49 protein-coding genes (1 of these 49 only partly in view) are annotated in these 57,528 nt (G+C 66.7%); 12 read left to right on the forward strand and 37 right to left on the reverse strand.

The features are described 5' to 3' along the window. The first annotated feature begins 31 nt into the window (after positions 1-31). The 3 genes from V7Q48_RS09055 to V7Q48_RS09065 are packed head-to-tail and all read left to right on the forward strand — an operon-like array spanning position 32 to position 2,586. Positions 32-274 carry a hypothetical protein gene (locus V7Q48_RS09055; RefSeq protein WP_333837673.1) on the forward strand — a complete coding sequence of 81 codons (243 nt, stop codon included), beginning with the start codon at positions 32-34 and terminating at the stop codon, positions 272-274. A 24-nt stretch (positions 275-298) separates the two neighbouring features. Next, on the forward strand, positions 299-1,183 hold the full coding sequence (locus V7Q48_RS09060; RefSeq protein WP_333837674.1) for a bestrophin family protein: 885 nt from the start codon (positions 299-301) through the stop codon (positions 1,181-1,183). Further along, the gene (locus V7Q48_RS09065) at positions 1,180-2,586 is read left to right on the forward strand and encodes a hypothetical protein (RefSeq protein WP_333837676.1); all 1,407 of its coding nucleotides are present in this window, start codon (positions 1,180-1,182) and stop codon (positions 2,584-2,586) included. Before V7Q48_RS09060 ends, V7Q48_RS09065 begins: the two co-directional genes overlap by 4 nt. Here V7Q48_RS09065 and V7Q48_RS09070 read toward each other — a convergent pair. The 21 genes from V7Q48_RS09070 to V7Q48_RS09170 all read right to left on the reverse strand — a co-directional run bounded on the left by V7Q48_RS09070 (position 2,583) and on the right by V7Q48_RS09170 (position 22,126). Then, on the reverse strand, positions 2,583-2,855 hold the full coding sequence (locus V7Q48_RS09070) for a DUF1467 family protein (RefSeq protein WP_333837678.1): 273 nt from the start codon (positions 2,853-2,855) through the stop codon (positions 2,583-2,585). The two genes, V7Q48_RS09065 and V7Q48_RS09070, sit on opposite strands and share 4 nt — an antisense overlap. A gap of 30 nt (positions 2,856-2,885) precedes the next feature. Then, on the reverse strand, positions 2,886-4,538 hold the full coding sequence (locus tag V7Q48_RS09075) for a ribonuclease J (RefSeq protein WP_333837681.1): 1,653 nt from the start codon (positions 4,536-4,538) through the stop codon (positions 2,886-2,888). Continuing rightward, positions 4,535-5,341, reverse strand: coding sequence for a type III pantothenate kinase (locus V7Q48_RS09080; protein WP_333837683.1), 807 nt, complete (start codon positions 5,339-5,341; stop codon positions 4,535-4,537). Before V7Q48_RS09080 ends, V7Q48_RS09075 begins: the two co-directional genes overlap by 4 nt. Next, positions 5,341-6,108: a biotin--[acetyl-CoA-carboxylase] ligase gene (locus V7Q48_RS09085; RefSeq protein WP_333837685.1), complete on the reverse strand. Its 768-nt coding sequence runs from the start codon at positions 6,106-6,108 to the stop codon at positions 5,341-5,343. The genes V7Q48_RS09080 and V7Q48_RS09085 overlap by 1 nt, the downstream gene beginning before the upstream one ends. A gap of 17 nt (positions 6,109-6,125) precedes the next feature. Further along, a complete protein-coding gene (gene nuoN, locus V7Q48_RS09090) occupies positions 6,126-7,589 on the reverse strand; it encodes an NADH-quinone oxidoreductase subunit NuoN (RefSeq protein ID WP_333837687.1) in 1,464 nt (487 codons plus the stop codon). Then, positions 7,589-9,121, reverse strand: coding sequence for an NADH-quinone oxidoreductase subunit M (locus tag V7Q48_RS09095; protein WP_333837689.1), 1,533 nt, complete (start codon positions 9,119-9,121; stop codon positions 7,589-7,591). Before V7Q48_RS09095 ends, nuoN begins: the two co-directional genes overlap by 1 nt. Beyond that, positions 9,118-11,193, reverse strand: a complete 2,076-nt coding sequence (gene nuoL / locus V7Q48_RS09100; protein WP_333837690.1) for an NADH-quinone oxidoreductase subunit L — start codon at positions 11,191-11,193, stop codon at positions 9,118-9,120. The genes V7Q48_RS09095 and nuoL overlap by 4 nt, the downstream gene beginning before the upstream one ends. Before the next feature lie 4 nt (positions 11,194-11,197). Next, positions 11,198-11,503 (reverse strand): NADH-quinone oxidoreductase subunit NuoK, encoded by a 306-nt coding sequence (gene nuoK, locus V7Q48_RS09105; RefSeq protein ID WP_333837692.1) that lies wholly within the window; start codon positions 11,501-11,503, stop codon positions 11,198-11,200. Continuing rightward, a complete protein-coding gene (locus V7Q48_RS09110) occupies positions 11,503-12,120 on the reverse strand; it encodes an NADH-quinone oxidoreductase subunit J (RefSeq protein WP_333837693.1) in 618 nt (205 codons plus the stop codon). Before V7Q48_RS09110 ends, nuoK begins: the two co-directional genes overlap by 1 nt. A gap of 12 nt (positions 12,121-12,132) precedes the next feature. Beyond that, positions 12,133-12,618 (reverse strand): NADH-quinone oxidoreductase subunit NuoI, encoded by a 486-nt coding sequence (nuoI, locus tag V7Q48_RS09115; protein ID WP_333837695.1) that lies wholly within the window; start codon positions 12,616-12,618, stop codon positions 12,133-12,135. After that, complete coding sequence (gene nuoH / locus V7Q48_RS09120; RefSeq protein WP_333837697.1) at positions 12,615-13,661, reverse strand: NADH-quinone oxidoreductase subunit NuoH; 1,047 nt, start codon at positions 13,659-13,661, stop codon at positions 12,615-12,617. The genes nuoI and nuoH overlap by 4 nt, the downstream gene beginning before the upstream one ends. Next, positions 13,658-15,664 (reverse strand): NADH-quinone oxidoreductase subunit NuoG, encoded by a 2,007-nt coding sequence (gene nuoG, locus V7Q48_RS09125; RefSeq protein ID WP_333837699.1) that lies wholly within the window; start codon positions 15,662-15,664, stop codon positions 13,658-13,660. The genes nuoH and nuoG overlap by 4 nt, the downstream gene beginning before the upstream one ends. Further along, complete coding sequence (nuoF, locus tag V7Q48_RS09130) at positions 15,664-16,956, reverse strand: NADH-quinone oxidoreductase subunit NuoF (protein WP_333837701.1); 1,293 nt, start codon at positions 16,954-16,956, stop codon at positions 15,664-15,666. Before nuoF ends, nuoG begins: the two co-directional genes overlap by 1 nt. A 3-nt stretch (positions 16,957-16,959) precedes the next feature. Then, entirely contained in the window at positions 16,960-17,628 is a 669-nt protein-coding gene (locus V7Q48_RS09135; RefSeq protein ID WP_333837702.1) for a complex I 24 kDa subunit family protein, read from the reverse strand. Next, the gene (locus V7Q48_RS09140; RefSeq protein WP_333837704.1) at positions 17,628-17,984 is read right to left on the reverse strand and encodes a nuclear transport factor 2 family protein; all 357 of its coding nucleotides are present in this window, start codon (positions 17,982-17,984) and stop codon (positions 17,628-17,630) included. Before V7Q48_RS09140 ends, V7Q48_RS09135 begins: the two co-directional genes overlap by 1 nt. A gap of 1 nt (position 17,985) precedes the next feature. Next, positions 17,986-18,192 (reverse strand): hypothetical protein, encoded by a 207-nt coding sequence (locus V7Q48_RS09145; protein ID WP_333837705.1) that lies wholly within the window; start codon positions 18,190-18,192, stop codon positions 17,986-17,988. After that, positions 18,189-19,400 (reverse strand): NADH-quinone oxidoreductase subunit D, encoded by a 1,212-nt coding sequence (locus V7Q48_RS09150; protein WP_333837707.1) that lies wholly within the window; start codon positions 19,398-19,400, stop codon positions 18,189-18,191. The genes V7Q48_RS09145 and V7Q48_RS09150 overlap by 4 nt, the downstream gene beginning before the upstream one ends. Beyond that, positions 19,397-20,146, reverse strand: a complete 750-nt coding sequence (locus tag V7Q48_RS09155; RefSeq protein ID WP_333837708.1) for an NADH-quinone oxidoreductase subunit C — start codon at positions 20,144-20,146, stop codon at positions 19,397-19,399. The genes V7Q48_RS09150 and V7Q48_RS09155 overlap by 4 nt, the downstream gene beginning before the upstream one ends. A 13-nt stretch (positions 20,147-20,159) precedes the next feature. After that, complete coding sequence (locus V7Q48_RS09160; protein WP_333837710.1) at positions 20,160-20,717, reverse strand: NuoB/complex I 20 kDa subunit family protein; 558 nt, start codon at positions 20,715-20,717, stop codon at positions 20,160-20,162. Continuing rightward, the gene (gene ndhC / locus V7Q48_RS09165; RefSeq protein ID WP_333837712.1) at positions 20,714-21,088 is read right to left on the reverse strand and encodes an NADH-quinone oxidoreductase subunit A; all 375 of its coding nucleotides are present in this window, start codon (positions 21,086-21,088) and stop codon (positions 20,714-20,716) included. Before ndhC ends, V7Q48_RS09160 begins: the two co-directional genes overlap by 4 nt. Positions 21,089-21,352: 264 nt before the next feature. Further along, a complete protein-coding gene (locus V7Q48_RS09170) occupies positions 21,353-22,126 on the reverse strand; it encodes a prepilin peptidase (protein WP_333837714.1) in 774 nt (257 codons plus the stop codon). 185 nt (positions 22,127-22,311) lie between these two features. On the opposite strand from V7Q48_RS09170, the gene V7Q48_RS09175 reads away from it, so the two are divergent. Continuing rightward, positions 22,312-23,508: an acetyl-CoA C-acyltransferase gene (locus V7Q48_RS09175; protein WP_333837715.1), complete on the forward strand. Its 1,197-nt coding sequence runs from the start codon at positions 22,312-22,314 to the stop codon at positions 23,506-23,508. Positions 23,509-23,627: 119 nt separating this feature from the next. Here the strand turns inward: V7Q48_RS09175 and V7Q48_RS09180 are convergent, their stop codons facing one another. Then, a complete protein-coding gene (locus tag V7Q48_RS09180; RefSeq protein ID WP_333837716.1) occupies positions 23,628-24,119 on the reverse strand; it encodes an SH3 domain-containing protein in 492 nt (163 codons plus the stop codon). Between the two features lie 194 nt (positions 24,120-24,313). On the opposite strand from V7Q48_RS09180, the gene V7Q48_RS09185 reads away from it, so the two are divergent. Continuing rightward, on the forward strand, positions 24,314-25,342 hold the full coding sequence (locus tag V7Q48_RS09185) for a 2-hydroxyacid dehydrogenase (RefSeq protein ID WP_333837718.1): 1,029 nt from the start codon (positions 24,314-24,316) through the stop codon (positions 25,340-25,342). 83 nt (positions 25,343-25,425) lie between these two features. Beyond that, positions 25,426-26,736, forward strand: coding sequence for an ammonium transporter (locus V7Q48_RS09190; RefSeq protein WP_333837719.1), 1,311 nt, complete (start codon positions 25,426-25,428; stop codon positions 26,734-26,736). A gap of 210 nt (positions 26,737-26,946) precedes the next feature. Here V7Q48_RS09190 and V7Q48_RS09195 read toward each other — a convergent pair whose 3' ends face one another. From V7Q48_RS09195 to V7Q48_RS09215, 5 genes are all read right to left on the reverse strand, one after another. Continuing rightward, the gene (locus tag V7Q48_RS09195; RefSeq protein ID WP_333837721.1) at positions 26,947-28,356 is read right to left on the reverse strand and encodes an NAD(P)H-dependent flavin oxidoreductase; all 1,410 of its coding nucleotides are present in this window, start codon (positions 28,354-28,356) and stop codon (positions 26,947-26,949) included. Positions 28,357-28,616: 260 nt separating this feature from the next. Further along, positions 28,617-29,744: a peptide chain release factor 2 gene (prfB, locus tag V7Q48_RS09200; RefSeq protein ID WP_333837722.1), complete on the reverse strand. Its 1,128-nt coding sequence runs from the start codon at positions 29,742-29,744 to the stop codon at positions 28,617-28,619. A gap of 83 nt (positions 29,745-29,827) precedes the next feature. Further along, positions 29,828-30,373 carry a peroxiredoxin gene (locus V7Q48_RS09205; RefSeq protein WP_333837794.1) on the reverse strand — a complete coding sequence of 182 codons (546 nt, stop codon included), beginning with the start codon at positions 30,371-30,373 and terminating at the stop codon, positions 29,828-29,830. A 36-nt stretch (positions 30,374-30,409) separates the two neighbouring features. Next, positions 30,410-32,980 carry a penicillin-binding protein 1A gene (locus V7Q48_RS09210; RefSeq protein WP_442947117.1) on the reverse strand — a complete coding sequence of 857 codons (2,571 nt, stop codon included), beginning with the start codon at positions 32,978-32,980 and terminating at the stop codon, positions 30,410-30,412. A 65-nt stretch (positions 32,981-33,045) separates the two neighbouring features. Next, positions 33,046-33,924, reverse strand: coding sequence for an N-acetylmuramoyl-L-alanine amidase family protein (locus V7Q48_RS09215; RefSeq protein ID WP_333837725.1), 879 nt, complete (start codon positions 33,922-33,924; stop codon positions 33,046-33,048). 651 nt (positions 33,925-34,575) lie between these two features. On the opposite strand from V7Q48_RS09215, the gene V7Q48_RS09220 reads away from it, so the two are divergent. Next, a complete protein-coding gene (locus V7Q48_RS09220) occupies positions 34,576-37,485 on the forward strand; it encodes an Rne/Rng family ribonuclease (protein WP_333837726.1) in 2,910 nt (969 codons plus the stop codon). Positions 37,486-37,624: 139 nt separating this feature from the next. Beyond that, a complete protein-coding gene (locus V7Q48_RS09225; protein WP_333837727.1) occupies positions 37,625-37,903 on the forward strand; it encodes a hypothetical protein in 279 nt (92 codons plus the stop codon). A 21-nt stretch (positions 37,904-37,924) separates the two neighbouring features. On the opposite strand, the gene V7Q48_RS09230 is transcribed toward V7Q48_RS09225, so the two are convergent. Then, positions 37,925-38,410, reverse strand: a complete 486-nt coding sequence (locus V7Q48_RS09230) for an isoprenylcysteine carboxyl methyltransferase family protein (RefSeq protein ID WP_333837728.1) — start codon at positions 38,408-38,410, stop codon at positions 37,925-37,927. After that, positions 38,410-39,459 (reverse strand): type III polyketide synthase, encoded by a 1,050-nt coding sequence (locus tag V7Q48_RS09235; protein ID WP_333837729.1) that lies wholly within the window; start codon positions 39,457-39,459, stop codon positions 38,410-38,412. Before V7Q48_RS09235 ends, V7Q48_RS09230 begins: the two co-directional genes overlap by 1 nt. Positions 39,460-39,574: 115 nt before the next feature. Between V7Q48_RS09235 and V7Q48_RS09240 the strand changes: the two genes are divergently transcribed. Further along, positions 39,575-41,155: a DHA2 family efflux MFS transporter permease subunit gene (locus V7Q48_RS09240; RefSeq protein ID WP_333837730.1), complete on the forward strand. Its 1,581-nt coding sequence runs from the start codon at positions 39,575-39,577 to the stop codon at positions 41,153-41,155. Here the strand turns inward: V7Q48_RS09240 and V7Q48_RS09245 are convergent. The 3 genes from V7Q48_RS09245 to V7Q48_RS09255 form a co-directional block, all read right to left on the reverse strand. Then, the gene (locus tag V7Q48_RS09245) at positions 41,149-43,560 is read right to left on the reverse strand and encodes a TonB-dependent receptor (protein ID WP_333837731.1); all 2,412 of its coding nucleotides are present in this window, start codon (positions 43,558-43,560) and stop codon (positions 41,149-41,151) included. The two genes, V7Q48_RS09240 and V7Q48_RS09245, sit on opposite strands and share 7 nt — an antisense overlap. 122 nt (positions 43,561-43,682) lie before the next feature. Next, positions 43,683-45,647: an alpha/beta hydrolase family protein gene (locus V7Q48_RS09250; protein ID WP_333837732.1), complete on the reverse strand. Its 1,965-nt coding sequence runs from the start codon at positions 45,645-45,647 to the stop codon at positions 43,683-43,685. A gap of 206 nt (positions 45,648-45,853) precedes the next feature. Then, positions 45,854-46,915 (reverse strand): SDR family oxidoreductase, encoded by a 1,062-nt coding sequence (locus V7Q48_RS09255; RefSeq protein ID WP_333837733.1) that lies wholly within the window; start codon positions 46,913-46,915, stop codon positions 45,854-45,856. Positions 46,916-47,020: 105 nt separating this feature from the next. Here V7Q48_RS09255 and V7Q48_RS09260 point away from each other — a divergent pair, with 105 nt between their 5' ends. From V7Q48_RS09260 to zapE, 3 genes are all read left to right on the forward strand, one after another. After that, entirely contained in the window at positions 47,021-47,401 is a 381-nt protein-coding gene (locus V7Q48_RS09260; protein WP_333837734.1) for a winged helix-turn-helix transcriptional regulator, read from the forward strand. A gap of 204 nt (positions 47,402-47,605) precedes the next feature. Further along, positions 47,606-48,388 (forward strand): succinate dehydrogenase iron-sulfur subunit, encoded by a 783-nt coding sequence (locus V7Q48_RS09265; protein WP_333837735.1) that lies wholly within the window; start codon positions 47,606-47,608, stop codon positions 48,386-48,388. 94 nt (positions 48,389-48,482) lie between these two features. Beyond that, complete coding sequence (zapE, locus tag V7Q48_RS09270) at positions 48,483-49,613, forward strand: cell division protein ZapE (RefSeq protein WP_333837736.1); 1,131 nt, start codon at positions 48,483-48,485, stop codon at positions 49,611-49,613. Positions 49,614-49,963: 350 nt separating this feature from the next. On the opposite strand, the gene V7Q48_RS09275 is transcribed toward zapE, so the two are convergent. From V7Q48_RS09275 to V7Q48_RS09295, 5 genes are all read right to left on the reverse strand, one after another. Further along, on the reverse strand, positions 49,964-52,051 hold the full coding sequence (locus V7Q48_RS09275) for an EAL domain-containing protein (protein ID WP_333837737.1): 2,088 nt from the start codon (positions 52,049-52,051) through the stop codon (positions 49,964-49,966). Positions 52,052-52,335: 284 nt separating this feature from the next. After that, a complete protein-coding gene (locus tag V7Q48_RS09280) occupies positions 52,336-54,240 on the reverse strand; it encodes an XrtA/PEP-CTERM system amidotransferase (protein WP_333837738.1) in 1,905 nt (634 codons plus the stop codon). 10 nt (positions 54,241-54,250) lie between these two features. Beyond that, positions 54,251-55,774 carry an exosortase A gene (gene xrtA, locus V7Q48_RS09285; RefSeq protein WP_333837739.1) on the reverse strand — a complete coding sequence of 508 codons (1,524 nt, stop codon included), beginning with the start codon at positions 55,772-55,774 and terminating at the stop codon, positions 54,251-54,253. Positions 55,775-55,796: 22 nt separating this feature from the next. After that, positions 55,797-57,023 (reverse strand): TIGR03087 family PEP-CTERM/XrtA system glycosyltransferase, encoded by a 1,227-nt coding sequence (locus V7Q48_RS09290; protein WP_333837740.1) that lies wholly within the window; start codon positions 57,021-57,023, stop codon positions 55,797-55,799. 5 nt (positions 57,024-57,028) lie between these two features. Further along, positions 57,029-57,528, reverse strand: partial view of a FemAB family XrtA/PEP-CTERM system-associated protein gene (locus tag V7Q48_RS09295; protein ID WP_442947114.1) — the end only. It continues 562 nt past the right edge of the window; only the last 500 of its 1,062 coding nucleotides appear in the window; the start codon falls outside the window, past its right edge; the stop codon is at positions 57,029-57,031.

Consider the following 57,528-nt stretch of genomic DNA (forward strand, 5'->3'; position numbering starts at 1 on the left):
CCCATCCCCTAGCCCCCGAGGGAACCCCACCATGAGTTTCGCATTCCACACCCCGACCGTCCCCTCCGGCGCCGAGGCCCCGCTGCGCTGGAACGATGTCGAGGCCCTGCCCGTTCACCTCGCGCTCGTGGCCATGGCCGTGCTGGTCTGGCTGGGTTTCACCGATGGCGGGCAGTCGATGCAGCTGGCCTTGGCCAAGCTCATCGGTATCATAGGCTGCATTGCGCTACGGCGCGCATGGATGACCATGGACCGGGGCGAGACCCCGGCCTGACCAGGAACAGGAACGACCCCCAGCATGATCGTCGGCAAGACCCCGCGCATCCGCATGACCTTCGTGGCGGCCTGGAACACCTTGCTCGCCCTGCTGGTGTGGGACGTCGCCGTCACGATCTTCTACTACTACACGCCCTTCCCTGCCCCGGCACTGCCACTCACGATCTTCGGCACCGGGCTTGCGCTACTGCTCGGTTTCCGGGTCAACTCGGCCTATGCCCGGTGGTGGGAGGGCCGCATCGTCTGGGGCGCGATGACCAATGCCTCGCGCAGCATCGCCCGCGCGATCGGCAGCAACCTGCCGCCGACGCCCGAGGGCCAGGCCATGCGGCATCAGCTCGTGGTCCGACAAGTCGCCTACGTTCACGTCCTGCGCCACCAGCTGCGTGGCGAGGACCCGCGGGCCTCGGCCGAGCGCGTCCTGGGGACCAGCGATATTCCTGAACTGGCGCGGCGCAATCCCGCCAACGGCCTGCTTGAAGGCAATGCCCTGCGCCTGGCCGAGGCACAGCGCGACGGCTTGATCGACACCATCCAGCAGAGCCGGATGGAAGCGATCATGGTCGACATCGCCAACGCACAAGGGGCGATGGAGCGGCTGCGCAACACGCCGCTGCCCGCGCAGTATCGCAGCTTCCCGACCTTCTTTACGCGCCTGTTCTGCGTATTGCTGCCCATCGGGCTGGTCGAGACGCTGGGCCCGGCAACTCCGCTGGGCTCGGCGCTCGCCGGGTTCATGTTCCTCGCCGCGCTCCAGATCGGCGACGATCTCGTCAATCCTTTTGCCAATACGGTCCACGATGCCCCGCTGACCGCGATGTGCACCACGATCGAGGCGGATTGCAACGAGAGCATCGGCCTTTCCCCGCCCCCAGCTGCGCAGCCGGAGAATGGCGTCCTGTGGTGATCCGCGCGCCGCGCCGGTCGGCTCGCTGGTGGATCGCACTCCAGGTCGCCTTGGTGGCGCTCGGCGGGGCCGTGCCGCTGTGGCGGCTGACCTCACCCGTCGCGCGCGACTACAGCGAGGGGTGGCTGGCAGTCTGGTCCGATCGTGCCGCTGTGAACCTTCCCGGCCTGTATGCATGGGCGCAAGGCAATCCGCTGGTGGCCAACAATTACCCGCCGCTGTTCGAATGGCTGTGCGGTGCACTGGCGCCGCTCACGGGCGATGCGCTGGTCACTGGCCGCATCCTCGGGCTGGTCGGGCTGGGCGCCGCGGCCATGCTGGCTGGCGTGCTATGCCGCCGTCTCGGCGGTAACGCCGTTGCCGCAGCCGCCACGGCGCTTTTCGCGCTGCTTTACGCGGTCTGGCCGTTCGATCAGTTCTTTGCCGCCAACAATCCGCAGTGGCTGACCGAAGCGCTGGTCCTGGCGTCGCTGCTCGCGCTTTTGCCGAGGCACAAGGCACGGGCGCCCTCGCCAGCCATGATGGGAGTGTCGCTCGGCACCTTTGCCCTGGCGATGCTGGTCAAACACAACGTCATCGCCTTCGTACCTGCAACGCTTGTCTGGTTCGCCCGCAGGTACCCGTCCCGGCTCCTCACGTGGCTGGCAATCGGCACAGGGATCGCGGCATTCATGGTCGCTGGCCTCACCGCCGTGTTCGGCATCGCCATCTGGCAGCAGGTCCTGGGCTATCCGCGCGTGTTCAGCGCCGCCAACTCAGCGGATGCCGCACTCACGGTGCTCCGGTTCACCCCGCTGCTGCTACTCGCCTTGCTGGCGACACGGCGCCGACGCCGCGAGCCTGCACACGCCCTTATTGGCGCGTGGTTCGCCTGCGCGCTGGTACTGGGCTTGGTCCAGCGCACCGCCGACGGCGTTTCGCAAAACGCGTTCTTCGGTGCCACCCTGGCTGCGTTGATTTTGGCTTGCTCGGAAGCGTCGCGTTCCCCCCGCTGGCTCGCATGGGCAGCCGTCGCCGCACCGCTCGCCCTCTACATTCCCGATCGCGCGCAGATGCGCTGGGACGAGTGTCACACCGCCGCCGCCCTCGACCGCGAGCAGGACGCGCTCGTCGACGCCCTCGCCCGAACCCGTGGCCCGGTCTTGTGCGAGGATCTGGCGCTCTGCCGGCGTGCGGGAAAACCGCTGCTGGTCGATACTTTCGCTTACGGACAGCGCCTGGGTGCCGGACGGGCCGATACCCGCCTGGCAAAGATGATCGCGGATCGCGCCATCGCAGCCGTCGTCCTCGATCTGCCGCGCACCACACGCCTGCCGTCGCCGATCCTATCTGCGATCGATGCCGGCTACGTGCAGGTGGCGTCAGCCCCGTCGGCCCACGCCGAACTGCTGCTGCCGCGTTAGAGCCCCAGCCAGCGCGACACGTCGAGATCGTCCGACGTCACCCATCCCTGATAGAAATTGACGTAGAACAGCCCGAACGTGACCAGCGAGAGCAGCGTCGCGCGCAGCAGCACACGCCGGGGCCGGAAGTTGACCGGCGCGCTGGTGGCGTGCCCCAGCGTTGGCGTCACGCCCGCCTCGTCAGGCGTGCGCAGGCCGAAAGGCATGACCACGAAGGCCGAGATCGTCCAGAACAGCGTGTAGATGGCCAGCATCGATGTCCAGCGCATGTTCCTGCTTCCTCCCCGGCCGTTCTGGCCTCACTTCTCGCGCAGCAGCACCTGCACCACGGGTTTCTTGCCGCACCAGCGCTGTGCGGTCCGCCTTACCGCGAGGCGCACGGCTTCGGCAATGGCCATGCGGTCGCGGCGGCGTTCGCCCTTTAGGGACTTGAGCGCCTTGGACACGTCCTCGCGCGCCTCGTCCTGGAAGGCATCCATGTCTTCCTCGAGCGGGATGCCGATGCACCCGAAGTCGATGCCCGAGGCCTGCTTGCCCTCGGCCGTCACCGCCAACGCGACGCTGACGAGGCCGTTGATCCCGAGCTTGCGACGCGAGGCCATCGCTTCGCCATCGGCCGGGGCGATGATGTCGCCGTCGAGCACGAGGCGTCCATTGCGCTCGGTGCTGAGCTTGACCGGCCCATTGGGCGCCAGGCGGATGAGATCGCCATTCTTCTGCACGATGGCCTTGGGGATGCCTTCCTGCAGCCCGAGGCGCGCCTGTTCGGCCATGTGGCGCACTTCGCCGTGGACGGGGACGAGAATGTCGGGGCGCAGCCAATCGTAGAGCGCGACGAGTTCGGGGCGCCCCGGATGGCCCGAGACGTGGATCATCGACTGCTTGTCGGTGATGAGCAGGACGCCCTTCTCGACCAGCGCGTTCTGCACGCGGCCGATGGCAAGTTCGTTGCCCGGGATCTGGCGGCTCGAGAACACCACCGCGTCGCCCTTTTCGAGGCGGATCGGGTGCTGGTCGCCAGCGATCCGCGCGAGCGCGGCGCGCGCCTCGCCCTGCCCGCCGGTGGCGAGGATGAGCACCTCGCCGCGCGGCAAGTCCATCGCATCTTCCATGCGCACGACGTCGGGAAAATCGAGCAGATAGCCCGAGGCCTGCGCCACCTTGATGATGCGGTCGAGCGAACGTCCGGCGACGCAAAGCTGGCGACCGGTGGCCTCGGCAACTTCGGCCAGCGTCTGCAACCGCGCGACGTTGGAGGCGAAGGTCGTCACCACCACGCGGCGGCCCTTGAGGCCCGACACGGTCTCGAGCAGTCCGGCCCGAACCTCGCCCTCGGAGCCCGACGGCTTGGGATTGAACACGTTGGTCGAATCGCAGACCAGCGCCAGAACACCCTCGTCACCGATTGCGGTCAGCTCTTCCTCGGTCGCGGGCGTGCCGACGCGCGGCTCGTCGTCCAGCTTCCAGTCGCCGGTGTGGAAGACGCGGCCATAGGGCGTGTCGATCACCAGCGCGTTGCCCTCGGCGATCGAGTGCGCCAGCGGCACATAGCGCATGGCGAACGGGCCGAGGTCGATGCTGCCCTCGTTCGCGATGACGTTGAGCGTGACGCTCTTCTCGATCCCCGCCTCGACCAGCTTCTCGTTGATGAGGCGCGCGGTGAATGGCGTCGCGTAGAGCGGCACGCCCAGTTCCTGCGCGAAATAGGGGATCGCGCCGATGTGATCCTCGTGCGCGTGCGTCAGCACGATGCCGAGCAGGTCCTTGCGCCGCTCCTCGATGAATTCGAGGTCGGCGAAGACGAGATCGACGCCCGGATACCAAGGATCGGCAAAGGTCATGCCGAGGTCGACCATCAGCCACTTGCCGTCGCACCCATAGAGGTTGACGTTCATTCCGATCTCGCCCGACCCACCAAGGGCGAGGAAAAGCAGTTCGTTACCCGGCTTCACTCTGTTGTCCTGTTCCGGCGCACGCTTGCCGCGCGCTCTGCAAGTAGGGCCATGCCGTCCAACGTCAGGTCGGCGTCGACATGGTCGAAGATTTCGGTGTGGCGATCGAACAGGACCGCCAGGCCCCCGGTTGCGATCACCAGGGCCGGCTCGCCGATCTCGCGGCGCATTCGGGCGATGAGGCCCTCCATCATCGCCACGTAACCCCAGAAGACGCCGATGTGCATCTGGTCTTCGGTGTTGCGGCCAATGACGCTGTCACCCCCGCGCGGGACCGAGACCGCTATACGCGGCAGCTTGGCCGCGGCACTGACCAGCGCGTCGAGCGAGAGGTTGATACCCGGCGCGATGCTGCCACCCTTGTAGGTGCCTTCGGGATCGACCCAGTCGAACGTGGTGGCGGTGCCGAAGTCGATGATGATGAGATGCTGGCCCGGCCAGGCCTCGTGCCCGGCGATCACATTGAGCGCGCGATCGGCGCCCAGCGAGCGCGGCTCGTCGACGTCGGCGCGAAAGCCCCACTCCGCGTCGCCCTGCCCCGCGACGATCGCGGTCAGCCCGAAATACTTGTCCGCCAGCAGCTGCAGATTGTGCAACGCGCGTGGGACGACCGTGGAAATGATCATCGTCTCGACCGCCGCGCGATCGAAACCCTGGATCTGCATCAACTGCAGCAGCCACACGGCATATTCGTCCGCCGTGCGGCGCGGATCGGTCGCCACGCGCCAGCGCGCGCGGATGGCGCGGTCCTCGTAGAGCGCGAAGACCACGTTGGTGTTGCCGACGTCGACGGCCAGAAGCACTATGCACTCTCCCCTGCAGGCCCAGGGCCTGCGCTGTCTTCTTGCGCGTCGATCATGCCCACAAGATCGACATCGCCGGCGTGAATCGCAAGGAGGCGGCCATCCGCCATGCGCAATTGCGCCACGCCATCGGGATCGATTCCGGCAAAACCGCCCATCACCACGCCATGCGTGCTTTCGTTGACCGACATCAGCGTACCGCGTGCCAAGGCACGCCCTTCCCAAGCCACACGCAGCTGCGGCCATTCGCCGCGATGCCAGGCGGCAAGATTGGACTGCCAGCAGGCGGCAAGCGTCGTGGCAAAGTCGTCGCGCGCAATTGCGTGGCCGAGCCGCGCCAGCGACGTGGTGGCCCTGCCCGGCACATCCGGTGCCTGCACCAGATTGACGCCGATCCCGACGACCACCGTATTCCCGACGCGCTCGAGCAGGACCCCGGCGAGCTTCGCGCCGTCGACCAGGACATCGTTGGGCCATTTGAGCGCACAGTTCGCCAGCGTCGGTGCATGAGCCATGATCGCCTCATGCACCGATAGCCCGGCGACGAGTGCGAGGGTCTGCGGTGCCGTCTCGTGGGCTGCCAGGCTTACCGCGGTCGAACCCATGAAATTGCCGGCGCCATCGCTCCAGGCGCGGCCCGCGCGACCACGCCCGGCGGCCTGCCGGTCAGCGACGAGCCAGTCGCCCTCCAAAAGACGATCCCCCCCACCCGCGCGCGCCACCAGGGCGGCGTTGGTGGAGGGGATCTGGTCGACGGTTGAAATCAATGCGGATCAGGCCGTCATCAGGCGACGTGGAACAGCGCAGCGGCGGCGTTGCCGGCCAGCACGTGAAGCCAGTTGGTCAGCAGGTAGCCGAACGGCGAGATGACCAGCGACGAGATCACGAGCAGCACGGTGTGCGCGACGTCGTTCCGGCCGGCAACCTTGTCGGCGGCGTCGTCGAAGTAGAGCACCTTCACCACCTTGAGGTAGTAGAACGCACCGATCACCGAGGCGGCGATACCGATCGCGGCGAGCGCGAGCAGGTTGGCCTGCACCGCAGCCTGGAACACCACGAACTTGCCCCAAAAGCCGAACAGCGGCGGAATGCCCGCGAGGCTGAACATCACGGCCGCCAGCGCGGCGGCGAGGCCAGGACGCGTCTTCGACAAGCCGGCGAGATCCGCGATCGCCTCGACCGGCTGGCCGTCGGCATCGCGCAGCATCAGCACGGCGACGAAGCCGGCAACCGACATGGCCACGTAGATCGCCAGGTACACCAGCATCGCGGCCGCACCCGGCTGGTTGGCGCAAGCCAGGCCAATGAGCATGAAACCGACGTTGTTGATCGACGAATAGGCCATCAGGCGCTTGATGTTGCTTTGGCCGATGGCGCCGAGGGCACCGATCACGATCGACAGCAACGCGGCGAAGATCACGATCTGCTGCCAGGCAGCGGCCTGTGCGCCGAATGCCTCGAGGCTGACACGCATGAGCAGCGACAGCGCAGCAACCTTGGGCGCGGTGGCGAAGAAGGTCGTCACCGGCGTCGGCGCGCCTTCATAGACGTCGGGCGTCCACATGTGGAACGGCGCGGCGCTGATCTTGAACGCCAGGCCCGCGAAGACGAACACAAGGCCGAAGGTCGCGCCAGTGCTCAGGCCATGGCTCAGCGCCAGACGGATGCCCTCGAACGAGGTCGTGCCCGAGAAACCGTAAGTGAGGCTGACGCCATAGAGCAGGATGCCCGAAGCGAGCGAGCCCAGCACGAAGTACTTGAGACCTGCTTCGGCCGAACGCTCGTCGTTGCGCAGCATCGAGGCCAGCACATAGGAGGCAAGGCTGTTGAGCTCGAGACCGATATAAAGCGCGAGCAGGTCACCGGCCGAAACCATGATGCCCATGCCCAGTGCCGCGAACAGCACCAGCAGCGGGAATTCGGCCCGCATGCCGCGCACCCGCTCGAAGAAGGCGGGCGCGACGATCAGCGTAACGCCCGCACCGGCATAGATCAGCAGCTTGGCGAAAGCAGCGAAGGCATCGGCCTTGTACTGCCCGGCAAAGGCGGTGACGTCCGGGCCCATGGCCGAACCGCACAGCGCCGGCGCCGCAATCAGCGCGCAGACGGTCAGCACGGCGACGCACAGGATCGAGATCAGGCGCGAGGCCTTGTCCCCGGCCCAGGCGGCGACGAGCAGGAGCACCAGGCCGGAAATGCTGAGCACTTCTTCGGCCAGGGTGATCTGGAGAGAGCGAAACAGTTCCATCAGTGCGCCTCCCCGTGCGCGGCATCATGTGTCACGGGCTTGCCCGATCCGAGTTGGAGTTGCGCATCGCCCTTGGGCTTGGTCGGCGCGACGCGTGCCTCGAGCGCAGCGATGTCCTTGCGCATCGGCGCCAGGAAGCTTTCGGGATAGACGCCCATCCACAGCACCACGGCGGCCAGCGGCACCATCATCGCCCACTCGCGCGTGTCGAGGTCGAGCATCGCGGCGGCGTCGGCGTTCTTCTGCTCGCCGAAGATCACCCGGCGATAGAGGTACAGCATGTAGGCAGCGCCCAGGATGATCCCGGTGGTGCAGACCAGCGCGACCCAGCTGCTTTCGGCATAGACGCCCATCAGCGACAGGAATTCACCGACGAAGCCGCTGGTGCCCGGCAGGCCGATCGAGGCCATCGTGAACAGCAGCATGAACAGCGCGTAGTAGGGCATGTTGATGGCCAGGCCACCGTAGCGCGTGATCTCGCGGGTGTGGAGGCGATCGTAGATCACGCCCACGCCGAGGAACAGCGCGCCGGCGACAAGGCCGTGGCTCAGCATGATGAGCATCGAGCCTTCGAGGCCTTGCGTGTTGAAGGCGAAGAGGCCGATCGTCACGATCGCCATGTGCGCGACCGACGAGTAGGCGATCAGCTTCTTGATGTCGTGCTGCACCAGCGCGATGAGCGAGGTGATCACGACCGCCGCCATCGACAGGCCCCACACCAGCGGCGCGAACTGCGCCGAGGCTTCCGGGAACATCGGCAGCGAGAAGCGGATGAAGCCGTAGCCACCCATCTTGAGCAGCACGCCGGCAAGGATGACCGAACCGGCCGTCGGCGCCTGGACGTGCGCGTCGGGCAGCCAGGTGTGAACCGGCCACATCGGCATCTTCACCGCAAAGCTGGCGAAGAAGGCGAGCCACAGCCAGGTCTGCGCATGGACCGGGAAGTTGTAGACCATCAGCGTCGGAATGTCGGTCGTGCCGGCGACGTTGACCATCCAGAACATCGCGATCAGCATCAGAACCGAGCCGAGCAGCGTGTAGAGGAAGAACTTGTAGCTGGCGTAGATACGATCCGCGCCGCCCCAGATGCCGATGATCAGGTACATCGGGATGAGGCCGGCTTCGAACATGATGTAGAACAGGAACAGGTCCTGCGCGGTGAACACGCCGATCATCAGCGTCTCCATCAGCAGGAACGCCGCGTAGTATTCACCGGCGCGCTTCTCGATCGAGTTCCAGCTTGCGCCGATGCAGATCGGCATGAGGAAAACGGTCAGCGCGATCAGCAGCAGGGCGATGCCGTCGATGCCGAGCTTCCACGAGAAGCCGGCGAACAGGGCGGCATGCTCCTGGAACTGCCACTGCGCCCCGCCCACGTCGAAGTTCATCCACAGCACAACGCCGAGAACGAAATCGATGAGCGTCGCGACCAGGGCGATCAGGCGGGCCTGCTCGCGATTGGCCTTGAGGACCAGGCCGGCGCCGACGAGCGGCACCAGCAGCATGAGCGAAAGGATCGGAAAGCCGGTCATTGTGCAATCACCCAGCTGATCGCGCCGACGAGACCGACGAGCATGACCAGCGCATAGCTGTAGAGGTATCCGGACTGGAGCTTGACCGCTCCGCGGCTGCCCTGCGCCACCAGCCAGGCGGCGCCGTTCGGGCCAAAGCGGTCGATGATCCCGATGTCACCCACCTTCCAGAACACGCGGCCGAGCCAGAGCGCGGGGCGGACGAAGATGAAGTGATAGAGTTCGTCGAAGTACCACTTGTTGAGCAGGAACCGGTACAGGAAGCCGAACTGCTCGACGAAGGCCGCCGGGAACGCGGGGTTCAGGATATAGGCGTAGGTCGCGATCAGCAGGCCCGTGGCCATCACCGCGAACGGCGCCCACTTCACCCAGACCGGCACGTGGTGCGCGGCGTGGATCAAGTGCTCGCTGTAGACCAGCGCGCCCTTCCAGAACTCGCCCGTGCCTTCGCTGACGAACGCATGGTTGAAGACGAAGCCGGCGAACACCGCACCCACCGACAGGATGATGAGCGGCAGCAGCATGACCAGCGGGCTTTCGTGCGGGTGGTAGCCCGCCGTGCCGTCGCCGTGCGCGTCATGGTGGCCATGGCCATGATCGTGCGCGTGGCCGTGTTCATGTGCATGCTCGTGGGCATGGTCGTCATGGCCGTGGCCATGCGCGTCATGAACCGCATGCTGGATGTGCTCGGACTGCTCCCAGCGCGGCTTGCCGAAGAAGGTCAGGTAGACCAGGCGCCACGAATAGAAGCTGGTGAGCAGCGCGGCGAAGATGCCCATGAAGAAGGCGAAGTGCCCCAGTTCAGTGCCCTTGGCCCAGGCGCTCTCGAGGATCGCGTCCTTCGAGTAGAAGCCCGCGAAACCGAACACGTCGACCAGGCCAACGCCGGTGATCGCCAGTGTACCGGCCATCATCGCCCAATAGGTGATCGGGATCTTCTTACGCAGGCCGCCATAATAGCGCATGTCCTGCTCGTGGTGCATCGCGTGGATGACCGAGCCGGCACCCAGGAACAGCAGCGCCTTGAAGAAGGCGTGCGTGAACAGGTGGAACATCGCCGCGCCATAAGCGCCGACGCCGGCGGCGAAGAACATGTAGCCGAGCTGCGAGCAGGTCGAATAGGCGATCACGCGCTTGATGTCGGTCTGCGTCGTGCCGACGGTCGCGGCGAAGAAGCAGGTCATCGCGCCAATCAAGGTCACGAACGACAGCGCGGCGGGGCTCGTCTCGAACAGCGGCGACAGGCGGCAGACCATGAAGACGCCGGCGGTAACCATCGTCGCGGCGTGGATCAGCGCCGACACCGGGGTCGGGCCTTCCATCGCGTCGGGCAGCCAGGTGTGGAGGCCAAGCTGCGCCGACTTGCCCATCGCGCCGATGAACAGCAGGATGCAGATCACGGTCGCGGTGTCGAGGCGATAGCCGAGGAAGCCGATCGTCGAGCCCGAAAGGACGGCTGGTGCATCGTGCAGGATCTGTGGGATCGACACGGTGTGGAACACCAGGAACGTCGCGAAGATGCCCATCATGAAGCCGAGGTCGCCCACGCGGTTGACCACGAAGGCCTTCATCGCGGCGGCGTTGGCGCTGGGCTTGCGGAACCAGAAGCCGATCAGCAGGTACGAGGCAAGGCCCACGCCTTCCCAGCCGAAGAACATCTGCACGAGGTTATCGGCGGTCACCAGCATCAACATGGCGAACGTAAACAGCGACAGGTACGCGAAGAAGCGCGGCTGGTCCGGTTCCTCGCTCATGTAGCCCCACGAATAGAGGTGCACGAGGAAGGAGACGCTGGTGATGACCACCAGCATGACCGCGGTCAGCGTGTCGACACGCAGTGCCCAGAGGAAATCGAGCTCGCCCGACTTTACCCAGTGCAGCACCGGCGTGACGCTGGCCTCGGCATGGCCGCCGAGGAACGACAGGAAGATCGGCCACGACAGCGCGCACGAGATGAACAGCGCGCCGGTCGTGATGACCTTGGCCGGGACCATGCCCAGCTTCTTGTTGCCGAGCCCGGCAATGATCGCTGCCAGAAGCGGCAGGAAGACGATGACGTTGATGGACGACATGGGTTCAGCCCTTCATCCGGTTGACGTCGTCGACGGCAATCGTGCCGCGGCCACGGAAGTAGATGACAAGAATGGCAAGGCCGATCGCCGCTTCGCCCGCTGCCACCGTGAGCACGAACATCGCGAAGACCTGGCCGACCAGATCGTGAAGGAAGACGCTGAAGGCGACCAGGTTGAGGTTCACCGACAGAAGGATGAGCTCGATCGCCATCAGCAGGATGATGACGTTCTTGCGGTTGAGGAAGATCCCCAGCACGCCGAGCACGAACAGGATCGCGCTGACGAAGACATAGTGTTCGATGCCGATCATCAGAGCGAAACCCCCTTCCCGACTTCCGGCTGCAGGTTGATGGTCGCCTCTTCCGGACGGCGCGACACCTGGCGCGACACGTTCTGGCCGCGGACGCCGGTGCGTTCACGATGGGTCAGCACGATCGCGCCGATCATCGCCACCAGCAGGATGATGCCGGCGCTTTCGAACAGGAAGAGATAGCGCGAATAGAGCAGCGCACCGATTGCCGCGGTGTTGGACAGGCCCGCGATCGGGGCCGTCGCCACATCGGGCGTACCGAGCGCAAGGCCGCCGGCCTTGTAGGCGCCGACGCCCATCACCAGCTCGGCCAGCAGCACGAAGGCCAGCGCGAAACCGAGCGGAAAGTTCTTGATGAAGCCCGCGCGCAGTTCGGCGAAGTCGATGTCGAGCATCATGACGACGAACAGGAACAGCACCGCGACTGCGCCGACGTAGACGATCACCAGCAGCATGGCGATGAACTCGGCCCCGATGAGGATCATCAGGCCGGCGGCGTTGAAGAACGCCAGGATCAGCCACAGCACCGAATGAACCGGATTGCGTGCGAGAATGGTCACCGCGCCCGAAAAGATCGTAAGCGTGGCAAAAAGATAGAAGGCAATAGCCTGGATCATGACGCGCGCCCCTTACCGATACGGTGCATCGGCTTCAAGGTTCGCGGCGATCGCACGCTCCCACTTGTCCCCGTTCGCGAGCAGCTTGGTCTTGTCGTAGAGCAGCTCCTCGCGCGTTTCGGTCGCATATTCGAAGTTCGGACCCTCGACGATGGCATCGACCGGGCAAGCTTCCTGGCAGAAGCCGCAGAAGATGCACTTGGTCATGTCGATGTCGTAGCGCGTGGTGCGGCGGCTGCCGTCCTCGCGCGGCTGCGCCTCGATCGTGATCGCCTGCGCCGGGCAGACCGCCTCGCACAGCTTGCACGCGATGCAGCGTTCCTCGCCGTTGGGATAACGGCGCAGAGCGTGTTCACCACGGAAGCGCGGGGAGATCGGGTTCTTCTCGAACGGGTAGTTCACGGTCGCCTTGGGCCTGAAGAAATACTTCAGGGTCAGCCAGTGCGCTTTCACGAACTCCCAGAGGGTGAAGCTCTTGACGAGCTGTCCGACAGTCATGCGAAATGTCCGGTAGCCATGAGGTAGCCGCTGACGAGGAACACGAACAGCAGCGAGACGGGCAGGAAGATCTTCCAGCCAAGGCGCATCAGCTGGTCATAACGGTACCGGGGCACCGTCGCCTTGACCCAGCTGAACACGAAGAAACCGAAGGCGATCTTGAGGATCAGCCAGATCCAGCCCGGGATGAGATAAAGCACCGCCAGTTCGAACGGCGGCAGATAGCCACCCCAGAACAGCGTGGCGTTGAGCGCACACATCAACAGCACGTTGCCGTATTCACCTAGCCAGAACAGCGCGAACGCCATCGACGAGTATTCGGTCTGGTAGCCGGCGACGAGTTCGCTTTCCGCCTCGGTCAGGTCGAACGGTGCGCGCTGGGTTTCGGCCATGCTCGAGATCAGGAACATCACCCACATCGGGAACAGCAGCGGGCTGCACCAGAAGCCGTTGATGAAGCCGAGCCCGAAGCCGTGCTGTGCCTTGACGATGTCGTTCAGGTTGAACGACCCTGCCCACAGCACGACGCAGATCAGGATAAAGCCGATCGAGACTTCGTAGCTGATCATCTGCGCCGAGGCGCGCATCGCCGAGAAGAACGGATACTTCGAGTTCGACGACCAGCCCGCGATCACGATGCCGTAGACCCCCAGCGACGAGATCGCGAGGATGTAGAGCAGGCCGACGTTGATGTCGGCCAGGATCGCGCCCGAATTGAACGGGATCACCGCCCAGGCCAGCAGCGCGACCGTGAACGTGATGATCGGCGCGATCAGGAACAGGCCCTTGTTCGCGGCCGAGGGAATGATGGTTTCCTGGAGGAAGACCTTGAGGCCGTCGGCGAACGACTGCAGCAGGCCGAACGGACCGACCACGTTGGGGCCGCGGCGCAGCGCCATCGACGCCCAGACCTTGCGGTCGACGTAGATGACCATGGCGACCGACAGCATGACCGGCAGCGCGATCAGCAGGATGCCGCAGATCGTGGAGATGGTCCAGGCGGCGCCGAACGGCAGCCCGAGACCCTGAAAGAACGCGGTCATTCCGCCGCCTCCGCCTGAAGTTCACCGTGGAGCAGTTCCGCCGAACAGCGCTGCAGCGTCGGGCTGGCCCGGCCGATCGCATTGGTCAGGTACGCATCCTTGATCGGATAGGCGATCGTGCCCGAAACATCGGCCGAAGCCGGAGCCGCCGGCAGCGCACCATAGTGCGCGAGGCCTTCCTCGCCCAGCGCCGGCACTTCGGCGATCATCGCGGCGCGCAGCGCCTCGAAGCTGTCGAAGCCGACCGAGACGCCAAAGGCATCGGCCAGTGCGCGCAGAATCGTCCAGTCCTCGCGAGCCTCGCCCGGCGCGAACACGGCGCGTTCGGCGAACTGCACCCGGCCCTCGGTGTTGACGTAAGTGCCGTCCTTCTCGCTGAAGGCAGCCGCCGGCAGGATGACGTCGGCCGCATGGGCCGCCTTGTCGCCATGATGGCCGATGTGGACGATCATGCTGTCGGCAAACTTGGTCCAGTCGACTTCGTCGGCGCCGAGCGAGATCACCATTTTCGGCTTGGCGGCGACGAGATCGGCGATGCCGCCGGCCTGCGCGTAGCCCAGCATCAGCCCGCCCATGCGCGAGGCTGCCATGTGCAACACGTTGAAGCCATTCCAGCCGTCGCGCACGAGATTGAAGCGCTCGGCAAAGCCGAGGCCGGCCTCGAGCGCGCCCTTGGCGAGGCCCGCACCGCCGATGATGATCGCCGGCTTGGTCGCGCCACCGAAGGCGTCGGTGACGGCTTCGGGCAGGTTGCCCAGCACCTCGGCGCCTTCGCCCAGGAAGGTCGCGGGGAACGTCGTGTCCCACTGCGGACCGACCACGAAGACCTTCGCACCGCGCTTGGCCGCCTTGCGCAGCCGGGCGTTGAGCAGCGGAGCTTCGTCGCGGACCTGGCTGCCGACGATCAGGATCGCGTCGGCGTCCTCGATCCCGGCGAGCGTCGAGTTGAACGCGACGGCCGCGAGGTTCGTGGCGGTATAGGCGAGGCCGGTCTGGCGGCCCTCGAGCAGGGTCGAGCCCAACGCGCCCGCCAGCTTCTTGGCGGCGAACATGGTCTCGCAATCGACGAGGTCGCCGGCGACGACCGCCACCGAAGCGCCCGGATTGATCGAGGCGACGGCCGCGAAGGCTTCGGCCCAGGTCGCGGCGACGAGCTTGCCGTCACGGCGCAGCCAGGGGCGATCGAGGCGGCGACGGGTCAGGCCGTCGACCATGAACCGCGCGCGGTCCGCCAGCCATTCCTCGTTCACGTCGTCGTTGATGCGCGGCAGGATGCGCAGCACTTCGCGACCACGGCTGTCGAGACGGATGTTGGCGCCAATGGCGTCGGACACGTCGATCGAGAGCGTCTTCTTCAGCTCCCACGGACGCGCTTCGAAGGCATAGGGCTTGCTGGTCAGCGCGCCGACCGGGCACAGGTCGATCACGTTGGCCGACAGCTCGTGCTTGGCCGCCTTTTCCAGGTACGTGCTGATCTGCATGGTCTCGCCGCGGTAGAGCGCGCCAATCTCGTCGACACCCGCCACTTCCTCGGAGAACCGCACGCAACGGGTGCAGTGGATGCAGCGCGTCATCGTGGTCTTGATGAGCGGGCCCATGTACTTGTCGGTCACGGCACGCTTGTGCTCGTGATAGCGCGAGCCGCCGCGGCCATAGGCCACCGACTGGTCCTGCAGGTCGCACTCGCCGCCCTGGTCACAGATCGGGCAATCGAGCGGGTGGTTGATGAGGAGGAACTCCATCACCCCCTCGCGCGCCTTCTTGACCATCTCGCTGTCGGTGCGGATTTCCTGGCCGTCGGCGGCCGGAAGGGCACACGAAGCCTGCGGCTTGGGCGGTCCGGGCTTCACCTCGACCAGGCACATGCGGCAGTTGCCGGCGATGCTCAGCCGCTCGTGATAGCAAAAGCGGGGGATTTCCTTGCCGGCCAGCTCGCAGGCCTGCAGGACGGTGGCGCCTGCCGGAACTTCGAGCTCTACGCCGTCGACTTTGACCTTGGGCATTACTCTGCAGCCTCCCGGACGTCGGCGCGCTCGGCGATGCGACGTTCGATTTCGGGGCGGAAATGACGGATCAGGCCCTGGATCGGCCAGGCGGCCGCGTCACCCAGGGCGCAGATGGTGTGGCCTTCGACCTGCTTGGTCACGTTGAAGAGCATGTCGATCTCCTCGACGTCGGCATCGCCGGTGCGCAGGCGCTCCATCACGCGCCACATCCAGCCGGTGCCTTCGCGGCAGGGCGTGCACTGGCCGCAGCTCTCGTGCTTGTAGAAGTACGAGAGACGACTGATCGCGCGGACGATGTCGGTCGACTTGTCCATGACGATGACCGCGGCGGTGCCGAGGCCCGAACCCACGGCGCGCAGGCCGTCGAAGTCCATCGGCGCGTCCATGATCTGTTCGGCCGGCACCAGCGGAACCGACGAACCACCCGGAATCACCGCGAGCAGGTTGTCCCACCCGCCGCGAATGCCGCCGCAGTGCTTCTCGATCAATTCGCGGAACGGGATCGACATCTCTTCCTCGACCACGCACGGCTTGTCGACGTGCCCGCTGATCTGGAAGAGCTTGGTGCCCTTGTTGTTCTCGCGTCCGAAGCTGGCGAACCAGCTGGCACCGCGACGCAGGATCGTCGGCGCGACGGCGATCGATTCGACGTTGTTGACCGTGGTCGGGCAGCCATAGAGGCCCGCACCCGCCGGGAACGGGGGCTTCAGGCGCGGCTGGCCCTTCTTGCCCTCGAGCGACTCGATCATCGCGGTCTCTTCGCCGCAGATGTAGGCGCCGGCGCCGCGATGGACGAAGACGTCGAAATCGTAGCCGGAACCACTCGCGTTCTTGCCGATCAGCCCGGCGTCATAAGCCTCGGCCACGGCCGCGAACAGCGTCTCGGCCTCGCGGATGTATTCGCCGCGGATGTAGATGTACGCGGCGCGCGCGCCCATCGCGAAGCCCGCGACCAGCGCGCCCTCGATCAGCTTGTGCGGATCGTGGCGGATGATCTCGCGGTCCTTGCACGAACCGGGCTCGGACTCGTCGGCGTTGATGACAAGGAAGCTCGGACGGCCGTCCTTCGATTCCTTGGGCATGAACGACCACTTCATGCCGGTGGGGAAGCCCGCACCGCCACGGCCGCGAAGCCCCGAGTCCTTCATTTCCTGGATGATCGCGTCACGACCGCGCGCGATCAGGTCCTTGGTGTTGTCCCAGTCTCCACGTGCCTGGGCAGCCGCCAGGTTCCACGGCTGATAGCCGTAGAGGTTGGTGAAGATGCGATCCTTGTCGGCCAGGGCCATGGCTTACCACTCCCCTCGGTAATCGTGGTTTGCATCAACCATCGCGGTCAGCGTCGTCGGCCCGCCCAGCGGTTCCACGGTGTGGCGGCCCGGCTCCTGCGTGCCGGTCTTGGGCTGGCGACCCGCGGCGAGCTCGTCGAGGATGTGCTCGATCCGCGTCGCGGTCAGGTCTTCGTAGTTGTCGTCGTTGATCTGCACCATCGGCGCCGACGAGCAGTTACCCATGCACTCGACCTCGGTGAGCGTGAACAGGCCGTCCGCAGTGGTGTGGCCCTTCTTCATGCCCTTGGCCTTGCAGGCGGCAAGAATGTCGTCCGAACCGCGCAGCATGCACGGCGTCGTGCCGCAGACCTGGACGTGGAACCGGCCGACCGGGGCGATGTTGTACATCGTGTAGAACGTCGCGACTTCGAGCACGCGGATGATCGGCATGTCGAGCTGGGCAGCGATGTATTCCATCACCGGCAGCGGCAGCCAGCCCTGCGTGTTTTCCTCGGCGCCGACCTGGCGCTGGGCAAGGTCGAGCAGCGGCATCACCGCCGAGCGCTGGCGTCCGGCGGGATAGCGCGCGACGATTTCCTTCGCCTTGGCCGCATTGGCCTCGGTCCAGGCAAAGTTACCCCAGCGCGCGCGCAGTTCGGGGCTGTCGGGTTCGGGATGACGGTCGGCCATTAGCGAATGAACTCCACGCGCGCGCACTTGTCGCCTTCGAAGCTGTAGACGGCAATGACGTCGAACGGCTCCGCGGCGGCAGAGCGCCACACGCGCTCGTGAAACAGCACATAATTGCCCAGCTCGTTCGAGGAGACCACTTCGGCGCGGTTCTCGGGAAACTCGGCGAACATCTTGGTCAGGCCCTCGCGGGTCCCTTCCTTGCCTTCGCGCACGACGGCGCCGCGATAGCCCGCTTCGCAGGCATCGTCGGTCATGTGCGCGACATAGGCGTCGGCATCCTGCGCATTGTAGGCCGCGATCATCGCCGTGGCGATGGCGGTCAGCTTGCCGGCAGCGGTCGATTGGGTCGCCATGTCAGCGCCCCCGGCTGCGGCGGGCGCGCGCGGTGAACACGCCCTGCCCAAAGTGGAAAAGCTCGAAGCCGCCAACGGCGCTCGCCAGCATGGCAAGCGTGTCGGGCGTCTCGCCGGTCACCGCGAGCGCGATGAACCACGCCGCCACCAGCACGAGGCCAGTGATGCAGGCGAGGATCGAGATCTGGTCGATCTGCTTGCGGGTCACCGGTCGCACTCCCCGAACACCACGTCGATCGCGCCGAGGATGGCGGTCGCGTCGGGCAGCATGTGGCCCTTGGACATGAAGTCCATGGCCTGCAGGTGCGAGAACGCGGTCGGGCGGATCTTGCAGCGGTACGGCTTGTTGCTGCCGTCCGAGACCAGATAGACGCCGAACTCGCCCTTGGGGCTTTCGGTGGCCACGTAGACTTCGCCGGCCGGGACGTGGAAGCCCTCGGTGTAGAGCTTGAAGTGATGGATCAGGCTTTCCATCGAGCTCTTCATCTCGGCGCGCTTGGGCGGCACGACCTTGCGGTCGGAACTCTGCACCGGGCCTTCGGGCATCTGCGCGAGGCACTGCTTCATGATGCGCGCGGACTGGCGCACTTCCTCGACGCGCACCATCATGCGGTCGTAGCAGTCGCCGCGGGTGCCGACGGGAATGTCGAACTCCATGCGGTCATAGACGTCGTAAGGCTGCGACTTGCGCAGATCCCACGGAATGCCCGAGCCACGGATCATCGGGCCCGAGAAGCCCCAGGCCACCGCGTCGTCCTTGCTGACGACGGCGATATCGACGTTGCGCTGCTTGAAGATGCGGTTGTCGACCACGAGGCTCATCGCGTCGTCGAACAGCTGCGGCAGGCGCGTGTCGAGCCAGTCGGCGATGTCGGTCAGCAGCTTGAGCGGCACGTCCTGGTGAACGCCGCCGGGGCGGAACCAGGCCGAGTGCATGCGCGCGCCCGAGGCCCGCTCGAAGAACGTGAGGCAGTCCTCGCGGATTTCGAACAGCCACAGGTTCGGCGTCATCGCGCCGACGTCCATGACGTGGCTGCCGATGTTGAGCATGTGGTTGCAGATGCGGGTCAGCTCAGCGAACAGCACGCGCAGGTACTGGGCGCGCAGCGGCACCTCGATGTTGAGCAGCTTTTCCACTGCGAGCACGTAGGAGTGCTCCATCGCCAGGGGCGAGCAGTAGTCGAGGCGGTCGAAGTACGGCAGCGCCTGCAGGTAGGTCTTGTGCTCGATCAGCTTTTCGGTGCCGCGATGCAGCAGGCCAACGTGCGGGTCGATCCGCTCGATGATCTCGCCGTCCAGCTCCATGACCATGCGCAGCACGCCGTGCGCGGCCGGGTGCTGGGGGCCGAAGTTGATCGTGTAGTTGCTGATGACCTCGTCGCCGGTGGTGGGCGACTCTTCGAGCTGGAAGCTCATGTGCGGTCTCCCGTGGTCTTGTTCGCTTCCTTGTTGGCCCCCTCGCCCGCGCCGGTCTGCGCCGTGGTCGGCGTGTCCTTGGGCGTGGCGACCGGGGCCGGAGCGGGCGCAACCGGTGCGGCGGTCGGCGCCGCGGCCTTCTCATCGCCCGGCAGCACGTAATCCGCGCCTTCCCACGGGCTCATGAAGTCGAACTGGCGCAGGTCCTGGGCAAGGCGCACGGGCTCGTAGACCACGCGCTTGTCTTCCTCGGAATAACGCAGCTCGACATAGCCGGTCAGCGGGAAGTCCTTGCGGAACGGGTGCCCCTGGAAGCCATAGTCGGTGAGGATGCGACGCAGGTCCGGATTGCCGGCGAACAGCACGCCGTACATGTCGTAGACTTCGCGCTCGAGCCAGCCGGCGACCGGCCACAGTGTCGTGGCGGTCGGCACCGGGGTGTTCTCGTCGGTGCGCACCTTGACGATCAGGCGCAGGTTGCGCGTGAGCGAGAGCAGGCAATAGACCACCTCGAAGCGGTCGAGCCGCTGCGGATAGTCCGCGCCCGCGATTTCCATGAGCTGCTGGAACTCATGCTCGTCGCGCAGGGTGCGCAGCACGGTCTCGATCGTGTCGCGCGCAACGAGCAGGACGATCTCGCCATGCTCTTCCTTCGCCTCGATGACGTGCGCGCCGAGCGCGGCGACCAGTGCGTCCTTCACCCCGTCGAACGGGGCGTAGCGCGGGGATGCATGCAGAATGGCCATGGACCCTACCCTCTCAACGCTCGAGCGTGCCGACGCGGCGGATCTTCCGCTGCAGTTGCATCACGCCATAGAGCAGAGCCTCGGCGGTCGGCGGGCAACCCGGGACGTAGATGTCCACGGGCACGATGCGATCGCAGCCGCGCACCACCGAATAGCTGTAGTGGTAGTAGCCGCCGCCATTGGCGCATGAACCCATCGAGATGACGTACTTGGGGTCCGACATCTGGTCGTAGACCTTGCGCAGCGCCGGAGCCATCTTGTTGCACAGCGTGCCCGCGACAATCATCACGTCCGACTGGCGCGGCGAGGCACGCGGGGCGACGCCGAAGCGCTCCATGTCGTAGCGCGGCATGTTGACGTGGATCATCTCGACCGCGCAGCATGCGAGGCCGAAGGTCATCCACCACAGCGAGCCTGTACGCGCCCACTGGAACAGGTCTTCGGTCGACGTGACCAGGAAGCCCTTGTCCGAGACTTCGGCGTTGAGGCTGTCGAAATAGGCCTGGTCGGGCGCCACGATCGGCGACCCGGCAGCAGGCACAACGGCGGGATTGGTAGCCATGTCGTTCATTCCCAGTCCAGCGCCCCCTTCTTCCAGGCATAGATGAAGCCGAGCACCAGTTCGCCGAGGAAGACCATCATGGTCGCCCAGCCGGCCCAACCGGTCTGCTTCAGGCTCACCGCCCAGGGGAAGAGGAACGCAGCCTCGAGGTCGAAGATGATGAAGAGGATCGCCACGAGATAGAAGCGCACGTCGAACTGGCTGCGCGGGTCCTCGAACGCGGGGAAACCGCACTCGTATTCGGCCAACTTGTCGGCGGACGGATTATGCGTGCCCGTGAGACGGGCGGCACCCATCGGCAGGAACACGAACGCCGTGGAGAGCGCAAGCGCGATCCCGAGGAAGATGAGGATCGGCAGGTATTGGATGAGGTCGACCAAGGGGCTGACTCGCGATGTAATGCACTTGGCAAGGGGCACTAGTCCCCGCTCGGCCCATGTGCAAGTGGGGTGCAGCGCAATAAAGGGGCTTGACCGCGCCCATTCGGGCAGGATCGTGACAATCCCTATCATGAATGTGCGATGACGGCCTTATCGGCCGGGTTTTCCAAGGGTCAGGGTGCCTTTCACGCTCCGTGTTGCACAAGACGCGCATACGATTGCCGTCAATGCAACGCCCTCCGATCCACTACGCCGGAAGCGGGTTCAGCCGATCACATAGAGGGGCCAGGCAGCCAGGGCCAGGAAGGCGCCGAACGGCAGCGCGCTTTGCGCGGTCATGCCCTCGGTCCCTATTATCCTTGCCCGCACCGATATCAGCGCCACCCAGGCAAGGCCGGCGAGCGCAGCCGCTAGCAGGCAATGGATGACGCCGAGCGGGCCAAGCCAGAGCCCGATCGCGCCAAGCAGCAAGGGATCGCCCCCGCCCAGCCCTTCGCGCCCCCGCCAGCGTCGATACGATGTCGCCAGCAAGGCCAGCGGTGCCCAGCCTACGAACGCCCCGGCGAGCGCCTGGACCAGGATCGCCGCATCGTCGCCAGCAAGGGCCTGGTACGTGGCCAGACCCAGGCCGGTGACAGCGAGGCCGATGGTCAGGGGCAGCGGCAGCCACATGTGCCGCGCATCGAGCAGGGCAATGACGAGCAGCAGCCAGCCCAGCACCGCGACCGACCAGCCCGGTACGTCGCTCGCCAGGCAGGCCGTGCCGCCAACGATCGCACCGAGGACTTCGGCCAATAACGCATCGATGCCGATCGGCGTACCGCAGGTACGGCAGCGTCCGCGGGGGCCCATCCACGAGATGACGGGTATCAGGTCGAACCACGCCAGCGTGCGGCCACAGGCCTCGCAGGCCGAACGCCCGTGGATGACCGAGCGCCGCTGCGGCCAGCGCCCCGCGACCACGCCCAAAAACGAGCCGACGATGGCGCCGACCACGGCGCCGACGCCCGCGCACAGGATAGTAATCGCCTCGGGCACACCCCTCCCCCCGCTACCGCAATCTTACTGAGTCAATCTTGCTGCACTGCGTCACGAAATTCGTGGCGCAACCGCGCGGCGAATTGCATTCCCCCCGCCTGCTCTCTACATCGCGCAGGACAACGACAACAAGCCGCGGCCCGATGTCGCTGCGGTGGCCCCTATCACAGGAAGGACCTGTTTCCATGGCCCAGTTCTCCGCAGCAGACCCGATCGTCATCCTCAGCTACGCGCGCACGCCGATGGGTGGCATGCAGGGCGCCCTTGCCGACGTCGCGGCCACCGATCTCGGCGCGACCGCCGTCAAGGCCGTGGTCGAGCGCGCCGGCGTCGAGGGCGGCGATGTCGACCGCATCTACATGGGCTGCGTCCTTCCCGCCGGTCTCGGCCAGGCACCTGCCCGGCAGGCCGCGATCAAGGCCGGCCTGCCCAAGTCGGTCCAGGCGACCACCGTCAACAAGGTCTGCGGCTCGGGCATGCAGACGATCATCATGGCTTCCGAGGCACTGGCGGTCGGCTCGGTCGACCTCGCCATCGCCGGCGGCATGGAATCGATGACCAATGCCCCGTACCTGCTCAAGAAGCATCGCTCGGGTGCGCGCATCGGCCATGACACTGCCTATGACCACATGTTCCTCGACGGCCTCGAAGACGCTTACGAAGCGGGCCGCGCCATGGGCACTTTCGCGCAGGACACCGCGAACACCTATGAACTGACCCGCGAAATCCAGGACGAATTCACGCTGGAAACACTGCGCCGCGCCAAGGCCGCGATCGCCGATGGCGCATTTGCCGAGGAAATCGCGCCCGTGACGGTCAAGACGCGCGCCGGCGAAGTCGTGGTCGATACCGACGAGGCGCCGGGCAAGGCGCGCCCCGAGAAGATCCCGGCGCTCAAGCCCGCCTTCGCCAAGGACGGCACGATCACCGCCGCCACCTCGTCGTCGATCTCGGACGGCGCCGCTGCGGTCGTGCTGACGCGCCAGAGCGTTGCCGATGCCAAGGGCCTCAAGCCGGTGGCGAAGATCGTCGCCCTCGCCGCCCACGCGCAGGAGCCCAAGGACTTCACCACCGCACCGGTCGGCGCGATCACCAAGCTGCTCGACAAGGCCGGCTGGACGATCGACGACGTCGAACTGTTCGAGATCAACGAAGCCTTCGCCTGCGTGCCGATGTTCGCGATGCACGACCTCGGCATCCCGCGCGAGAAGATCAACGTTCACGGCGGCGCCACGGCGCTCGGCCATCCGATCGGTGCGTCGGGTGCCCGCATCGTCACCACGCTGATCGGCGCGCTCAAGCGTCACGGCAAGACCAAGGGCGTCGCGAGCCTGTGCATCGGCGGCGGCGAAGCCACCGCGCTGGCGATCGAACTGCTCTGAGCCTCGCCTGACCCGGGCAAGCGTGCGGCCATTGCGGCCGCACGCTCTCGAATGAAAAAGCCCGCTCTCGGCTGAGAGCGGGCTTTTTCATGGCAAATCAACAAGTCATGCGGCAAAGTTCACGGCGTACCCGCACCCCAGACCGCATCCTGCGCGACAAAGCCCTTGCGCCCGCCGATATCGAACGCGCACCAGCCATCGCGGCAATCGCCCAAGGCGCCCTGAACTCCGGGCGCTGCACGCCACAGCACGGCGCCACCGCCGTTGGCATCGGCGCGGATCGGCGTCACGCTGCCCTTGACCAGCCCGCTGCGCGCCCGGCTGAGAAACTGCGCCAGCATCCAGCCCCGTGCGCCGTCCGGGTCCTGCACCAGGCGCCAGCCACCCATCACGCGCAGCACCTTCACGGGCAGCCCCTTGCGGACATAGACCCAGTTGATGCGGTATTCGCGCCCCGGCCCGACGCGCATGTTGGTCTGGTCCTTGGAGAGCGAGGCCCAATACGGTGCCGCGCTGTCGTCTGCGGCCCGGGCCGGCGTCGAGGCGGCAAGCACGATGCCACCCGCCAGCGCTGTAACGATGCGGCGTAGCGGGGCGCGGGTCGGGATCACGGCAGGCAGTCTCCTTTGCGGCTGGTGCCGGAGTGTTTCGAGACCGCCGCGTCTGCTCGGCGATACACCATTGGCGGGCGAGAGCAACCGTGCGGGCAACCGTGCGGGCGCCGCCGGGGCCGGCGCGTTACCACTCCGATCCGGCTTTGGTCCTGCTTGACCGCCAAGGCCACCTCGTCCTAGCCATGTGCGGGATGAGCCAGCACGCCCGACCACAGGACTTGCGCCTGACCCGCCGCATCGAAGGCAAGCCGCGCGTCGTGGTGACGCGGCGCCTGCTGCCCGAAACCCAGCAGCGCATGGCCGACCTGTTCGACGTGACGCTCAACACCGATGATCGCCCCCTTGCGCGCGAGGCGCTGCTCGCCGCAGTGCGCGAAGCGCACGTGCTGGTGCCGACCGTTACTGACCGCATAGACGCCGAGCTCATCGCCGCCGCGGGTCCCAACCTCGGCCTCATCGCCAGCTTTGGCGCAGGGACCGAGCATATCGACCTCGCCGCCGCGCGTGCCCGGCGTATCATCGTGACCAACACGCCCGGCGTGTTTACCGACGACACCGCCGACATGACCATGGCGCTGATCATCTCGGTGCCGCGCCGCCTGACCGACGGCGAGCGCGAGATCCGCGAAGGCACGTGGGAAGGCTGGTCGCCGTCAGCGCTGCTCGGCCACCGCCTCGGCGGCAAGCTGCTCGGCATCGTCGGCATGGGCCGGATCGGTCAGGCCGTGGCGCTGCGGGCGCGCGCCTTCGGACTGGCCGTGGTCTATCACAACCGCCACCGCCTGCCCCATGCACTGGAGGAGACGCTCGGCGCGCGCTTCGAGCCGGACCTCGACAAGCTGGTGCAGGACGCCGACATTCTCTCGCTACATTGCCCCCACACCGCCGAGACACATCACCTGATCGATGCTCGCCGCATCGCCATGATGAAGCGGCATGCCTATGTCGTGAACACGGCGCGCGGCGAACTGATCGAGGAATCCGCGCTGATCGCCGCGCTCGAGGCGAAGTCGATCGGCGGCGCGGGGCTCGACGTCTTCGCGCACGAACCGCGAGTCGATGCACGGCTGCGCGCGCTGCCCAATGTCGTCCTCCTGCCGCACATGGGCAGCTCGACGTTCGAGGGACGGCTGGCCTCGGGCGACAAGGTCATCGCCAATATCCGGTTCTGGGCCGATGGCCATCGCCCGCCCGACCAAGTGTTCGAGGGCTGGGCCTGAAGCCACTCGAACTTGGCCCCTGCACGGCGCCGGCCCGCGCGCCGTTTCCCATTTATCAAAACCTTGCCGCTAGAGACCGCGCCATGATCTCAACTTCGATCCGCCGCGCGCTGCGCGTGCTTGCCCTTCTCGCCGGCCTTGCCGCCCCGGCCCTGGCCCGCGCACAGGATGCCGGGCTCGACCCTGCCGATAGCGGCGACACCGCCTGGATCCTTGTGGCAGGTGTGCTCGGCGCCCTGCTTGTCGTGCCGGGCATGGCCCTGTTTCACGCCGGGCGCGTGCGCATGCAAAGCCGGCTGTCGGTTCTGGCGCAGACGACTGCGATCCTTGCCCTGGTTTCGGTGTTGTGGATCGTGGTCGGCTACACACTGGCGTTCGGCGTGGCCGGCTCGGGCTGGCTCGGCAGCGGCAATGCCTGGATGCTGATCGATCTCGGCAATGTCCGTGATGGCACCCTGGTGCCCGAAAGCGCCTTCGCCCTGTTCGAGATGGCCTTCGCCCTGCTCGCACCGGCGCTGATGGTCGGGGCCTGGGCCGACCGGGCCCGGCTGGGCTGGGTTGCCGGTTTCGCAGGCCTGTGGAGCCTGATCGTCTATGCCCCGGTCGCACACTGGGCCTGGGGTGGCGGCTGGCTCGCAAGCCGGCTTGGCACGCTCGACTATGCCGGCGGTCTGGTGGTCCACACCACGGCCGGCGTCGGCGCGCTCGTCGCCGCCCTGCTCATGGGCCGGCGCGAACGCATGGCCGAGGCGCTCGCCAGCACAGGTGGCAGTCCCGCGCTCACCTTCTCCGGCGTCGCACTGGCCTGGGCAGGTTCGCTCGCGCTTGCTGGCGGCTCCGCGTTTACCGCGGGCGACGATGCCGCCATGGCGCTGATCGACACGCACGTCGGCGCGGCCAGTGCGGCGCTGGCCTGGCTCCTGCTCGACCGCCTCTACCTCGGCAAGCCGACGCTCACCGGCCTTGCGCGCGGCGCGGTCGCAGGCCTGGCGATCCTGGCGCCGGTTGCCGGCTATGTCGGCCCCGGCACGGCGATCCTGCTCGGCATTCTTGGCGCGGTTGCCGCGCGTGGCACGGCCAGCGTCATCCTGCGCACGCTGCAGATCGACGACTCGCTCGCCATCTTTGCAACCCACGGCGTCACCGGCATGCTCGGCTCGGTGCTGCTCGGCCTGCTGCTGTCGCCCGCACTCGGCGGCGTCGGCTTCGTTCAGGGCATGGACCTCGCGCATCAGCTCGTCGCGCAGATCGTCGCGGTCGGCGCCATCGCGGGCTGGAGCGCGATCGGCACCGCGATCGCTGCACTGATGGTGTCGATGGTGATCCCGATGCGCGTGACGCGCGAAGACGAACTGACCGGGCTCGATGCCGCAACGCTGGGCGACGACGCCTGACACGAAAAAACCTCCCCATCATCGATGGGGGGATATCGGCCCCTCCACCACCCGCTGCGCGGGCGGTCCCCCTCCCCGCCTTTCGGCAGGGAGGATCTCAAAGATCCTCCCCATCCGCGATGGGGAGGTGGCAGCGCGTCAGCGCTGACGGAGGGGTATGAAAGCGCGGCACCCCCTCCCCGCCGCCGGCAGGGAGGATGGGGCCTCGGCTCAGTCGCCGGTGAGGATGCGATCGACCAACTGCTTCACGGTCGGCGTGAAGTTGTTGGAATAGAACGGGTCCTGCTTGAAGCGATAGGCCGCGTGGCCGGCGAACATCAGGTTCTTGTCGATGTCCCCGCCATGGGCGATGTCCTGCAGCGTCTTCTGGATGCAGAAGCTGCGCGGGTCGGCGAGGCGTCCGGTGGTGTAATCGTCATGGTCCTTCCACGACGAGAAGCCGCAATGCGACAGGCAGCCCATGCAGTCGGCCTGGTCCTTGCGGATTTCCTCGCGCTCCTCGGGCGAGACGAACACGATCGTGTCGTCGGGCGTGCGCAGCGCGTGGGTGAAACCGGCGCCGAACCAGGCGCGGGCGCGGCTGAGGTCGACCGGCGTGACCCAGAAGTTCTTGCCCTTGACGCCCACGTCGAGCTGGACGGTATGCTCGCCCGCCTCGACCTTGGAATATGGGATCTGGCGCTCCGAACGCGCTTCGAGCGCGCGCAGGAACGGATTGCGCACGGCCGAGGAATAGAACCCGGTAGGCGAGAACTTGTGCAGCAGCACGTCGCCTGGCTCGAGCGTGCGCAGATGCTCCTTCCACGCCTGCGGGATCGGGCTTTCCTCGGTCAGCAGCGGGCGCGTGCCGAACTGGAAGGCGATGGCGCCCAGTTCGGGATTGTCGATCCAGTCGTTCCACTCGCGCAGGAACCACACGCCGCCGGCCATCACGATCGGCACGTCGTCGCTCACGCCCTCGGCGCGCATGGTGTCGCGCAGTGCCTTGACGCGCGGATAGGGATCTTCGGGCTGGCGCGGATTTTCGGCGTTCGACAGGCCGTTGTGGCCACCGGCCAGCCACGGGTCTTCATAGACCACCGCGGCCATCAGGTGCGCGACCTTGTGATAGGCGCGCTTCCACAGTGCCCGGAAGGCACGGCCCGACGAGACGATCGGCAGGTAATTGACGTTGAAGCGCGCCGCGATTTCCGACAGCTTGTAGGGCATGCCGGCGCCGCAGGTCACGCCGGTGACGAGGCCGCGGGTCTTTTCCAGCACGCCTTCGAGCACCGCCTGCGCGCCGCCCATTTCCCACAGCACGTTGATGTTGATCGCGCCCTTGCCGCCGGCGATGTCGTAGGCGCGGCGCACCTGCTCGACCGCGCCGTCGATGGCGTAGCGGATCAGTTCCTCGTGCCGCTCCTTGCGGGTCAGCGCGTTGTAGACCTGCGGGATGATCTTGCCTTCGGCGTCATAGCTGTCGGCGTTGACCGCACTGACGGTGCCGATGCCACCCGCCGCGGCCCAGGCCCCCGAACTGGTGTGATTGGTGGCGGCAACCCCCTTGCCCCCTTCCACCAGTGGCCACACTTCACGGCCTCCATAGAGGATCGGCTTCAATCCCTTGAACGCAGACATATTCATCCTTCAGTGCGCATGCGCGCATGGCGTTGAACGGCCCTGACCCGAGTGCTGCCCGAACGCTGCCCGATCGCCCCCATACGATCATCCTTGCGTCCCGGTCTTCGTGCCGGACGTGGTACCCGAAAGCACAGGCTTACGGCGAATCCGCCGCCAGCGAAAGCCCGTTAGCGCGCGTGGTGCGGCCGCCGGGCGTGACAAAATGTGGATGCCGGGATGGGCGGGCCTGCCGAAGGGGCAGGCCCGCCCATCCTGGATCAATCGTCATCCTCGACCGCGACCTTCTCGCCCGTGACGCGCTGCGACAGGGCGGCGGCCATGAACGGATCGAGCGCGCCGTCGAGCACTTCGGTCGGATTGGTGCTGACCACGCCGGTGCGCAGATCCTTCACCTGCTGATACGGCTGCAGCACGTAGGAGCGGATCTGGTGGCCCCAGCCGATCTCGGTCTTGGCGGCATACTCGCCCGAGGCCGCAGCTTCGCGCTTGGCAAGCTCGGCCTCGTAGATCCGTGCCTTCAGCATGTTCATCGCGGTGGCGCGGTTCTTGTGCTGGCTGCGGTCGTTCTGGCTGGCGACGATGATCCCGGTCGGCACGTGGGTGATACGCACCGCCGAGTCCGTCGTGTTGACGTGCTGTCCGCCCGCGCCCGAGGCGCGATAGGTGTCGATCTTGAGGTCCGACGGGTTGATCTCGACCTCGATGTTGTCGTCGATTTCGGGATAGACCCAGACCGAGCTGAACGAGGTGTGCCGGCGCGCCGAGCTGTCGTAGGGGCTGATGCGCACCAGGCGATGCACGCCGCTCTCGGTCTTGGCATAGCCGTAGGCGTTCTCACCCTTGAGCAGGAGCGTCGCGCTCTTGATGCCCGCCGCTTCGCCCGCATGATAGTCGACGAGATCGACCTTGTATCCGTGGCGCTCGCCCCAGCGGGTGTACATGCGCTGGAGCATTTCGGCCCAGTCCTGGCTCTCGGTACCGCCGGCGCCGGCGTGCACTTCGAGATAGGCGTTGTTCGCGTCGGCCTCGCCGGCCAGCAGCGCCTGGACCTTGTCGGCGTCGGCGCGTTCAGCCAGCGCGGCCAGCGTCGCGAGCCCCTCGGCGATGGTGTCGTCGTCGCCCTCGACTTCGCCCAGTTCGACGAACTCGATCGCGTCGGCCATTTCCTGGCCGATCTGGCGGACGGTGCCGATCGACGCCTCGAGCCGGCGACGCTCGCGCATCACCGCCTCGGCGTTCTTGGGATCATCCCACAGCTTGGGATCCTCGACGCGCGCGTTGAGCTCGTCGAGACGGCGCACGGCGCGATCCCAGTCGAGGAACTTGCGCACCAGCGCCAGCGCCGCTTCGATGCGGTCGATATGAGCCTGCCCTTCGGCACGCATGACACTCTCACTCCTACAAACGAACTGCGCCGCTTAGCGAAGCGCAGCCGTTTGTAAAGGTGCGCGGTGGTGCCCCTGGCTGCTCAGCGACGGCCCTTGAGCGCCTGGACGGCCGCCAGCGTCAGCTTGACGTGGTCGCGATAGTCCATGTCGGAATGCACCATCGTGACCTTGCCACTCGGCGCGATCACGTAGCTGGTGCGCGTGGTCAGGCCGGTCGACTTGCCGGCCTGCTGCAGGTCGACGTCATAGGCCTTGATGATCGTGGGCGTGGCCGAGGCGACCGCGAATTTGTTGCGGCATTCCTCGGTCGAGAAGCGGGTCAGCGTGGCGACGTCGTCGTTCGACATGCCGATCACGGTGGCGCCGGCCTTGGCAAAATCGGGGGTCGCATCGGCGAAGGCGTGGGCCTCGAGCGTGCAGCCCTGCGTGAAGGCCTTGGGGTAGAAATACAGCACGACCGGGCCGCGCTTGAGCGCCTGCTTGAGGTGGATGCTGAACGGCTTGCCGCCGAGCGCACCTTGTGCGGTGAAGTCTGGTGCCACCGCGCCCTTGGGCAGCGCCGCCTGGGCGACCATCGGGGTGGAGACAAGGGCGAGCGCCGCCAGTGCGGCAAGGGGGGTGCGCATGTTCATGCCAGAGGGTCTAGCACACCCCTGCCCGCCTCAATAGATGCCCCCTTGGTCCACGACGAAGTTCTCGCCCGGCCGGGTGGGCGCGGCGACGGGGCCGCGCGCGGCCCGCGCCTTGCGCAGCGCTTCGAGGATCGCCTCCTTGGCGGTGATTTCCGAGGCTTGCACCGTGCGCTTGGGCTCGGTGTCGGGCTTGAACGCCTCCCAGATGACCGAAGCCTTGCGCTCGTTGTCCTGCGGCACGCCGCCGAACACGCGCTTGCCCGAGACGCGGTCGATCTTGACCATCGACACACCCGCCGGCGCAGTGAACGGGATGTCGGCCCATCGCTCGCGCGTTGACAGCACGAACTGCTTGAAGATCGGGGCGGCGATGCGGCCGCCCTGCGCGTAACCGCCCAGGCTGCGCGGCTGGTCATAGCCCATGTAGATCCCGGCGATGATATCGGGCGAGCCGCCGGCGAACCACACGTTGGTCGGGCCCGAGGTCGTGCCGGTCTTGCCGAACAGCGGCAGACCGAGGTCGTGCAGCGTCTCGGCCGTCCCGCGCACCACCACGCCTTCAAGCATGTGCACGACCTGATAGGCCGTGCGCGCGTCGATGACCTGCTTGCCCGCGGGCTTGAGCCGCGGCATCGCCGAGCCATCCCAGCGCGGGAGGTTGCAGCCGTTGCACGGCCGGTTGTCCGCGCGCCAGATCACCTTGCCGTTGCGGTCCTGCGCATAGTCGATCAGCGAGGCCTCGCGCTGGCGACCATGATTGGCGAGCGCGGCATAGGCGTTGACCATGCGCATCACGGTCGTGTCGCCCGCGCCCAATGCCATCGACAGGTAGGGCTGGTAATCGCCGATCCCGACGTTCTTGATCGTGCGCACCACCTTGTCCATGCCGACATCGTTGGCGACACGCACGGTCATCAGGTTGCGCGACTGTTCCAGGCCCCAGCGCATCGTATGGCTGCCCGAGCCGCCCTCGTTGCCGAAGTTGCGGAAGCACTTCTGGCCGAGTGCCGCACCCTGGTAGACGCAGAACGTTCCGTCGACGACCATCGAGGCCGGCGTCATGCCGTTGTCGAGCGCGGTCGCATAAACGAAGGGCTTGATCGTCGAGCCTGGCTGGCGCTGCGCTTGGGTAGCGCGGTTGAAACTGCCGAGGCGCGCATCGAACCCGCCCTGCATCGCGAGGATGCGGCTGCTCTGCGGATCCTCGACCACCATGCCGCCGGAAACCTCGGGTACGGTCCTCACCGCCCAGGTCCCGGTGCCCAGCGGCGCGACGGTGATGACGTCGCCCGCCTTCATCGCGTCGGGCACGCCGTAAAGCGTGCCGGTCTTGCCATCGGCGAAACCGACTTGGCCGCTGCCGCCGCGCTTCGACAGCAGTACCGCGACGCGCCAGTCCTGGTAACGGATCGACAGGTTGCTGTTGATGAGCTGCGACTGCCAGTTGCCTTCGTCGAGATCGATGTGCGCGATCGGCCCATGCCACGCGCGCCCGGCGGCGTAGCGTAGCAGACCGGCGCGCAGGGCATCCTGCGCCGCGGTCTGCAGCTGCTGGTCGAGCGAGGTGCGCACCCACAGCCCGCCGGCATAGACGCTGTTAGGACCATCGGCAGCCTGCTCGCCGAAGCGCTCGATCAGCTGGCGACGCACTTCCTCGAGGAAGTAGCCGGCGTCGGCGGTGTACGTCTCGACCCGGCGCGGCACGAGGCCGAGCGGCTGGGCCTTCGCATCTGCCACTTGCGCAGCCGTCGCCCAGCCGTTCTTCTGCATCTGGTCGAGCACCCAGTTGCGGCGGACCATCGCCTTTTCGGCGAACTTGGCACGGCTGTACGTCTCGGGCGCCTTGGGCAGGATCGCGAGGAACGCCGCCTCGTGCAGCTTCAGATCGCCGACGTCCTTGTCGAAATAGGCCCGGCTGGCGGCCTGGACGCCGAAGCTCTGCCGGCCGAGCGGGATCTCGTTGAGATAGAGCTCGAGGATTTGCTGCTTGTTCAGCACGCTCTCGATGCGGCGCGCCAGCAGCATTTCCTTGAGCTTGCGCGTGACCGAATATTCGTTGCCAATCAGGATGTTCTTGGCGACTTGCTGAGTAATCGTCGAACCGCCGCGCGCCCGTTCGCCCGAGCCGAACTTGGTCGCGTAATCGACCACCGCGCCGGCCAATCCGCTGAAGTCGACGCCGCCATGGCTCCAGAACGTCTTGTCCTCGGCCGAAAGATAGGCGTTGATCAGCTGGGGCGGGAAATCGACATACCGCAGTTGCACGCGCCGCTCGCGGGCATAGCTCGACACGATCTGCCCGTCGGCGCCGCGCACCATGGTGGGCAGTGGCGGCTGGTAGGTCAGCAGAGTCTCGGCCGAGGGCAGCGTCCGCTCGACCGTGACCCACAGCAACCCGCGCAGCACCAGCAGCACGACCACCAGCCAGCCGGCCCGGCGCACCCATTTCGAGCGATGCCACAGGCCCTTGGCCTGGCCCCAGAGACTGCCGCCACGCCTTATGCGAAAGCGGCGCCCCGCGCCTTCCCCGTCATCGCCGGGCGCTCCATCGGGTTCGGGCGCATCGCCGCGCGCAATGATCGGGGGCACATCGTCAGCCATCGTGGCGCGCTCTAGCACGCCGCTTCGCTCCCCCGCCAGTGCCTATCGCCCCGGCGGCGCGCGGCTCATCCCGCCAGCGGGCGCGCATCCTGTTCGGCGAGGAAGATCGCGATCGCGCGGGCGACGGCGCGGGCGAAACGGTCGCGCCAGGCCCGGTCGGTCATCGCGCGCGCGTCCTCGCCGTTGCTGATGTAGCCGGCCTCCATCAGCACCGAGGGAAGATCGAGCGACTTCAGGACGACGAAGGCCGCCTCGCGCCGCGGGTCGGCGTGAAAGCGGATCGCGCCCTCGCCCTCGCGCAGGATCAGGTCCGCCAGCCTCAGCGACCGCGCGCGCATGTCGCGTCGCGACAGGTCGACCAGGATCGATGACACGGCGTCCGACTGGCCGGCCAGCGCGACGCCATTGACGCGGTCGGCGCGGTTCTCGCGCCGCGCCACGGCATCGGCCACCGCGCTCGATCCCCGGTCGGACAGGGCATAGACGGTCGCGCCCCCGGCATCGGCGGCGGCCGCGGAATCGGCGTGGATCGAAATGAACAGGTCGGCCCCCAAGCGCCGCGCGATCCCCGAGCGCTCCTCGAGCGCGAGGAAGCGATCGTCGCTGCGTGTCAGCGCGACCCGCACCCGCCCCTCGCGCAGCAGTGCGTCGCGCAGCGCGAGCGAGAGGGCCAGCGTCACCTGCTTTTCGCGCAAGGTGCCCTCGCCGCTGGCGCCCGGATCATGCCCTCCATGCCCGGCGTCGATCACCACGAGCGGGCGGCTGGCATCGGCCGGCCCCTCGATGCGGGGCAGGTCGATCGGGCGGGTGCCGTCGGGCAAGGCGAAGCGCACTACGTAGCGCGGATCGCCTGCACCCAGGCCGATCGCCAGTCTCAGCCACAGCACCGCGATCAGCAGCGGCACCACGAACAGGGCAAGGATGACGACCCGCTGCTTAACCATCGTAATCGCCAGCCTATGCCGTCATCCGGCCGTGCCGGTCCAGTGCAAATGCTTGCCGGCTGTCTGCACCATGGGGATGCGGGCGATGACGGATCGAAAGCCGACACGGTTTTAATTGCCGGTTTGGAGTTTGAATGCTAGCACCGCCTCTACTGGAGCGGTTCGGCTCCGGCCTGTCCCCGCCGCGTCGGCGCCGCGCCCATTCCGATGGTGCGCATGTCCGCCACGCATACGGCCCTTGCGCCAATGGCAGGGGACCAGGCCGATCGAACCGGATCCTGCGGGCAGGAAGGGACACGGCACATACGCCACCCTCGCCCGCGTTCGAGGTTGATGCCGTGATGAAGAGCCGCTTGCCGTTCCAGCCAAAGTGCCCCGCCGGGGTATTTGTGCGTGGGACGGAAACCGGCGCGCACGATGGCATGCCCCAGTCCGGGCACTATCCCCACGCTTTCATCGCCGCAGACGCACACCAACCGCCGCCGGGCGGCGAGCACGATGGGCAATCGCCCATGCTCCGATCCGGCAAACCCGCATTCGCGAAGCGCCACTGGACCGGCCCATGCCGCACGCCAGGCCTTCGCGCCACCACAAGAAACCGCGCCATGGACCTGGGCCTCGCCCCATGGCCGCGCGGCTGGAGAAACCATAATGACCACGCGCATGCTGATCGATGCGCGCCACCAGGAAGAAACCCGGGTGGCGGTGCTCAAGGGCAATCGTATTGAAGAATTCGACTTTGAATCTGCGGATCACAAGCAGATCAAGGGTAACATCTATCTCGCCAAGGTCACCCGCGTAGAGCCTTCGCTCCAGGCGGCCTTCGTCGATTTCGGCGGAAACCGCCACGGGTTCCTCGCCTTCAGCGAAATCCACCCGGACTATTACCAGATCCCCAAGCAGGATCGTGAGGCGCTGCTGGCCGAAGAAGCCGCCCACGCCGAAGAGGAAGCCGCCCTGCGCGCCGCCGAAGACGGCGACGACGAGGACGACGGCGCCGAATTCGAAGGCGGCTACGACGACGAGAACGGCTACGACGACGGCGCCTATGGCGACGGCGAAGGCCTGACCGAGGTCGACACCTCCGAAAAGGGCCAGGTCGCCACGATCGAGGGCGGTGTCGTCGAAAACGGCTTCGACCACGACGGCGAAGACGCCGGCGAAGCGGAATCGAGCGAGGAAGGCCAGGCCGACAGCGGCCGCCGCCAGCGTCGTCCGCGCCGCCAGGGCCGCGCGCAGAGCAAGGAAGCCGAGGAACTGCGCGCCAAGCGCATGGCCCTGCGCCGTCGCTACAAGATCCAGGACGTGATCCAGCGCCGCCAGGTCCTGCTCGTCCAGGTCGTCAAGGAAGAGCGTGGCAACAAGGGCGCTGCGCTGACCACGTACCTCAGCCTCGCCGGCCGCTATTGCGTGCTCATGCCCAATTCGAGCCATGGCGGCGGCATCAGCCGCAAGATCAGCTCGGCTTCGGACCGCAAGCGCCTCAAGCAGATCATTGCCGAGCTCGAGCTGCCCAAGTCGATGAGCTGCATCGTGCGCACCGCCGGCCTGCAGCGCACCAAGCCCGAAATCAAGCGTGATTTCGACTACCTCGCCCGCCTGTGGGACGAGATCCGCGAAGGCACGATGCGTTCGGCAGCGCCGGCGCTGATCCATTCGGACAGCGACCTCATCAAGCGCGCGATCCGCGACATCTACAACCGCGACATCGAGGAAGTGGTGGTCGAGGGCGAAGCGGGCTACCGCGCCGCCAAGGACTTCATGAAGCTGCTGATGCCCAGCCACGCCAAGCGGGTGCGCCAGTATGCTGATCCCGTGCCGCTGTTCCAGCGCTATGGCGCCGAAGACCAGCTCTCGGCGATGTACGACCCCGTCGTGCAGTTGAAGTCGGGCGGCTACCTCGTCATCAACCCGACCGAGGCACTGGTCTCGATCGACATCAACTCGGGCCGCTCCACCAAGGAGCACGGGATCGAGCAGACCGCGGTCGCAACCAACCTCGAGGCGGCACGCGAGATCGCCCGCCAGTTGCGCCTGCGCGACATGGCCGGCCTTGTCGTGATCGACTTCATCGACATGGAATATGGCTCGAACGTCCGCAAGGTCGAGAAGGCCATGAAGGACGCGCTCAAGGACGATCGCGCGCGCATCCAGGTCGGCCGCATCTCGGGCTTCGGCCTGATGGAAATGAGCCGCCAGCGCCTGCGCACCGGCGTGCTCGAGGCGACCACCCGCGCCTGCCCGCATTGCGACGGTTCGGGCCTGGTCCGCACCGCCTCGTCGGCCGGCCTTTCGGCGCTGCGCATGATCGAGGACGAAGCCGCCAAGGGCAAGGGCAGCATCATCTCGCTCTACGCCAGCCAGGAAGCGGCGATCTACGTGCTCAACGCCAAGCGTGCCGATCTCGCCGAGATCGAGATGCGCTATGGCGTCTCGGTCGAGGTCATCCCCGAGGGCGAGAACGAGGGCGCCAAGATGCGCGTCGCTTCGCGCGGGCCGCGTCCGGAATTCGTCCCCCGCTTCGAGCCGATCGTCGAGCCTGAAGAGGACGACATCGTCGAGGACGAGTACGACGACGAAGGCGACGTCGTCGAGGAGCGCAAGGACAGCCGCGGCGAGCGCCGTGGCGAAGGTCGCAGCGAAGGCGGACGTGGTGAAGCTGGCCGCACCGAGCGCGATGGCGAGGGTGAAGGCGACGGCAATGGCCGCCGCAAGCGCCGCAAGCGCCGCCGGGGCCGCAATCGCGATCGCCGTGAAGACGGCAGCACCGTGGCCGAAGGCGAGACCGAGAACGAGAACGAATTCGACACCGACGGCGATGCCGCCGAGGGTGACGATGCCGCGGTCGACACCGGCGCCGAAGAGGCTGGCGAAGAGGCAAATGGTGAAACGGGCGATGACGCCGCCGATCGCGGTCCGCGCAAGCGCCGCCGTCGCAGCCGTCGCCGTCGTGGCGGTCAGCGCGAGGACAGCGCGGACACCCAAGGTGAGACCGAGGGTAGCGACACCGAGGCCAGCGAAGACGATACCGTCAGCGCTGACGTCGCACCCGCAGCCGAACCCGCTCCGGCTGAACCGGCGCCGTTCGACCAGGCCGCGGCCCCGGCCGTGACCGATAGCGTTGCCGAGCAGCCTGCGGAGGAAGCCCCGGCCAAGCCCAAGCGCGTGCGCAAGAAGAAGGTCGTCGAAGCTCCGGCCGACGCGGCGGCGGACGTCGCTGCCGAACCGGTGGCCGAGGCACCCGTTGCCGAGGAAGCACCGGCCAAGCCCAAGCGCACCCGCAAGAAGAAGGTTGCCGAACCGGCTGCCGACGTTGCGGCCGAGCCGGTGGTCGAGGCGCCCGTCGCCGAGGAGGCGCCGGCCAAGCCCAAGCGTACCCGCAAGAAGAAGGTGGTCGAGCCCGCCCCAGAGGCAACCGCCGCGGTGACCGAAGCGGAACCAGCTGCCGAAGCCCCGGTCGAGGCTCCGGCCGAAACACCGGCCGCACCCAGCGGCGACAGCGAGCCCGATGGCGCCCCGCGCCGAGGCTGGTGGCAGCGCACCTTCGGCGCCGCCGAATAAGAAAAATGGCCCGCTGCATCACCTCGATGCAGCGGGCTTTTTCTTGGCCCAACGGCCTGTCACAGCACCGCAGGGCGCCATTCAGCCTCGCGACAGTGTCGGACGCCGAGGGATCACCAGCACTTTCGGGAGTACGCAAATGACCAGGATCACGACCGGCGCCCTCGCCGCCCTCGCCGCTATCACCGCAACGATCGGCGCCGTGTCGCCCGCGATGGCTGCAAGCGATCCGGGCAAGCAGGCCTGCGCCGCCGAAGCTCGCCGCCTGTGTCCGGCGGAAATGAAGACGCTCAGCCGCAAGAAGGTGGAAGCGTGCATGATCGCGCGCATCAACGACACGTCGCCGCAGTGCCATTCCGCGATGCTGCGCATCAAGGCCGAGCGCGAAGCTGTCGGGACTGCGCCCCGCAAGCCTTGATGGGAAGGCCGAAGCCGGCGCTCAGGTATAGAGCGCGCGGTTTTCGGCGCGGATGCGGACGTAGAGCATCGCGGCGTTGAGCACGGTGAACAGCACCGCGATGCCCCACAGGCCGAAGACCAGGGGCAGGACGGCGATCTCCGCCGTCACCACCGTATAATTGGGGTGCCGCAGGAAACGGAACGGCCCGCCGGTTACCAGCGGGGCGCCAGGCAACACGATCACCCGCGTGGTCCACCGCGGCCCCAGCGTGGCCAGAACCCACACGCGCAGCAGCTGCAGCACGGCGAACACGCCCAGCAGCAGCCAGTTGACGGCGCGATCCCCGACCGTGAACCACAGCGCCGCCAGCCAGGAGGCATGGAGCGCAACCATCACCGGATAATGCGACGCTCCTACCTCGAAGGCGCCCTGCGCCTTGAGGCGCGCGGTATTGCGCCGGTCGATCACCAGCTCGCTCAGGCGCTGCGCGGTGACGAAGGCAAGGATCACATAAGGCAGGTTCATCACTGGCTCCGCAAGGTAAGCGCACTGGCGGTGAAGCCGGGGCCGAGTGCCGTCAATACCGAAAGCGGCGGCAACCCGGCCTTGCGGCAGCGGTCCAGCACGAACAGCGCGGTCGGTGCCGACATGTTGCCATGGTCGCGCATCACCGCGCGTTCGTGATCGAGCGATCCCGGTGCCAGCGCCAGCGCGGTCTCGATCGCGTCGAGCACCTTGGCGCCGCCGGGATGGCAGATAAAGCGATCGACGTCCGCCGCCGTCAGGCCCTGCGGCGCGAGCATCTCGGCCACGGCCTTGCCCATCTCGTTGCGGGCGAAGACCGGAATGGCACGGTTGAGCACGACGCCCAGCCCAGTCGGTTCGGCCTGCCAGCCCATGATGTCGAGCGTATCGGTCCAGGTCTTCTCGCCCGTGCCGGTGATCGTCGCGAAGCCGGCCGCATCGCCGCTGGTCATCACGCAGGCCGCGGCCCCATCGCCGAACAGCGCGGTCGAGATGACGTCGGCCTTGTCCACCTGGTCGATGCGCAGCGCGAGGCTGCACAGCTCGACGGTAACGAACAGCACGCGGGCGCCGGGCGTGGCGCGCGCAAGCTTGGCCGCAAGGCCCATTCCGGTCACGCCGCCGGCACATCCCAGCCCGAACACCGGCACGCGCGCGACATCGCTGCGAAACGGGAGATGCGCCATGGCCCGCGCCTCGAGGCTGGGCGTGGCGATGCCGGTGGACGAGACGGTGACGATCGCGTCGATGTCATCGGCCTTGAGCCCCGCCTCGTCGAGCGCGTCCTGCGCCGCCTTGACGAAGAGGTCGACCGCGACCTCGAGATAGACCGCGGTACGTTCCTGGAAGCTGCGCGGCTGGGCATACCAGTCCGCCGGGCGTGCCAGCTGGCGCCGGTCGATCCCGGCATTGGCATAGACCGCGGTCATGCGTTCGAAATCGGCGAACTGCCCGCCGATCAACGCGCGTGCGGCGGCGATCGCGTCGTCCTGCGTCAGGGTGTGTGGGGGTGTGCGGGTCGATAGTGAAATCAGGGAAACCGGTGTCATGTACCCGCGCGTGCTGGCCGGAAATCCGGCTGGAGAAGATTAGCCGTGAAACGACTTTGCCCTGCCCGAGTTCCATGCCAACGATCACGGTGGCCCAACACCGACAGGAGACACGATGGTAACGCGGTCTGACGGCTTGGCAATGGGCAACGACGCCCCTCACACGGCGAGAATCGCGGAATGGTGCGGGTTCGCGCTGATGTGCCTGGGTATGTTCATGGCGATCCTCGACATCCAGATCGTCGCCACTTCGCTGCCCGCGATCCAGGCCGCGCTCGGAATCAGCCCCGAACAGATGAGCTGGGTGCAGACCGCCTACCTCACCGCCGAGATCGTCGCGATCCCGCTCACCGGCTTTCTCACCGCACGCCTCGGGATGCGCTGGCTGTTCGTCGGCGCAGTGTCGCTGTTCACGCTCGCCTCGATCGGCTGCGCGCAAAGCCATGGTTTCACCGCGCTGATCGCCTGGCGTGTGGTCCAGGGTTTTGCCGGCGGCACCCTGATCCCCTCGGTCTTTGCCGCCGTCTTCCTGCTCTTCCCGCCGCGTTCGCAAGGGTTGGCGACGACGATCGCCGGTGTCGCGGCGGTGCTTGCCCCGACCATCGGCCCGATCGCCGGCGGCTGGCTGACGCAGACGCTGTCGTGGCACTGGCTGTTTCGCGTCAACATCGCGCCCGGCGTGATCGCGGCCATGGGCGCCGCGCTCGCGCTACGCCATGCGCGCCACAACCTGCGCCACCACCGCGCCATCGACCTCGTCGCGCTCGTGCTTCTCGCGGCGGCGCTGGTCTCGTTGCAGCTCGGCCTGAAAGACGCACCTACGCTGGGCTGGGATGCGCCGCGCGTGCTGGCGCTGCTCGCCGGGGCCGCGCTGTGCGGCGTCGGCTTTGTATGGCGCACGGTCCGTAGCCCCTGCCCGCTGGTCGAGCTGCGCTGCTTCTTCGATCGCAACTTTGCCGTGGGCTGCGTGTTCAGCTTCGCGCTCGGGTTCGGCCTGTTCGGCTCGACCTACCTCATGCCGTTCTTCCTCGGGCTGGTGCGCGAGCACGGCCCCTTGCGCATCGGCGAGATCATGCTGGTAACCGGCGTGGCGCAATTGCTGACCGCGCCGCTTGCCGTATGGCTCGAACGCCGGGTTGAGCCGCGCCTGCTCACCGCCTTCGGCTTCGCGCTGTTCGCCGCCGGCCTGCTGATGAGTTGCCGCCAGACCGCGCAGACCGACTTTCACCAGATGATTGCGCCGCAGATCGTGCGCGGCGTGGCGATCATGTTCTGCCTGCTCCCACCGACGCGCATGGCGCTCGGCCGCTTGCCCGACGCGCTCGTTCCCGACGCGAGCGGCGTGTTCAACCTCATGCGCAACATCGGCGGGGCGATCGGGCTGGCGCTAATCGACACCACGATCTTCACCCGCGCTGCGCACGAGGGCGCCGCGATCGGCGATCGCCTGCGCGCGGGCGACGTTGCTACCGCGGTTTCGATCGGCATCCCGCGCGATTCCTTCCTCGAGCAGCGCGGCCAGCCGATCGACGATTTCACCGTCGAGATGATCCGCCCGCTGGTCGAAAAGGCCGCGCTGGTGCCGGCGATCAATGCCGCCTGGCTGCTGGCCGGGGTGCTGACCGCCGTGACCGTGCTGCTGGTGGTGTTCGTGCGGCGCGTCGGCCGTGAGGGCGATAGGGCTGCCGATCAATAGCGCGCCCGCAGCGTCGCGCCGAACATGCGCGGGTCGCCCGGTGTGCCGACGATCAACCCGCTGTTGCCCGCCTGCACGGTCACATTCTGCAGGTAATCGCGGTTGAACAGGTTGCGCGCGAATAGCGCCAGCTCCAGCCCGCCACCGGCGCGAAAACCGAGGCTGGCGTTGACCAGTGCATAGCCGGGGATGACGGTATAGGCGCTGTCGGTCGCATCGCCGAAGATGCGGGTCCGCGCATAGGCATCGGCGCGCAGGTACAGGTCCCCAGCCCCGCCCGGCCCGCCCTTCACCGGCACAACGTATTCGCCGCCCAGCGAACCCGACCATTTCGGCAATCCGGGCATGCCCTTGCCACTAAGGTCGCAGGCCGCGGTGCTCGATCCGGTCAGTTCGATCGGGCAAGGCCCGGCGGGGTAGCTGGCATAGCGCCCGCGGGCATAGGAGGCGGCGGCGCGCAGGGTCAGCCGGCTGCCGATCCGCGCCGCAGCGTCGAACTCGACGCCCTTGACCGTCACCAGCGGAATGTTCGCGAGGTAGCTGCGCAGCGCGACGACGGCGGCATTGTCGACCACGTTGGCCTGGAAATCGCGCACGCGGGTGTAATAGGCATCGATGTTGAAGGCCAGCGCACGGCCGAAGGCACTGGTCTTGAGCCCGGCCTCCCACGTGGTGTTCTTTTCGGGCCGCACTGTCACGGTCGACAGGATCGGATCGCCCGAGGCATGGCCCGCAACGCCCGCGGGATAGACCGGCAGCCCCGACATGTTGATGCCGCCCGACTTCTGCCCCCGCGCATAACTCGCATAGGCCATGACCTCGGGCGTGATCTGGTATGACACGTTCGCCCGCCCCGAAGCGCTGCCGTCGCCAATGTGCCCGGCGTAGCGCTGCGCCCGCAGGATCGACTGCTGATCGTTGTAGAGCGCCGACCCCGGCACGGTCGCCTGCCCGCCGAAGGTCGTCACGTCATAGGTGCCGTCCTTCTCTTCATAGGTATAACGGATGCCCCCGGTCAGCGCGAGGCGGGGCGTGGCATGCCATGTCACCTCGCCGAACGCGGCATAGCTATCGGTGCGGAAATCGGTGGTTCCGCCGGATTGATACCCGTCGAGCAAGGCGGACGTGCGCGTGGCCGAGGCGGGCAGCAGCCAATAGGTCGCGAGCGGGCCGTAGACGCTGGTCGGGTGGCCCACGATCTTCTGCCGGAAATAATAGAGGCCGCCGACATATTCGATCGGGCCATGGTCGTTCGACGCGATGCGCAGTTCCTGGCTGTACTGATCCTGGCGCGAGGGGATGTGCTGGCTCGTCTGGATCGGCAGGCCGGTATAGTCGCGGTCGTTGTCGGCATCCCAGTTCCAGAAACGCCACGCCGTGACCGAGGTGATCGTGGCGCGGCCCACGGTGTAGTCCGCGATCGCGGAGACGCCGCCCTCGTTGGTGTCGACGCCCAGCGACGCATCGATGTCGGTCAGGCGGTCATAGGGATTGAGGCTCGGCGGCGTATAGCCGCCCGGAACGGTGCGCGCGGCCAGCGCGGCATATTGCTGCGCCGGCGCCTTGAGCGTCGGCGCCACCCGCACATAGACCTGCGTGCAGCAGTCATTCCTGAAGTTCGACCAGTCGGCGATCACGCGCAGCGAGAAATCTGCGCTCGGCGTGAACAGCAATTGCCCACGCACGGCATCGTTGTGCACGTCGTTGAGCCACTGCTTTGAGCCCACGTTGTAGAGCACCCCGTCGCGCCGGGTAATCGAGCCCGACAGGCGAAAGGCGAGCACGTCGCCGGCAAGCGGCCCCGTCACCGCCGCCTTCGCCTGGACGAACCCCTGCTGCCCGGCAGAGACTTCGCCCTCGGCGCCGAACGTGAACGAGGGCGCCTTGGTCGTGATGTTGATCGCACCGGCCGTGGTGTTCTTGCCGAACACGGTGCCTTGCGGCCCGCGCAGCACTTCCACTTGCGCCAGATCGACGAAATCGAACGCCGCCGTGGCAGGGCGAGCATGATATACCTGGTCGACATAGAACCCGACTCCCGGCTCCAGTCCGTCATTGGCCTGGCTGATCGCCACGACGCTGCTGCCAAGGCCGCGGATCGTGAACGCGGTGTTGCGCGGGTTCGGCGAGGAATAGTTGAGCGTCGGCACCAGCTGCGTCAGCTGGTTGACGTTGACGGTATAGGTCCGCGTCAGCGTATCGCCCCCGACGACGCTGAGCGCCGCCGGCACGGCTTGCGCATCCTCCGCCCGGCGCCGCGCGGTGACCAGGATCGTCCCGGATGCAGCTGATTCCTCACCGCCTCGCGGCTCCGCGCCCGCCGTCTCGTCAGCCAGCGCCGCAACCGGTGAAAGCAGCATGATTCCGGCGATCACCGTCGCACTGGCCGTATTCCTGAATTGCATCGAAGCCCCCTTGCCACCGGTCGTCGCTCTCACGACTCACTATATACGATCGGATATAGCATTGGCTCCTAGCAGCGAAGCCCACGCAAGCAACGCTCCTCAGGTATCGGGTATCGGCCGGACTACGGGTTGTATTTCTTCAACCAGGTGCCGATGCCGGCCAGCATGGCTTCGCGATCCGCCTCTCGGGTGAAGTAGTGGTCGGCCATCGGCAGCGAGAGATAGTCGACCGTCTTTCCGGCCGCACGCATCCGGCTGGCCATCGAATCCGAATGCGAGACGTTCACCGTCACGTCATTGCGGCCGTGGATCAGCATGAGCGGTGCCTTGATCCGCGCCACGGCATTGAGCGGCGACACCGCAGCGAAGTCGGGCGTCATCGCCTTCCAGTCATCCGTGTACTTGCCACTCATCAACGAGTTGCCAAAGTCGTTCACTTCGCGTCGCAAGCTGGCGACGCCCGAGATCGAAACCCCGCAGCGATAGAGATCGGGATCCTTGGCCAGCCCCCACATCGTCGCATAGCCGCCATACGACGCGCCGACGATGCAGGCGCGCTTGGCATCCGCAATGCCCTGCTCGGCAGCCCACTTGAGGCCATCGGTGATGTCGTCCTGCATGGCGAGGCCCATCTGGCCTTCCCCGCGCTTGAGAAAGGTGGGTCCGTATCCTGTCGAACCGCGAAAATTGGGTTGCATCACGGCATAGCCCAGATTGGCCATGTATTGCGCCATATAGTCCCAGCCCGGCGCGTCGTGGGCCCATGGGCCGCCGTGCGGGAACATTACGATCGGCAAGTCATGCGCAGGCCTGTCGCCGGGCAGCGTCAGCACTGCCTCGATTTCCAATCCGTCGCGCGCCTTGTAGCGAACAGTCCGTACCGGCGCCATCGGACGCTGCCGCAACGTATCGTTCATCACCGCAATTCGCTGCATCGCGCCGGATTCGACGTTGAAGTAATAGAGCGCGCCGGGCGTGCTCGCGCTGTCGAGCACGAGCAGCATGGATGTCCGGTCGGCATTCATGCTGACGATCCGCGCATCGACATTGCGGCCCGTCACCGACTTGTCGAACTGCTCCTGGAGCGAGGCCATTGCCGGAGCCAGCCAACGCGTCTTGCCGGGCTCGCTCGACAGACTGATGCCCAACACTGTCGTCTGATCTTCGGACACATTGATCCGGTCGATCTCGATGCCCCGCTGCGCCTGGTACAGGGTTCGCACCTTTTGGTGGGTGCGCATGTCCATCTCGTAAAGACCCTCGACATCGTCGTTGACGATATCCACGACGGCATGGTCTCCACCGGGCACGAAGGCGATCGGCACGATGACGCTTTCGTTCGCCCGGCTATTGGCGCGATCGATCGTCACGAGTGCGCTGGTGGCCTCACTCCCGCGATAGAGCAATCGGGAAGACCGCCCGTCGTCCGCGGTGCCGATCCCTGCGCGCACCACGCCATTGCCATCCGCAATCCATCGGTAGATTCCCGAGCGGGCGGCTTGGACCACGACACGTCGGCCGGTCTCGAGGTTGATGCGATAGACCGTCGGGAAAAAGTTCTCGTCGAGATAGATCGAGTTTTGCGCCGCGACGAGGATCTGCGGGGTTCCGTCTCGCGCCACCCACAACAGGTCACCCCCGTTCTGGCCCATGAGGTCACGCAGCAGGATCGTTGCCTTGCCGCTGCGCAGGTCGACCACCATGATCCGCCGCACATAGGCCTTTTCGGGGCCACCCAACGGCAACAGCGCCCGCATGCCGGCAATGACGAAATCCTTGTTGACCCAGCGGACCCAGTCGAGCTCGTCGGTTTCGGGCAGTCGCAGGTAGAGCGGCTTGGCCGCCGCATCGAAAAGGTGCCTTACGCCGAGAAGCTGCGTACCACCGATAACCAGTTTGCCGGCGAAGGATTGACCATCGGCGGAAATCTCCCCGTCGGCAAAGAACGGCAAGCGGGCGAACGCCAGCGCGGGCAAAGGGCCAGCCGCCGGGGCTGCCCCGGTCGCGAGTGGCGGCGCAGCACTGGCAGCGGCCTTGGCCTCTTCCGCCCGCGCCGGACCGGCCACAAGCATGCCCGCCAGGATCAAGCTCAGGCCGCCGCTCGCCCCCAAGATCCGCCACGGCGATTTCGTCTTTGCCTTCACACCTGCCCCCGCTTGCAATGTTGCGGAAGCTTACTGGCGCACGAGGCCAAGTCCAGAGCGCCCCATCACACCAAACACATGATTTGGCACCAATATGCACGGCATCGGGATTTGACGCCGCCACGCCCATGCGCAGCGGCGCTTCCGGATCACGGAATGAGGCGCTCCGCCCGCAGCCGCTCGAACAAGGCGTAGAACGCCGCGTCGGTGGATCGATAGCCGGTAAAGCCCAGCGCGCGGCTCTTGCCCATGTCAGTCACGACCTCGATCGGCCGGCCGAGGTCGGCGTCGGTGTGCCAGGGCGAGGCGAGCCGCGCGAGGTCAGGCTCGGCCAGCCCTTCCCGCTCGGCCAGCGCGCGCCAGATAGGCGCGTCGTCCGCCATCTGCTGCTCCAGCGGCATGACCTCGCCGTCGAATGGCGCCGGCTCGATCCCGAACCATGCGGCGATCCGCCCCCACATCCATTGCCAGCGGAAGACGTCGCCATTGACCACGTTGAACGCCTCGTCATGCGCGCCGGGCGTTTCCGCGGCCCATAGCAGGTGCTCGCCAAGCAGGCTCGCATCGGTCATGTCGGTCAGGCCCGCCCATTGCGCCGCGGAGCCGGGAAAGCGGAACGGACGTCCCGTCTCGCGGCAGAGCACGGCATACGTCGCGAGGGTCGTGCCCATGTTCATGGCGTTGCCCACCGCCTTGCCGATGATCGTGTGCGGACGATGCACGCTCCAGCTGAACCCGTCGCGCGCGGCGGCCGCGAATACGGCATCTTCCTGTGCATAATAGAAGTTCTCGACGTCGAGCCGCCCCTGCTCCTCGCGGAACGGGGTCTGCGGCAGCACGCCTTGGCCATAGGCCTCGAACGGCCCGAGATAGTGCTTGAGGCCGGTGACCAGCGCGACGTGGCGCGCCCGCGTCGGCCGGCGCAACCCGTCCAGCAGGTTGCGCACCATCGCCCCGTTCACCGCGATGTTCTCCGCCTCCGATGGCTGGCGCAGCCATGTCGCGACGATCACGAGGTCGGGGTCGATGCCGGCGAGCGCGGCCTGCGTCGCCGCACCGTCGCGCAAGTCCGCCGCCAGCGGGACGACGCCGGGCTGCGACGCGCCGCTGCGGGTCAGGCCGTGGACGGTCCAGCCGCGCGCGTTCAGCAGGTCGGCCGCCGCACTGCCGACGATGCCGCTCGACCCGACGATAAGGGCGCTCTTGCTCATGATCCTGTTCTCCTGTGATCCGTTCGGCAACGCAGCTAGGCAGCCGGGGTGCCGGCTTCTAGAAGGCACCAAACCGGAACCTGGGCACCAAGAAGGAACCAACCGATGCAACCTGGCTCGCCCGAAGCCGACTGGCGCGAGGATTGCGCACCGCGCCGCGTGCTCGCCCTTTTCGCCACCAAGTGGACGAGCATGGTGCTGCACACGCTGCACGCACGCCACGCCGGGCGTGCCCGCACCGGGGCACTGCTGCGCAGCTTGCCCGGCATCTCCAAGAAGATGCTGACCCAGACGCTTCGCGAAATGGAGGACAGCGGCCTCCTGACCCGCGAGGTGCAGAGTGTCGTGCCGCCGGCGGTCGAATATGCCCTCACGGCACTGGGGCGACGCTTCGTCGAACCGGTCGAGATGCTTTATGCCTGGGGACGCGACAATGCCGATGCGCTGGATGCGATCGGCAGCCGGCCCACGGCCCGGCGCGGCTGATAGCCGGCGGGCTCAGGTTCATGCCGCATCGCGGCAACTGCCGGGTTGAAACAAGTCTCTTGGGCACACCCCGGCCCCCGCATCACGGACCATGGTGCAGGCTGGGCACTCCCCCCTTGCCCCATGCTGCGTTTGCGCTAAGGACGACTCATCGAAGCCGGTCCGGCCGTTGTCGGGCGACGGCCCAGTTCACAGGATCCGGTTATGGCGACTTTCACGCTCCCCAAGAACTCCACGATCACCGGCAAGGCCCGCCACCATGCGGCGCCGACGCAAGGCAAGATCAAGAAGTTCAAGGTCTATCGCTATGACCCGGACAGCGGTGAAAACCCGCGCTACGACACCTTCGAGATCGATCTCGACACCTGCGGCCCGATGGTGCTTGACGCGCTGATCAAGATGAAGGGCGAGCAGGATCCCACGCTCACTTTCCGCCGTTCGTGCCGCGAGGGCATCTGCGGTTCCTGCGCGATGAACATGAACGGCCGCAACGGCCTCGCCTGCACCACCGCGATCGAGGACCTCAAGGGCGAGATCCGCATCACGCCGCTGCCGCACATGCAGGTGATCAAGGACCTGGTCCCCGACTTCACGCACTTCTACGCGCAGTACGCCTCGATCCGTCCCTGGCTGCAGACCGTGTCGCCCACGCCTTCGGGCAAGGAGCGGCTGCAGAGCCCGGAACAGCGCGAGAAGCTCGACGGGCTGTACGAGTGCATCCTTTGCGCCTGCTGCTCGACCTCGTGCCCGAGCTACTGGTGGAATTCAGACAAGTTCCTCGGCCCGGCAATCCTTCTGCAGGCCTATCGCTGGCTGGCTGACAGCCGCGACGAGATGACTGGCGAGCGCCTCGACGAGCTTGAGGATCCGTTCCGTCTCTATCGCTGCCACACGATCATGAACTGCGCCAACGTGTGCCCCAAGGGTCTGTCGCCGGCGCGCGCGATCGCCGAAATCAAGAAGATGCAGGCCGAGCGCGCGATCTGATCCGCAACCAGCCCAACCTCTTCGCGTCCATCTTCGAACGCCGGCCGGTCCCCCCGGCCGGCGTTTTCGTATCCCGCCAAAAGGCCGTTGTTCGATGACCCGCATCTCTGACCGCTACGCCGCCCTTGTCGCCTCGGGCGAGTTGCGCCCCGATCCCGAGCAGAAGGCCGCCGCCGCACGTCTCGACGCGCTGCAGCAGGAACTGGAAAACCCGGCCCCTGCCCCCGGGCTGTTCGGCCGTCTGCTGGGCGCAAAGGCGCCGCCGGCACCGCGCGGGCTCTATATGTGGGGCGGCGTCGGGCGCGGCAAGTCGATGCTGATGGACCTGTTCTATCACAACCTCGGGGATGCGGCCGGCCCAAAGCGCCGCGCCCACTTCCACGCCTTCATGCTCGACGTCCACGCCCGCCTGCGCGAGGCGCGGCTGACCGAGACCGGCGATCCGATCCCTCCGGTCGCCGCCAGCATCGCCGGCGAATGCAAGGTGCTGTGCTTCGACGAGATGGTCGTCAACAACAGCGCCGACGCCATGATCATGAGCCGGCTGTTCACCGCGCTGATCGTCGACCACGGCACGGTGATTGTCACCACCTCCAACCGCGCCCCGTCCGAGCTTTACAAGAACGGGCTCAACCGTGAGCATTTCCTGCCGTTCATCGCGCTGGTCGAGCAGCGGCTCGACGTGCTCGCGCTTAACGGCCCGGTCGATTACCGGCTCGAACGCCTGCAGGGCGTGGGGACCTGGCACGTGCCCATCGGCCCGGCCTCGACCGAGGCGGTACGCGAGGCCTTCTTCCGCCTGACCGATTTCGCGCCAGAGGACAGCGCCAACGTGCCCAGCGCCGACCTCGACCTTGGCGGGGGCCGCATGCTGCACGTGCCCAAGAGCCTCAAGGGCGTTGCCGTGTTTAGCTTCAAGCGCCTCTGCGCCGAGGCCCGCGGTGCGGCCGACTATCTCGCGATCGCGCGCGCCTATCACACCGTCATCATCGTCGCGATCCCACGCCTCGGCCCCGAACAGCGCAACGAGGCCGCGCGCTTCGTGACGCTGATCGACGCACTTTACGAACACAAGGTCAAGCTGATCGCCACCGCCGACGCCGAACCCGTTAACCTTTACGAATCAGGCGACGGCCGATTCGAATTCGAACGGACAGTAAGCCGCCTGATGGAAATGCAGAGCCAGGAGTATCTGGCAGCCGGCCATGGTCACGAGGATGGCTGACCGCCCAATTCGGACAGTCTGGATACAGAAAAGCCCGCAACGCTGACGTTGCGGGCTTTGTTTTTATACTGCGCGGTTATCGCAAGATCGGAGCAGTAAAACAGCTTAAATCAGGCAATTCGCGCAGTCGGCATCACTGGCCGAACATCCAACGGATCATAAATTCCTCCATCCACGGTTAGGTCTCCGGAGTATCACTAAAGGATGTAGTTAACAAGATTTAACCTTTTGCCCCGGCCCCTTGGTGCCCAGTTTTTATCCCAAAATGGCACGATCTTTGGCCCCGTCCACGCAGTGTGGCGGGGCTGCAATGCAGGGGTAATGGGAGAAAACCCTGGCTTGGCGGGACGTCAGACCGCGTTGATCTGGCGGCCCGACAGGGTTTGATAGTCTCGAAAAAAGACGTCGAACGGCTGCGGCTTGCTCAGATAGAAGCCTTGAGCCTGGTCGCATCCCAGGGCCGACAAAAGACGGAAGGTCGCTTCGTCCTCCACGCCTTCCGCGACAACCATCTGGCCAAGCGCGTGAGCGAGCGCCACGGTGGTGGTGACGATCGCCCGATCGCGGTCGCTTGCCAGGATGCGGGATACGAAGCGACGGTCGATTTTCAGTTCGTCGCTGGGCAGATCCGCGAGGTAAGCCAAACTCGCTTCGCCGGTCCCGAAATCGTCGATGGACAGTCGGAACCCCAGCTCACGCAGCTTGGTCAGATTGCTGATGGCGCTGGCGCGGTTGCTGAGGCTGGAGGTTTCGGTGATCTCGATCGTGAGCAGCGACGGATCGATCTTGCGACGACTGACGATTTCCCGGAAGTTTCCGACCAGGTCGCTCTTGTCGACCATCTGTGCCGAGAGATTGATGCTCATCTGGAAACGCTGGCCCATGGCGTTCATGGCAAGCGCAGCGGTGATGGCTTCTTCGAGCACCCAATACGTCAGTGCATCGATACGACCCGCGCGTTCGGCATGCAGGATGAACTGATCGGGCGGGATGAATCCGCGCGTCGGGTGGTTCCAGCGGATCAATGCCTCCGCGCCCGAGACGCGCTGGGCACGGAAATCCCATTGCGGCTGGAACGCCAGCCAGATGTCTCCATTGCGCAGACCTTCGTCGATGCGTGCGTGGAGCGACAGTTCCCATGGTGCTTCGGCCAGGCGATGCGCCTCGAAGACCTCGACCGCGCGGCCGTTACCGAGAGCGTCGTTGGCGCTGGCCAGTGCGGAGTTCACCCGCGTCAGCGAATCAATCCCCTCGTTGCGATCCAGACCGAAGTGGATGTTGGTATCGAAGGTCATGGATCCGACCTGCAGCGGCGCTGAGAACAGCGCGCGCAGGCCTTCCAGATGACTGAGCTGAATCTCGAGCGGACGCGCCTCTTCGGTCCAGGCGAAATGGCCGCCGTCGCTGTGATAGACTTGCCCTGCCCCCGAACCGACCGACAGGCGTCGCGCGATCTGGTTCGCGCATTCGCCGTGCAAGTCTTTCGGAAGCGTAGCCAGGATCTCCTCGTAGCGGGCAACCACGGCAACGATCACATCGCGACCGACTTCGACCGGATGGGCAGACAATGCCAGGAAGTTTGGCAGGCCCGAGACGCTGGTCTGCTGGATACGCCGCGTGCGCAGTTGCCACACGCGGATCGTGCCATAACACACCAAATACATGATGGCCGCTTCGGGATCGAGAACGATACCGACACGCCGAAAGGCAACCGGCAGGACGACGACGGCGATCGTCGCGGCCAATCCGATCAGGTTGCGGCGCCAAGCGCTCTTCGTGCGTCGCGCAAGGAAGGTCAGGCCAACCGCCAGGAGCAGCAGCGGCACGAACGTGCCATTGATGTTCAGCGGCTTGCTGAGAGCCTCGGCGCCTGCAATGTCATGCGCAACCGGCGGGCTCACCGCATGGCCGAGATAACGCATGGGCGTGGCATTGTTCGTGGCGGTCACAATGACCGTACGGCCCGAGAACAGCCCGGGATGGGCACTGCCTGTCACCAGCGCCTGTGCCGAAACATGCGCGATTGTTTCGGGATCGAGCGAGAAGTCGGGATAGATCGTGCCCGAAAAGTCCTGCGCGTTGGCGGCGAGACCGACCGGCAGCGTCTTGAACGTGCGCCCTTGCACCGACACCGCAGAGGGTGCCGACACGACCGCATGGATGAAGTTGTCGTTCCACGAAGACAGGTAGATCGGATGTCCCCGGGTCAGCACATCAGGCGGGAAGCGATAATTCGAACCCGTCTTGTGATTGCCTTGGGGCGCGCGGCTCACGAAAGCGAAGTCGCTGCCGTAACTTGCGATGGCATTCGCCAACTTCGCATCGCCCGATGCATCGAGCCCGTAGGGGATATTGACGTCCCAGAACACCCTGCGCGGCATCTGGCGGCGCAGTTCGTCGATGATCTTGGCTTCGGCGGCGGTATCGAGGTCCTCCATCCCGTCGACCGAGACGATGACGTACGACGGCGAGGCCGAACGCGAGACCACGTTGAAGGCCATGTTCCAGTAGACGTGCGCCACGACTTCGCCCAGCCCGATGAACCAGGTCGGCAGAAGCGCCAGGCTCAGCAGCAGCGATATTCCAATCGGGGATCGCAAAAAGTTTCGCATGGACCGTCGGCGCAGTGGATTACTCCGGTGGTCTAAGTCCAAAATGGTTTAGATCACCTTACCGTTTACCATCGACGGTAACAGCCCGACACGCAGCGCCCCGCGCAAGCCTATGCAAGCAGGGAAGAATCCAGGCAGCCCAGACTTCTTTCCAGCATGATCAATTGCCACAAGATGCGGCTGTGGTCGGCGCGGCCAGAGGCGTGCGAATCGGCCAACTCGCGAATCCTTGCCGCATCGAACCAGCCGGTGCGGGCGAGTGGGCCGGACTGTCCGATGGCCCCGGCCTCGCCGGCCAGCGGGCCGCGCAGCCAGGCAGCGATCGGGGTGACGAAGCCCATCTTGGGGCGGAACAGCACGTCGTCGGGCAGGTAGCGGCGCATGGTGCGCTTTATCAGCCACTTGCCGGTGCCGCGATGGACGCGCATCGCCTCGGGCAGCCGGGCGGCGAACTCGATCAGCCGGTGGTCGAGCAAGGGCTCGCGCGCCTCGAGGCTGGCAGCCATGCTGGTGCGATCGACCTTGGTGAGGATGTCGCCGGGCAGCATGAACTTCAGATCGGCATATTGCGCGCGGTCCAGTCCGCTGCGCGCCGGCGCCGCGCGCATCAGGTCGAGCACCGGCTGCTCGGCGCGGTAATCCTTGCGCAGGGCTTTGAATTCGGGGGTGGTGAGCGCGTCGCGCAAGCCCGGCCCCGCGACCGACAGCGCGCGCACGTATCCCGCCTCACCATCCTCGGCGAGGCTGAGCAGCGTGGTCTTTGCCCGCAGCGGGCGCGGCGCCCAGTCGGCCTTGGGATAGAGCCTTCCCAGCATGCCGAACAGCGGCGCGCGCAAGCCGGCGGGGACGAGGCCGCGCACCTGCTCCTCGCGATGCTGGAACACCTGCCGCCGATAGCCGGCGAAGGCCTCGTCCGCGCCGTCGCCCGAGAGCGCCACCGTCACGTGCTCGCGCGCCAGTTCGCAGACGCGGAAGGTCGGCAGTGCGGAGGCGTCGGCGAACGGCTCGTCGAACATCGTGACGAGCCGGTCGACCAGCGTGAAGTCGCCGGCGGACACCGTGCGCGCATGATGCTCGGTCCCGAACTGGCGCGCGACGGCGCCGGCCCAGCTGGTCTCGTCGAGCGCGGCGACATCGAAGCCAATCGAGCAGGTCTTGACCGGGTCGGCGCTGGCCTCGGCCATCAGCGCGACGACGCTCGAGCTGTCCACCCCGCCCGACAGGAACGCGCCGAGCGGCACGTCCGCCGCCATGCGCGATGTCACCGCCTGGCGTAGGCGTTCGAGCAGATGGGCCTCGAGGTCCTTTTCGCGCGCGGTCACGCGCTCGGTGAAAGAGACGTCCCACCAGCGTACCGACGGCGGCGGCGAGGCATCATGGCGCAGAAGGCGGTAGTGCCCGGCGGGCAGCTTCTCCACGCCGGTCAGGATCGCGCGGTGATCGGGCACGAAACCCCACGCCATGAAGTCCTCGATCGCCAGCGGGTCGATCGTGCGGCGCAGCATGGGATGCGCCAGCAATTGCTTGAGTTCGGACCCGAAGATCACGCTGCCATCGGCCAGCGTCGCCATGTGCAGCGGCTTCACGCCCAGGCGGTCGCGCGCCAATAGCAGCGTACGGGCGCGCAGATCGTAGAGCGCGAAGGCGAACATGCCGTTGAACCGCTCGAGACAGCCGACGCCCCAGTGCTGCCAGGCGGCCAGGATGACTTCGCTGTCGCCATCGGTGCGGAACGTGGCGCCCGCCGCGCGCAGTTCCTGGCGCAATTCGCGGTAATTGTAGATCTCGCCGTTGAAGACCAGCATCGCGCCGCCGTCATGGCTCGCCATCGGCTGCGGCGAGCCGGCAAGGTCGATGATCGACAGGCGACGATGGCCAAGCCCGACGCCGGGTGCGGTCCACACCCCCTCCCCGTCGGGTCCGCGATGCGCGATGACGTCGCCCATCGCCTGCAGCCGCGCCGGATCGACGGGCTTGAGCCCCTGGGTGTGAAAGATCCCGGCGATGCCGCACATATGCCTGCCCCTATTCCCTGTGTCCGGCGGCGATCCGGTCGATCCAAACCCCTAGCGGCCCGGTCGCCGCGACGAAGGTCGCGACATCCTCGGCGCGAGGCCCGGCGACGATCAAGGCCGAAGTCGGCCGCGCGCGCAAGGTCAGGCGGCCTGCCATCGTGTGCAGCCGCAGCGCGGCGTTGCTGCCGCCCAGGTAGCGGCCCTGGCGATACCACGTCTCGGTCAGCAAGCGCACCGGCCCTGGCGCCTCGATCATCGCCCCCGCCCCGCCGGCAATGACAGGGCCGGGCCGCTCCCACGACCAGCCGCTGCCGGGCGGCACGGCGCCCTCGCCGAACCCTGCCGCCTCGCGCCCCTCGCCTTGCGCGGCATAAAGCGCGAAGGACACGTCGACGACATGGCCCTGCGTATCGGCATAGCGCCCACGCAAGCGATGGTCGGCGCCAGCGTGGCGCGGCCACCAGGGGTAGCCCGGGGTCACCGAGACGCGGTGCCAGCCGCGCACCTCTGGCAAGTCGATGCGCGGGGGGAGCGGCGCCCTCAAGGCAGACGCGGCCTGCGACCAACCCAGTGCCAGCGCGGCCAGCGCCATCGCAGCCGCACATGCGATCCGGTGATCGATCCGCGCACCGGCAAGGCGAAAAAACCACGCGCTGGCAAGGATCGTGTCGGCATCGACCGGAGCGGCATCGCGCGGGCGGTCGAACCACGGCGCGCCGGCCGCGACGGTCAGGGCCATGACGATGGCGAAGAAAATCCAGCCATAGAAAATGTGATCGAACCCGGCCGCGAACGCGATGCCGCGCCAGCCGGCAATGACGATCGTGCCCCAAGCACGCACGCCGTTGGCCAGCACCGGCACCACGAGCGACAGCGCCATGAACGCGGCCCGGCGGGACCAGCGCAGATAGCAGACGTGGCAGACCAGTGTGCCATAGGCGATCATGGCGATCAGGAACTTCACGCCCGAGCATGCCTCGGCCACCTTGAAGTATCCGGCAGGCGTGGTGATGAACACGCCATCGAGTGACGCGGGGATGGCCGCCAGATGCAGCAGCGCCATGACGATCCGCGCGGTGACGAGCTGGAGCAGCGGCACGAACTCATCGCCGAAGGGCACGAGGAACAGCATGTAGGCGAGCGGAAACAGCAGCGCGGCGCCCACCCGCGGCCCGGCCAGCGCCAGGAAGCTGGCCTGCAGCATCACCACGGCTGCCAACTGGCTCAGCAGCGCGACGCCCGCCAGATCACCAAGCAGCCATGCGAAGGCGGCACCTGCGAACAGAACGAGTCCGGGCCACCAGCCCTGCGGCGCGATCGCCAGCACCGCGCGCCAGCGCATCGACACCAGCCAGCCCAGGATCAGCGGCACCAGCAGGATGTGGTTGTAAGTCGAGGAATCCCACCACTGCCCGGCCATGGCGACCCATTCGCCGCGGAACAGGACGATGAGCGCCAGCCAGCACACCGCGAGCCACGGCGCCGTCCGTCGCCACGCCGCGATGCCAGGTCGAGGAGCGGCATAGTCAGCCATGGCGGCTTCAGGCATACCAGATTCAGATGGGGCGGCGGCCAAACCGACGCTCCAGTCCCATCAGGCCCGCGAGCGGGGCCAACGTCGCGTCCCAACCGCAACGCTCCACCACGAAAGCGCGTGCCGCACGGCCCAGGGCGTCCGCGCGGTTCGTATCCGCAAGCAGGCCGACAGCACGCGCAGCCAGTTCCTCGGGCGATGGCGGCGACACCACGAAATGCTCCCCATCGCGCGCGGCGATGCCCGTTGCCGCGGCGGGCGTGAGCAGGACCGGCCGCGCCATGGCCATGGCCTCGAGCACCTTGTTCTGCACTCCGCGCGCCAGCAGCAGCGGCGCGACGACGAGATCGGCGCCGGCCAGCCATGGCCGGACATCGGGCACCGCCCCGGTCACGTGCGTTCCGTGCAACCCGTCGAGCGCCTGCACCGCCGGGCTAGGCGCGCGGCCCACGACATAGAACCGGGCGTGCGGAAAGCGCCCACGAATCAGCGGCATGACCGACCGCGCGAACAGCGTCACCGCCTCGACATTGGGCGGATAGTCCATCTGCCCGGTAAAGACGATCTGCGGCCCGGCCTTGAGCAGGACGGCGGCAGGCGGAACCCCGGCGGGGTCGAAGAACGACGCGTCAATGCCGTTGCCCATCGCGCGGATATCGGACTGCGGGCCACGGCCGAGCCGGCTGCGCAGCAGGGCGGCCTCGTCCTCGCTGACCAGCAGGCTGGTGGTCGCCCGCCGCGCCACACGGGCCTCATAGCGGCGCAGCAGCCAGGCCTCGCGCCAATGGGCAGGCGCGGCGGGTGAAAGCCTGCGGCCATAGGCGCCGAACTTGGCCGAATCGACGTCGACGAAGTCCATCACGACTGTTCCGGCAAAATCGCGCGGCACGTATTGCGCCATCTGGCCGGAGAACACGAAGATCGCGCTGATCGGCCGGTTCGCCAGCGTTCGGCGGACATAGCGCGCCAGCTTGCCCGATGAAAACGCGGTCAGGCTGATCGGCTTGCCCGAAAGCAGCGCGGACACCGCCGCCCCTGCCAGCGAGCCGCGCCGGCGCACGAGGCAATGGCTTGCGGCCACGCGGGCCAGTTCGCCCTCGTGCGCCATGTCCTGCGCGCTGTCGGCCAGGCAGCCGATGTGGACCGGCGCCAAGGCCGCGAGATGGCGCAGGATGTGGTGCGAGCGGATCTTGTCGCCGCGGTCCGGCGGGAACGGGATGCGATGCGCCAGGAAAAGGATCTCGCCCATCGCGCTCAGGCCAGGCCCCGCGCGATCAGCGGGCCGACGAGGTTCGCGACCGGCAGCGGCAGTTTCTGCCACAGGCGGATCTTGGCCTGGTAGCGCGGGCTGAGCGGATTGACGTCGCGCGGCGGGGCGCCATCGGCGGTCCAATGCGCGTAGGACAGGGGCTGCGGGGCAAAGCCCCAGTTGCGCTTGAAGTGATAGGCGCCCGAATCCACCTTGGACCGGCCGAAGTCGAAGCGCTCCATCCCGCGCTCGCGCGCATGGTTCATCAGCGCATAATACATGACGTCGTTGGCGCGCAGGGCGCGGGCCGCCTGCACCCCGCCACCCCAGTAGGGCATCACCGCGCCGCGATGATAGAGGCTGAGCACGCTCGCGAGCGGCTCGCCGTCGTGCAGCACGGTCAGGATGTCGGCATCGTCGCCGAACCGCTCGAGCACTTCGCGAAACAGCCGGCGCGGAAACACCGGCGTACCAAGGTTGCGCACCGATTCACCATAGACACGGT

Source organism: Novosphingobium sp., assembly GCF_036803765.1.
In the GTDB taxonomy this organism is placed as follows: domain Bacteria; phylum Pseudomonadota; class Alphaproteobacteria; order Sphingomonadales; family Sphingomonadaceae; genus Novosphingobium.

Excerpts from the sequence above, each read along its gene's own strand:
- V7Q48_RS09055 (WP_333837673.1), top strand. The coding sequence starts at position 32 with ATGAGTTTCGCATTCCACACCCCGACCGTCCCCTCCGGCGCCGAGGCC.
- V7Q48_RS09060 (WP_333837674.1), top strand. The coding sequence starts at position 299 with ATGATCGTCGGCAAGACCCCGCGCATCCGCATGACCTTCGTGGCGGCC.
- V7Q48_RS09070 (WP_333837678.1), bottom strand. The coding sequence starts at position 2,855 with ATGCGCTGGACATCGATGCTGGCCATCTACACGCTGTTCTGGACGATC.
- nuoN (WP_333837687.1), bottom strand. The coding sequence starts at position 7,589 with ATGGAACTGTTTCGCTCTCTCCAGATCACCCTGGCCGAAGAAGTGCTC.
- V7Q48_RS09095 (WP_333837689.1), bottom strand. The coding sequence starts at position 9,121 with ATGACCGGCTTTCCGATCCTTTCGCTCATGCTGCTGGTGCCGCTCGTC.
- nuoL (WP_333837690.1), bottom strand. The coding sequence starts at position 11,193 with ATGTCGTCCATCAACGTCATCGTCTTCCTGCCGCTTCTGGCAGCGATC.
- nuoK (WP_333837692.1), bottom strand. The coding sequence starts at position 11,503 with ATGATCGGCATCGAACACTATGTCTTCGTCAGCGCGATCCTGTTCGTG.
- V7Q48_RS09110 (WP_333837693.1), bottom strand. The coding sequence starts at position 12,120 with ATGATCCAGGCTATTGCCTTCTATCTTTTTGCCACGCTTACGATCTTT.
- nuoI (WP_333837695.1), bottom strand. The coding sequence starts at position 12,618 with ATGACTGTCGGACAGCTCGTCAAGAGCTTCACCCTCTGGGAGTTCGTG.
- nuoH (WP_333837697.1), bottom strand. The coding sequence starts at position 13,661 with ATGACCGCGTTCTTTCAGGGTCTCGGGCTGCCGTTCGGCGCCGCCTGG.
- nuoG (WP_333837699.1), bottom strand. The coding sequence starts at position 15,664 with ATGCCCAAGGTCAAAGTCGACGGCGTAGAGCTCGAAGTTCCGGCAGGC.
- nuoF (WP_333837701.1), bottom strand. The coding sequence starts at position 16,956 with ATGGCCCTGGCCGACAAGGATCGCATCTTCACCAACCTCTACGGCTAT.
- V7Q48_RS09135 (WP_333837702.1), bottom strand. The coding sequence starts at position 17,628 with ATGGCCGACCGTCATCCCGAACCCGACAGCCCCGAACTGCGCGCGCGC.
- V7Q48_RS09140 (WP_333837704.1), bottom strand. The coding sequence starts at position 17,984 with ATGGCGACCCAATCGACCGCTGCCGGCAAGCTGACCGCCATCGCCACG.
- V7Q48_RS09150 (WP_333837707.1), bottom strand. The coding sequence starts at position 19,400 with ATGAGCTTCCAGCTCGAAGAGTCGCCCACCACCGGCGACGAGGTCATC.
- V7Q48_RS09155 (WP_333837708.1), bottom strand. The coding sequence starts at position 20,146 with ATGGCCATTCTGCATGCATCCCCGCGCTACGCCCCGTTCGACGGGGTG.
- V7Q48_RS09160 (WP_333837710.1), bottom strand. The coding sequence starts at position 20,717 with ATGAACGACATGGCTACCAATCCCGCCGTTGTGCCTGCTGCCGGGTCG.
- V7Q48_RS09175 (WP_333837715.1), top strand. The coding sequence starts at position 22,312 with ATGGCCCAGTTCTCCGCAGCAGACCCGATCGTCATCCTCAGCTACGCG.
- V7Q48_RS09185 (WP_333837718.1), top strand. The coding sequence starts at position 24,314 with ATGAGCCAGCACGCCCGACCACAGGACTTGCGCCTGACCCGCCGCATC.
- V7Q48_RS09190 (WP_333837719.1), top strand. The coding sequence starts at position 25,426 with ATGATCTCAACTTCGATCCGCCGCGCGCTGCGCGTGCTTGCCCTTCTC.
- V7Q48_RS09195 (WP_333837721.1), bottom strand. The coding sequence starts at position 28,356 with ATGTCTGCGTTCAAGGGATTGAAGCCGATCCTCTATGGAGGCCGTGAA.
- prfB (WP_333837722.1), bottom strand. The coding sequence starts at position 29,744 with ATGCGTGCCGAAGGGCAGGCTCATATCGACCGCATCGAAGCGGCGCTG.
- V7Q48_RS09205 (WP_333837794.1), bottom strand. The coding sequence starts at position 30,373 with ATGCGCACCCCCCTTGCCGCACTGGCGGCGCTCGCCCTTGTCTCCACC.
- V7Q48_RS09210 (WP_442947117.1), bottom strand. The coding sequence starts at position 32,980 with ATGGCTGACGATGTGCCCCCGATCATTGCGCGCGGCGATGCGCCCGAA.
- V7Q48_RS09215 (WP_333837725.1), bottom strand. The coding sequence starts at position 33,924 with ATGGTTAAGCAGCGGGTCGTCATCCTTGCCCTGTTCGTGGTGCCGCTG.
- V7Q48_RS09220 (WP_333837726.1), top strand. The coding sequence starts at position 34,576 with ATGACCACGCGCATGCTGATCGATGCGCGCCACCAGGAAGAAACCCGG.
- V7Q48_RS09225 (WP_333837727.1), top strand. The coding sequence starts at position 37,625 with ATGACCAGGATCACGACCGGCGCCCTCGCCGCCCTCGCCGCTATCACC.
- V7Q48_RS09230 (WP_333837728.1), bottom strand. The coding sequence starts at position 38,410 with ATGAACCTGCCTTATGTGATCCTTGCCTTCGTCACCGCGCAGCGCCTG.
- V7Q48_RS09235 (WP_333837729.1), bottom strand. The coding sequence starts at position 39,459 with ATGACACCGGTTTCCCTGATTTCACTATCGACCCGCACACCCCCACAC.
- V7Q48_RS09240 (WP_333837730.1), top strand. The coding sequence starts at position 39,575 with ATGGTAACGCGGTCTGACGGCTTGGCAATGGGCAACGACGCCCCTCAC.
- V7Q48_RS09245 (WP_333837731.1), bottom strand. The coding sequence starts at position 43,560 with ATGCAATTCAGGAATACGGCCAGTGCGACGGTGATCGCCGGAATCATG.
- V7Q48_RS09255 (WP_333837733.1), bottom strand. The coding sequence starts at position 46,915 with ATGAGCAAGAGCGCCCTTATCGTCGGGTCGAGCGGCATCGTCGGCAGT.
- V7Q48_RS09260 (WP_333837734.1), top strand. The coding sequence starts at position 47,021 with ATGCAACCTGGCTCGCCCGAAGCCGACTGGCGCGAGGATTGCGCACCG.
- V7Q48_RS09265 (WP_333837735.1), top strand. The coding sequence starts at position 47,606 with ATGGCGACTTTCACGCTCCCCAAGAACTCCACGATCACCGGCAAGGCC.
- zapE (WP_333837736.1), top strand. The coding sequence starts at position 48,483 with ATGACCCGCATCTCTGACCGCTACGCCGCCCTTGTCGCCTCGGGCGAG.
- V7Q48_RS09275 (WP_333837737.1), bottom strand. The coding sequence starts at position 52,051 with ATGGAGGACCTCGATACCGCCGCCGAAGCCAAGATCATCGACGAACTG.
- V7Q48_RS09280 (WP_333837738.1), bottom strand. The coding sequence starts at position 54,240 with ATGTGCGGCATCGCCGGGATCTTTCACACCCAGGGGCTCAAGCCCGTC.
- xrtA (WP_333837739.1), bottom strand. The coding sequence starts at position 55,774 with ATGGCTGACTATGCCGCTCCTCGACCTGGCATCGCGGCGTGGCGACGG.
- V7Q48_RS09290 (WP_333837740.1), bottom strand. The coding sequence starts at position 57,023 with ATGGGCGAGATCCTTTTCCTGGCGCATCGCATCCCGTTCCCGCCGGAC.